The sequence below is a fragment of the Pseudoalteromonas luteoviolacea genome (assembly GCF_001750165.1).
GTDB classification, from domain to species: Bacteria; Pseudomonadota; Gammaproteobacteria; order Enterobacterales; family Alteromonadaceae; genus Pseudoalteromonas; species Pseudoalteromonas luteoviolacea_G.
This window is the reverse complement of the sequence record NZ_CP015411.1, coordinates 2,576,600-2,634,270: the sequence shown is the minus strand read 5'-3', so window position 1 is coordinate 2,634,270 and position 57,671 is coordinate 2,576,600. Positions and strand designations below refer to the sequence as shown.

Sequence of the window (57,671 nt, the reverse complement as noted above, 5' to 3'; positions counted from 1 at the left end):
AGCATGCCACAGCTAAGCAACCGGTAGAAGCGAGCAAGGTGCCAAAAACTCTAATTTTTGGTGAGCGGTGATTGATAAAACAAGCGGTAAAGAGTGAGCTCAGTATGATTGCCAGCGAAATGATACTTTCGCCGTGGCCAGGAAGGCGTTCCGATAAATCTTGGACCGCTTCGCCAAATATCATTGATAGCAGTGCGATGATTGATATAACACTCGATACAATTATCATTAAGATCATGATGTTCCTTAGACATTCTGGTTTGTATCGGAGTAAATGGTTCGACTCGATAAATTTACTGAAATACAATGACCAGAATTGTGGATAATTTATAAGGGTGATGCTCACTTTGACGGGGCAGCATCAGCTATTGCTGGGGCAAAGTGATGAAAAATGTCACTATGTACCCAGTAATTTTAATTCGGATAAAATATATCTGAATTAAAATTGTAAGTAAATAGGAGCTTTAATGAAGATTGGAAAAGGGGTAGAGTGGGTAGCTCACGCCTGCGCCATTTTGGCGCTATTGCCACCTAAACGTGCATTGTCAAAAGAATCACTTGCAGAGTTTTTAGGAGTGCCAGCACCATATTTAGCTAAACAGTTACAAGCGCTTAGCCGATCAGGTATTGTACTGACTCACCGAGGTGCAAAAGGGGGATATCGTTTGGCTAAAAGTGCAGACTTGATTTCACTTTGGGATATTACGGCGTCAGTTGAAGGGACTGCTCCCAGCTTTCGTTGCACAGAAGTAAGGCAGAATGGGCCTTGTGGCGCTTCGGAAAAAGAGTGTGCAGGGCCATGTCACATTGCTTCTGCTTTTGCTCGTGCAGAGGCCCAATATAGAGATAGCCTTGGGAAAGTGCTATTAACTGACCTTGTTGCGGCTGGTACAAACGAAGCGACAGATAGTCGTAAACAAGATATTGGTTTGTGGCTTGAGCAACATGCCACTAGTGTTGCTTAGAGTATAATACGCATTAAGTGGTCTATATTTTGCTTTAGGCCACTCAAAGTAAATGTTTATTGTGAGATGGTGTAAATTAGTTGCCGAATATTTATTGTGTGCCAATCATTTTTGCTACATGCTTTTTGGCATCAAGTGGTATAGATGCTACGGATATTAACGTTTTAAACAAAACTATAGTGGTCCCAGCGATAAGCATATTTACAGGCAAAGTGATCAAAAACGGTGTGGCTTCATAACCAAAACTCAAAAGCTTTGCAATTGATGATGAGTGATTATTGATCACTTGGTCGAGATAGTGACCTAGCATAAAAAAAGCCAAACTTAAGGCAATAGAAAGTAGCGGAATCAACGCTGCCTGAAGTGATATGTGTTTGAATTTAATATGTTTGCATAGAATGCAGGCCGAAATTAATGATGCTAAACTACCCACAAAAAATATCATGCAGAAGCCACCACTTATTATCATTGAAAACAGCCATACTTGTTTAGACATTCCTAATAGACTATCTGTGTTAGGTTTGAAGCTATCAACACTCAGATATACATAGATTGATAAATAGATAATAATAAAAAGCACTGTGAGCGGTAGATGTTTTATAACTTCTATTCGTTCTTTGCGTTTTATGCTTTCGTATTTTTTATTTTTTTCGGTAAGTTTTTCTAAAGGGTCCACTTTTCACTTCTCATTTATTCTTTGGTTAGGTATTGCCCATTTAAGTTTTTTAATGACATCATTGCTTCAAGATATGTGCTGGTAACATGACTCAGTTCAAAGCAGTTACCTTTATGACATTGGAAGACTATGATTACAGTCATAATTTAATCTTTTTCACCATGATTTTTATCATGTTACTTATATTTTTTAGTATACCGTGTTTAGGTATTCGTTTTGTATCAAGTTAATTCTCGCAATAAGGCTTGCTCTCAATAACGAGACATAGCATAGTCATAAGCCATGAAGTGGTCCCTTTTCTAATTTTGGCTCGACTTGGTTTTTCAACTCCAAAGGTTGAGACGCGCATAAAAACATGCTGCTAGCTCCAAGATAGGTTCAGTGTATAAGGGCATAGTAATAATAGCAATATAAGGTTTCTTGTCATAAGAACCTTAGGATTAACCCAGAGTTTTACTTCATTAAAAACAGGTCAATTTGTTAGGTGCCTAAGCCATGCACGACCTATAGAGGGCGACTGTTTTGATGAATGATATAGCTTAAGCAATAAATTGAGTTCAGGTGCACTACAAATCTGTTTTAGTATTTATTAATACTGGCGTATAGTAGGTTTGAAATAGAAGTTGGTTAAGTGCTTATTTTTATATTAAAAATATGTTCTTTCTTTTTTAAAGGTAAATGAAGCAATGGCCCGGGAGCCAGAAAATTGTAAAATAGGGTGCCATAAAGTTATAAGTATAGTTTTAGTTATTTTTTAAAGTTCTCTAGTAAGTGTTATCGGATTAAAGTGTTTTTTTAGGTAAGATAAGCGGTGGGAGGGTTTTATTATTTTGTTGTGGTATTGCTTACGCTTAGTTCTTCGTGATGAGAATCAATATGACACATTTTAATTGTCTTCAATTGATTTTAGATTTTAATCTAATTAAAACGCGGCTGAATAGCATCGAAAAACTACAGTAGCTCAAAAAGCACACAGGCCAATGTACTATTTATTGACTCACATTGGCCTTATCTTAAAAAGTTGTAAAAATAAATTGCAATCGATTGTTAATTATAAACCTTCAACATTTTTATTATAACTCACAATGGGTCGTTTTACGCTTTTCCATCATTGCTTTGATAGCGTTATTCATATTTTCTTTTTTAATATATCGTGTAGGTAGTTGTTTTATAGTATAAACATAATCTCCGACTGACCAATCAATCACGTTGTCGTAAAACTGTGGGCTGATAACCGCTATTTTAAGATTAGGATCGAGTCGTTTAAGCGCATCTACTGTGCCTAAGTGATAATTACTGTGAAAAGCGCCATTAAAGTGAATTACTTGACTGTTTTTAGATTGTTTGAGCGCGGTGTATATTGATTCTGCCATGGTATTGTCGCGCGCTAGCTGAGCGAAAAAGCTATTACTTAGCTTAACAGGTCCTGAACTGGCCGTCTTGGCACGGTGATGGCTCATTGCAGCCATAAACTTTTCTTGATATGCGGTTGAACTTGATTTGATATCCTTTGCTATCCATTTCTTCTGAGGCTCTTTGAAATTCTCAATATAGTCAGGTCCTTTACGGGCAATGCACCTGACAACGCTCAGAGGGGTATTTGCTGCTATAGCTTTTAAGTTGTTCTCACGTGCGAATTCCACTAAAGGACGATAGTCACTTTGATAGTTGTCCCAAGCATCAGCTTGTTTTATTAGTGTTTGTTCGCCAATTTCATTATTTATATATTGGGTTAGAGTTGATTGTTTATCTCTCGAAAATTGCTCGAAGCTTAGTTGCAAATTATTATTTTGTTGGAACATCAATGGTAACAATTCGGCTTGAAGTCGATGAGAAGCGCTATGAGTATGATATTCACCAACAAAAATGACATCCGTATGCTTTAAATTGATTGCGAGTTGTTCAATACCTATCAAACGTTTAACGCCCGCATCATATAGGGCGTATTCGTGCATCATCATAGAAGCTGGTGTGTTAATTGCGTTGTTACCACTAAGTACACATCCCTGCATAGTCAACAGAGATATAAAAATAAGAAAGCGTATTGCAAGAGGCTTTTGAGTCATTGAGTTATTTCCAGTGAGCTATAGGCATCAAGATTTTGATGTAAATTGGTGTAATGATAACTGTTCTCAATAACGGTGTCGAGTCATATCAAGGCTGCTTAATAAAACTAGTTGTTTTATTAAATTTGTATGAATCTATAGGCGAGATAAATATCAAGTAACATAACCGGAATTAAATTGGGTTTTTTAAATGTAATAGAGGTTTGTGAAATATAAAATTTTTTTCTTTTATTATATAGGTAAAATATTTTTATGGGTTTTTTTGATTTTACTCTGGTTTTTAGGTGGTTTTCTAGATGGTTTATTGTTAATCGAGTTGGGTTTTGTTTAATTAAACTTTAATTTTTACTTCTTTACAATGATTGTGAAATGAATTATATTTTAATTGTGTTTAATTCTATGGATTTATAATGATTAAGTCAGCTATTTTATTTTTAACTTTAAGCTTTACACTTTTTGCAAACAGTGCAAATGCGTACCAATCAAAGCAAGGGTACATTAAGAACATTAAAACAGATAATAAGTATAACTTTGTTACATTAAACGTCTGTTCTGAAAACAGTAGCACTGACTGCAAATTGTTCTGGATCGGTTCAGCTAGTGATATAGACAAAGCAGCTCTTTCAATTGCTATTACAGCAATGGTAAGTAAAACTTTGGTATGGGTGGGCTCAGAGCATGAAAGTATTGCAAATGGCGCATATCGTGTGAGCTCAATTGATTTAAAGTAAAGCTCTTACCATTATCATTCGGGCATTCTTTTCCAGAATACCCGAATGTATAATCGAACATTTTTCACAAAAATTGATGTAACCCAACTTTTATATTTAATTTTTCTAATTAAGCCAGAAGTTTAGAGTTTTTAAATGGGCTTTTTATTATTGTCGACGGTTAAAATAAGTAAGAGAGACTCCAGAATAACTTTAAGTTGGTGTTAGTTTGTTAAACTAAGTATCTGAGATGCTTGTCAAGTTCAGTGCACCTGGAGGTTAGTTATTTATTTGAAGCTAAGAGTATAATAGCACTCGGTATTTTTAGTTGCTTTAGAAGAACACCATATCATCATTGTCATCACTTAAATCTTTTTCCGATGTAATAGCTGCTAAGTCATCAACTAATTCATTAACTAGAGCGAGACTTTTGTCGTCTTGTCGCTCGTTTATGTGTTCTTTTATTTCTTGAACTATTGAATCCATATGCTGCAGTTTTGCAATTTCATTAAGCCTAATATCAATTGCTTCAACAACGTAGTGAAAAATATCAATTAATGATCCTTTGTTATAACTGTCAGTTGGCATGTTTTTGACAATCAACTCAGCCTGATGATATTTAAAAAAGGTAGATTGCCCAAAAGATTGCACGTTAGCACTGTTGACCTCTAAATCATTGAAGAGTTCGAGTTCCATATCACATATCGCTTCATCATTGTTTTTAAAATGATACTCGGTACCATCAGTCAGTTTTAATCGGGCAATGTAATCAAGTTCCCAGCTTTGCATTAATGATGATAGGTAAGCAGAAAATTTGTTTATGTCGTTTAGGTTTAAACACTGGCGATAAAAGTGAATAAGTGCGTTATGATCAAGTTGGGTTCTAAAGGTTCTGTCTGTTTGTATTTGTGAGTCTTTTTTTGCGTGTTTCAGAGCGAGTAATCGTTTTGCTTGATAATCTAATAAACTGTCTAACTTAATTTTTAACACTTCTTTGCCAATGTCTTTTTGTATGTAATTTTCTGCCCCAGCTTCAAATGCCCGTAGTCGCCACTCTAAATCAGTTTCGCCACTTAAAAAAACGGTGATCGTATCTTCTTTTTTGGGGGTGTTAATACGGCGACAAAACTCAATACTATCACCATCTGGTAAATAAAGGTCCAAAAGATAAATATCAAACTGCTGGCTATCCAAAGCTTTATTTGCAGCTTCTAGGTTGTTACACCAAGTAAACTCCGCTCTATCTCCACCTAGCAATTGCACTAGGCTAGCGTAAACCTGGTTGTCTTCGACTAAGAGCACAGAGAATTTTTTCATCGTTTTTAACTTGTGGTCAGATTGAATGAAGCTTTGATTAATAAGTATGAGCAGCAATACCGCAAAAGCAATGGTTGTACCTGACATGTTTAATACTAACGTTGAAGAGCAGCGTGTAAAATACATTTTTTTAAACTTGTAATTATTTTTGTAACATTTTCGTGGGGTATACGGTCTGCATCTTAGCGCAAATGAAAATAAGGAAAATAAGTATGTTTGAGCTAGTAACTGATGTGATTAGAAATTTCTATATTTTGAGCTTAGTTTTAGGGTGTATTGTCTGCCTGCTACTCTTTTTATCAAAAACTAAAACGTTCGCTTGTAGCCTAATAAGCATTTGGATCTTGCTGTTTGTTACAGAGTTAACCCAAGTTGCTTTTGTTATGACGGACATGATGACGTATACCAGTTTTATATCATTTGATGCTTTTTATGGACTGGTGTTCTATTTTTATGTTCGTTTTCATGTAGAAGCGAAAAAGGTGTCTTTTGAGGATGTATTCCATACGCTTCCTATTTGTGCAAGTTACTTGTTCAGCATGACTTGGGAGTTTTGCTTTGGCGTTGTCTGCGCCTTGTCATATGCGATTTATATCGTTTATTACTTAAATCAGCATCAGCCAACACTTAGAATTGAAGTGACCAACCAACAATATGACAATTATACTTGGCTTGTTGTTATGGCTAGATTCCAGCTTATATGCTGGTGCTTAGTTCTTTTTCTTTTGTCTGTAAATGATATTTTTTCTGTGCCTGTGAGTAAACTTATTGCGTTGGCTAGCTATGTCCCTATGAGCTTTTGGTTATTTTATTTGTCTTATTTTAATCAAATTAAGCCGCTTTATGTACAAGGGAATGTATCTCAGCTTGGCGTTAGTCCTCAATTACATAAAAGTCAATGCAAGTCTTATGAGCACATTATTCGACAACTTAACAGTTCAATGCATAGTGATAAGTTGTTTTTAAATCCCCAATTAAGTATTTCAGAACTTGCCAAACATATTAACTCGACGTCCGCTGAAGTATCTTGTACATTAAATACGCATTTAAATATGAACTTTTATGACTTTGTGAATCGCTATCGTGTTGACGAAGCGAAGCTTTTATTGTGTAAAACACAGCATAAAGTGCTTGCAGTGGCTTTTGATGCTGGCTTTAATAGCAAATCCACATTTAATAAGTTATTTAAATCTTATACTGGTTTAACTCCAAGCCAATTCAGAAAAGAAGCCTGTGGTTTATTTCATGATGACACACAACGCTCCGCTAAATCTCTCTCTCATTTATTGGTCGAATAATACGTTCATTCTAAAAAAGCCATCATGTTGATGGCTTTAACCGAAGAATGATGGGAGATGATTGTTACTACTGATTAGAGAAAAAGTTACTACCGGCTCGATAGTCATGTATACCGGTTGTTGAGCGTTTGAAGCCACCTGCAACGGTAGATGCTTCTCCATTTGCTTCGTTGAAGCGCCCACCAAGTACAACAGCAGCTGGACTGCCTGATTTATTGTCACTACCACCCACAACCACAGCATATGGCGCGCTGACTGTTGTCTGGTTAAATTGACCGCCACTGATAGAAGAGGCGATACCAAAGGCTGAATTGTGACGTCCGCCGACAACACTCGCAAGTTGAGCGTAAACTCGGTTAGTTTCACCACCAGAAATGCTTGCCCAAGTTGCATCTGCGTATATTGTGTTGTTAGTGCCACCAAAAATACTGGCATGGTTCGCTGCCACAGTGTGATTGCTACCTGACATAATGGCCGAGCCATAGCCACTGATTTGGTTGCCAGAACCGGCAATCACTGCCGATTGACCAGTCACAGTGTTGTTTCGACCAGTAATTAATGTGCCTGTCGATTGATAGCTATGGCCATCACCTAAGATGACATTATGTGAGCCTCTGCGGTCAAGTTCAGGTGTTTGGCTACCGTACTTAAGTGTGTTGTATCCTAAAATTAAATTTCCAACACCATTGGCTGCGCTGGCATTGTTTTTTTCGTGCGTATAACCTGTACCATTTGCGATATGTAGGTTACAGCCATTGATCACCAGCGTGTTTTCAACTTTAGTCATGCACTGTAAGATCGCACGTAATGCATGGTCACTGTTTATTGGGTCGTTACCATGGTCGTGTGAACTTGCAAATGAGGTAGAGCTGATAAGTGCAAGGCTTACTAGGGTAAATGATTTTTTTAAATTCAACATGTTGTTACTCCAAAATAGTGTGTTTTAGGTTATTTATCAGAGAAAAAGTAGCCAGCTTGATAGTCATCTTTACCGCCGATAGTCCGGCTAAGACCACCACCGATACTGGAGGTAAATCCATTCGCACGATTGAATTCACCACCTAATACGGCACTAAGTTCACCGTTGGCTTCATTGCTACGACCTCCGGTAATACTTGAAAGTGGACCACCAGTGAAGTTGTTCTGACCTCCTAAAATCATCGAGCTTTGGCCTTTTGCAACGTTGTTTTCACCGCCATAAATTGAAGCGAAAAAGTTTTTAGCTGTATTGCCTTTACCTCCTGCAATTAAAGCGAAGTTGTGAAATGGCAGGGTGTTATTTTGCTGCCCACCTAAAATCACAGAGAATGCCGCTTCAGCTGTATTTGACTCACCGCCCCATATAACGCTGTTAAACCCTGAAACACGATTATTTACACCAGCTACGGAAGTGGAGTTTGCAAAAGCTGAATTACTGTCACCCGCTATGATGCTACCAATTGAAGAGAATTGGTGCCCATCCCCAATCACTAAGTTATGTGAACCTGAGGTTGTCTGTTGAGAAGCCGTTGCTTGTTTGTTGTATCCAACAATGACATTGCCTTTACCATTTTTAGCCTCATTATCTTGAGAGCCATTAACGACTTGAACGTCACATCCTCGCACAACTAGCGTGTTGTCAACACGTTCTAAGCAAGTAAGAATATCTATTAAAGCAGTTTGTTCTTGTTCAGTGAGTGCTGTTGCCTGCGCGTTTAAAGAGGCGGCTGAAAGTGCAACAACGGCAAATTTAGATAATAGTTTCATGTTTGTTATCCTTTAATTTTTATCTTAATTAGTTTTGTTCGTTTAAAGCGTTCGCTCTATATGGGTCTTGTGAGTTAAAAGTACCTGCTCGGAACTCGTGGTCTTCGGTTGTTTGTCTGTCTGCACCACCAGCGATAGTTGAACGGAATCCTTTGGCTGTATTGTTTTGTCCACCTAAAATAGTGGCAGCTTCTCGCGCAGCTGTGTTGTTACGACCCCCAGCGATAACTGTTTGCTGAACGGTGGCTGTATTGTTTTGGCCGCCAAGAATGTTGACTTGTAGTGCTTTAACGACTTTGTTATTTACACCACCAGCAATTGTGCTGTATTGGCCGTCGAGGTCATTACTTTGACCGCCAAGGATAACCATGGCATGAGAAAACTCATCTGAAATAGTGTTGTTATTACCCCCTAAGATCCCGCTTAAAAACGCTCTGTTTGTATTGCCTAATCCGCCAGCAATAGTGCCTCTGTCTGCGTTGGCGCCCTCGACTAAGCTACTAGATCCTGTAACGAAACTAGAAGGCGCATGCACGGTATTTTTGGTGCCTGCAATCAAAGAACCTGAACGGGTATAAGTGTGCCCATGGCCAATGACTAGATTATGCGAGCCGGATGCAGAGGTAGGTGGTTCTGAGCTGATATCGTTGTAGCCGATAATTAGGTTACCTGTACCGTTGTTAGACTGTGTTTCACCAAGTCCATTAGTAATCTGTAGGTTGCAGCCATGGATGTGGATAGTGTCATTAGATTGAGACATACAGCCTAAGATGCTCGATAGTTTAGCGCGTTGATCTGCGTTCAAATGATGGGCGCTTGCTGAAATAGATATGCAGGTTAGCCCAGTTACAATGGCTAGTTTTTTAAATGTATTCATATTAATTGCTCCAATTTAATATTGCTCTCATCTTGCTTGTTTCTAGTGTGTAGATAGCTTGATGAATTGTTTGGTGCTTGTTGCTAAGCACTGGAGCCACTTTATCGAGTGTGTGATTAGGAAGCGTCCGAACTGGTTTAAGAAGACCTTTTTTATTTCGAAAATTATTAACCTGTTGATTATATTTGATTTATTTTGATTTCATCAAAGTACACATAAATGTGGACTCGATAATGAGTCGTTTTCAGGCTGGCCTTGTGGTTCTTTTTATGGTTAAAGTAAAAGGAGGATAAAAAAGGAGAAAATATGGCTATATCTGATTTCAAGTATGTAATGTTAGGAGGCCTAGTCGCAACTAACGTATTGGCAACACCTGTATTTTCGGACTTTAGTGATAAGATAGACATACCCAGTGTGAAATCTGTTGCAATTGAAAATCAAACACAAAAACAATTCAATACTTATCTTAAAAATACAAAGACACATAAACACAAAGCTTACATCGGCGCGATGTATTCACCACTGACGCCCGACGAGCAAATCAAATATAAATATCAAAAAGGCATTTTACGCGAAACAGTAAAATTTGAATCTTTATATAAGTATACTTATGACGTGCAAACATCAACTAATAGGGTCGAGAAGCAAACACATTATATGTTTTGGGAATAGGGAACTGCTTGGTGTAAAAAAGCGATTTGCTGTTAAGGCCAGTTAAGCAGCAAATCGCAAACAAGGTTAGATTAGTTTTACTTAATCACATCCTTTTTGAATTGGCGTAGTCCAAACTCTCACGACGAAATCGTTGTAATCATTGTCGTTTTGATCTTCCCAGTACTGTTTGTCGCCATATACTGTGTAATTGGTGGTCAACTGGTTGCTATTACCGTTTATTGCCAGAACATAGTTGTAGCTGCTGCCGACAAGTACATCATAGCTTCCTGAACCGCCATACTCGTCAAGCAACTTGACATAGCTGCCGTTCACTTTGACGCCCCAATCATTATTATATCCTGCGCTTTCACTGACAAATTGATAATTGATGCGGGTATATTCATCTGGTATACACTGAGGGTCATTCTCAAGCACAGTACCTGGTAAAGAGGCTGTTCCTGTGACATTTTGATCCGCTGTTGCTTCAAGTGTAAATGTCTCATCACCTTCATAATCTTGATCATCAGTGGTGTTGATGAGCACGCTACCTACTGTCTCGCCACTTGCTATGGTAATACTGCTTTCGCTTAAGCTGACATCCGCAGCACTGGTGGTACCATGTGTAATACTTAAATCAATAGTCACATCTTGATAGTAGTCATCACTCAATGTGATTTGATATTCAAGCTGAGTACCTTCAAAAGCGGAGTCTTTAACTGCTTCTAAGGTAAAAGAAGGAATGGGATCGGTTTCGCAAGTTGGTGTAGTATAACAAGCAACTTCATTGTCTGTATTTGTTGCCAAATCATTTAAACGCACTGGTACTGTTGCAAGTAGACACGTGTTACCCGATTGTGGGTTCATCTTATATAATTTTGACCTGTTGACGTGTCCGTAGTCGTTAATTAATGTGCGGCTAACAACGACTTCTCCAGCTTGGTTAAGCGTGGCACCTGTTGCAGCTGTCAGCGAATGATTTGCAAGTTTATTGACTTCAAATGTAGTTCTGTCAATTTGATATACAGAGCGGCTGGTAATCAAATAAAGGTTACCGTCTTGAATAACCAAGTCGCCTCTGAATTTACCTTTTAACGAACCCAGAGTGCCTAATTCAGTAGCAGCGCCAGTCTCTTTATTGATCTGATAAAGCTTTTTAAAATCAGTACCAAGTAAAGCGTTATTGTCAGGGTCAAAAACCATACTCAAAACTTGCGTAGTTCTGTCAACTACGGTGTGTGAGTTGGTATTAAAATCATAGTAAGCGAGACGCAAATACTTAAACCGCTGGCCTTCGATAGGTAAGTGCGCCTTTTGCTCTTCGGTCAAACCTGTTAAACCGCTGATGTCTACTTTATATTCAATGGGTCTGGGTGCCGAAATGTAGTACATGCGCTTATCTTTACTATCATAAGCCAAAGCGGAAGCGCTAAATTCGGCAAGGGTTTGTGCATATGCACTATTATTCTGCTCATTTAAGCCAAATAAAATCCCCACATCGCCACGTCCAGCATTGATGCCAAAAAGTTCACCTTGGCAGGTATTGGCAACACCGAGGGAGGGTAATGACGCGGTTGCGAGGGTTAAAATGGTCAGTGATGTTTTTAGCATGGTAACAAACTCTGTTCAGTTTATCCTAAGCAAGCTAACACAACACAAAGTAATCACACATCTACATCCACTGTATGATGTGCATTCTTATTCCTTCGAGACAGACGCATCCATTATTATCTTTGCAATCTCATTATATCATCCTCCCATATGAACAAAATTGCAACAATAAAATACAACTAATGGATTGAAATTAGGGTGTGATTAATTGTTTTTCTGTGATTCCAGATAGTTAGGGAGTAGTTCTTCGACAATTAATTTCGCAGGAAGTGTATACCGCACACCTTGGAACATGACTGATGTGTGCTCGTCAAGACCCGTGATCCCAGTTAAGGTCCAACCTTTACCTTTTTCAGGACATAACACTTTGGTCGTGGGCGGGATCACCGTAAATTCAGCATTTTTTTCTGTCATATTTTTATCTTCACTGGACTTTAAAATAAGATGGAGTAGTTTATACCAAAATAAGAAAAAATCGACTAAATACCCAGATGGAACTTCAAACTTCGCGACTTACCCTGCGAGTGGTCACATATCGTGATTGCAATGCATTGCTGCAGATTTTAAATGACCCAAAAGTGAGTCACTACAATGATTATGGTAGCCATGTATCTTTGCAAGATATCAAAGAGATGATTCAAGGTGATTTAGAGCAATTCTATCAAGGGGTTGGTGTACGCTTGATGCTGGTAAAAGAGGGCCACGTAATAGGTTCCATAGGTTTATTTGATTATAAAGAAAGCTCCTCAGAGGTATCAATTGGTTACGAACTATCTCCAGACATGTGGGGTAAGGGGTATATGCGAGAAGCTGCTGATTATGTGATTAACGCATTGGAGCGCATTTTACCTAAAGCACTGATACAGCATATCAACGCAAAGGTAGCGCCTGAAAATGTTAGAAGTACTCGGTTGCTAAAACATTTGGGTTTTGAGCAAAAGCATAAGCTATATCGCTTATGCATTTACCAGCCTGATTCTAAAAGTCGTACTTTATAAGCCTTTTTTGCTAAATAGTGTAACGCGATCAGAGACTAACGTAACTGTGATGTTTTTAGACTCATCACCCCAAACGCAATTAGTATGAAGTGTTTTTTCTTCACATGAATCTGCTGAGCCCAGAACTTGCTCAAGTTCGGTTTTTTCCATACCAACGGATATTTTTTCATAATTTTCAATACTTACCTTTGAGCAAGCTGTCAGTGAGATTAAAGCGATCATTGCTAAAAGTTTTTTCATGCTATTTATCCTGTTAGTGTTTATATTTTCTTATCTGGAAAATGATGCCCATTTTAGGGTGGTCCAAATAATGGATATCACCACTATACACCCTGGTAAACTGTGACATTCTTGCTGACTCCAGCTCACCCTCATCGGACGTATAGCGATAATCAAAGTTACTTGTTACATAAAGGTAGTGACGAATATGAATTTTCATGGTGCCGTCTAGCTCCCATAATGTATCACCACCAGATTTAATAGTCGGTTTTGTTTCTCTTTCAAGCAAGCTTATAAAGTTATCGTCATGAGTTTGATTATAGATATAGCTAGCAGGTTCAGAGTATTTTTTACCACCATAAACCACGACATTCGGTGCACGCTTTTTACTTTGGTCGGGAAAGCGCCAGCCAGTATGTAAGATGGCCGTATGTCCTTTTCGCTCGAGTTTTTTACGAATTGATTCGAACTTGAGTTGCTCAGGCGCTAGCAAATACATTGATTGCATATGCTCAAGTGGTTCACTCATCGGCACTACCGGTAGTATGTCGTACCGCTCAACATAATTAATATCGTCATCACAATACCAAGAGCTCTGTGCTCTGGTGAACCTTTCGGTTACGCTACGCGGGTCATAGTTGGGGTCGCCAGACAAGCAGGATTGATGTCCGACATTATTATATCCTTGAGTAAGCAAATCTAAACGCTTTTCAGTGGGTAAAGGGGTCATTTCAACAGAGAAATCTTCTCTTATTTGAGATACATCTTTTTGAGCAAAAGCGATTAACTCAACTTCAAACCAACGCACTGCAAAGGCAGGCATAGCTGATGTACTGAGCGCCGCTAAAAGTCCCCATTTAACTATCGATTGCTTCATGCAACAGCCTTTTTCTGAAAGTCATCCATCATGGCGTTAATGAGCTTCAAACGCTCTTGGCCATTTTTTTCTTCTATATTAAAGCGTAGTTTGCTCGCACCTTCCATACGATATATGGCAGGGTTGCTTTGTATCAGCCCAATGATGAACGTTGGGTTAACACTGGTGTTATTACTAAATTCAAAATAGCCACCTTTTGGATTCGCTTCAATCTTTTGAACGCCTATTTGTTGTGCTTTACATTTTAATAGCTGAATTTCGAAAATATTCTTAGCAGCATCTGGTAATAAGCCAAAACGGTCTATTAGCTCAACCTTTAACTCGTCTAGTTCATTTTCAGAAGACATAGTAGCAATGCGCTTGTACATGCTCAGGCGAGTATTCACATCATGGATGTAATCATCAGGCAGTAGAGCTGGTAGTTTCAAGTCAACTTCGCTTTGTTGCTGTAATAAGTTCTCAAGCGTTGGCTCTTTCCCATCTTTGAGCGCTTGGACGGCTTGCTCTAGCATTTCCATGTATAAGGTAAAACCAACAGTTTGGATTTGACCGCTTTGGTCGTCACCAAGAAGCTCACCCGCACCACGGATCTCTAAATCATGCGTTGCAAGTGCAAAACCAGCGCCTAAGTCTTCAAGAGATTCGATCGCTTGCAGTCGTTTTACCGCATCTTTGGTCAAGCTTTGGCTATTTCGAGTTAGTAAATATGCATATGCTTGGTGATGGCTACGACCAACTCGGCCACGAAGCTGGTGTAGCTGTGCTAAGCCAAGTTTGTCAGCACGGTCCATAATGATGGTATTCGCGGTTGGAATATCTATACCTGTTTCTATGATGGTGGTACATACCAACACGTTGTGCTTTTGATGGTAAAAGTCACTCATCAAATGCTCGAGCTCGCGTTCGCGCATTTGACCATGTGCAACAGCGATATTGGCTTCTGGTACAAGCGCTGAGATATCCGCTGCGGTTTTTTCGATGGTCTCAACGTTGTTGTGCAGGAAGTAAACCTGACCACCGCGTTTGATCTCACGTAAAATTGCTTCACGAATAAGCTCATCATTACGCTCACGCACAAAGGTTTTAACTGCAAGACGCTTAGCGGGTGGCGTTGCGATAATAGATAAGTCACGCATACCGCTCATCGCCATATTAAGCGTTCTAGGGATTGGTGTTGCAGTCAGCGTTAAGATGTCTACGTCTGCACGTAGCTTTTTAATCTTTTCTTTTTGACGCACACCGAATCGGTGCTCTTCATCGACAATCAATAACCCTAAGTCTTTAAACTTAATGTTTTCTTGAATGAGCTTGTGCGTGCCAATAACGATATCTATTTTGCCGTCTTCTAGTGCAGTGAGTGTTTGTTTTTGTTCTTTTGTGCTGTTAAAGCGAGACAATACACCGACTTCGATTGGCAGATCGGCAAAGCGGTCTTTGAAGTTTTCAAAGTGCTGTTGTGCAAGGAGCGTTGTTGGTACTAGCACGGCAACTTGTTTATTGTCGTTTATGGCAACAAAGGCGGCGCGCATGGCGACTTCAGTTTTACCAAAGCCGACATCACCACAAACTAGTCTATCCATTGCTTGATTGGTTTGCATGTCGCCTATTACAGCCTCAATGGCGTTGCGCTGATCGTCTGTTTCTTCAAATGGAAAGCTGTTACTGAAGTCTCTGTATGCTCCGCCATCGAGATTGAACTGATGCCCAGGTTTACTTTGTCGTTTAGCGTAAATATCCAACAGCTCTGCTGCGACATCTCGTACTTTTTCAGCCGCTTTACGTTTGGCTTTTTCCCAAACATCTGACCCCAATTTATGGAGCGGGGCAGAGGCTTCTTCACCACCAGAGTAGCGACTCAGCATATGTAAAGACGAAACAGGTACGTAGAGCTTGGCATCGCCGGAATAGATAATGGTTACAAATTCTGTGGCAACACCCGCTGCATCAATGGTTTGTAAACCAAGGTAGCGACCAACACCATGGTCTAAATGCACAATAGGCTGACCTTCTTTTAGCTCTGCTAGATTACGAATAAGGGCATCTTGTCCCTGTTCGTATTTGTGCTTGCGGCGTCTGCGCTGGGAGACCTTTATCCCAAGTAACTCTTGCTCGGTAATCAGCGAGAGAGGCTTAGAACCATCAAGAAAAACAGACGCTTCAAGTGGGCTGACAACTAAACCAACGTCAGTACGACTCTTAGTGAATGCCTCAAAGGACTCGAATTCTTTTAGTTTCAGGCCTGTTGGCTTTAAAAGCGTTAATAATGATTCACGACGACCGTCTGACTCAACACTGAAAAGTACTTTACCTTTTTGCTGTTTTTGTTCTGTGATGTAACTCACAATGGCTGAATACGGATCTGCCTGCTTGTGGTCAATACGTACATCATCAATAAGCGCTGCATTTACGTTCGAGTGACCCGCTTTGGTACCAAGTGATGCTTGGCTTAATCGAATTCTTGGGTAATGTGAAAACGCCTCAAAAAGCGACTCGACATTAAGGTAGAGTTCTTTTGGTTCTAGTAATGGTCGTAATGGATCAACCCGACGGTTCTCGTATCGTTTGCTGACATCTGACCAAAAGTCGCTGGCAGCGTGTTCGATGTCACCTAGATGCATGAAGATGGCATCGTTTGGTAAATAATCAAAAATGGTAGCCAGCTTGTCATAAAATAATGGCAAGTAGTATTCGATACCTGCTGGCCAGTTGCCACGTGTTACTTGCATGTAGATGGAGTCTTGCTCAGAGCTTGCTCCAAAAGTTTCGCGATATTGAATGCGAAATCGTTCAATGTCACTGTCGTTGGTTGGGAATTCGTGTGCGGGCAATAAGTCAATTGACTTTATCGTTTCACTTGAACGCTGCGTCTCAATGTCAAAAAGACGGATACTATCTAGCTCATCATCAAAAAAATCTAAACGGTAAGGATGCTGGCTACCCATTGGGTAAAGGTCGATGATAGAGCCACGCACAGCGAATTCACCATGCTCCATCACTTGCTGTACGTTACGATAACCCGCTTGAGTAAGGGTTTCTTTAAGACCCTGCGCATCTAACGTATCACCCACTTTAAATTGCAGTGCATTGCCATAGATAAATTCAGGCGGTGCGGTTCTGAGCATTAATGTTGCAACTGGGATGAGTAGCACGCCCTGTTGCTTTGTGCGTAGCGCATTAAGGCTGGCTAAACGCTGAGAAATAATATCTTGGTGCGGTGAAAAGTGGTCATAGGGGAGGGTTTCCCAATCTGGAAAAACCATGACATTGTCTTCACCAAGTAAGTAACCAAGCTCCGTTTCTAAGCGAAGTGCACTGGGGGTGTCTGGCGTGACTAACACGACAAGGGGTTGATTGTTTTTTACTCCCTCGCTGATAGTAATTGCCAAACTACTACCGAGTAATTGACCCCAATGGATCTTATCCTTTGCTGACTTTACCCAAGGTAGCTCATTCCACTGCACTAATGCCATTCTTAACTCCTAACTACTTAATCTCTGTATATTTTACATAGGTCTTGATAATGATCTATACGTCTATCACGTAAATATGGCCAAATACGGCGAACCGACTCACTGCGGTCTTGATCAATATCGACGACAAGCACTTCTTCTTGATCTTCAGTACCATGAACAAGCAGTTCACCCTGAGGACCGGCGACAAAAGAATTGCCCCAGAACAAGATACCTTCGCTTTGCGCACTTGGATCAGATTCGTGGCCAACTCGGTTAACACTGATAACAGGCACGCCATTAGAAACAGCATGTGCGCGCTGTGCAATCATCCATGCATCACGTTGACGAATCTGTTCATCTTTATCATCACGCGGGTCCCAGCCAATCGCCGTTGGGTAGATAAGCAACTCAGCACCTGCCATGGCCATTAATCTTGCGCCTTCAGGGAACCATTGATCCCAACAAACTAACACGCCTAGTTTGCCCACTGACGTTTGGATTGGTTCAAAACCTAAATCACCCGGGGTAAAGTAAAATTTTTCATAGAAGCCCGGATCGTCAGGGATATGCATCTTACGATACTTTCCGGCAATGGTGCCATCCGACTCAATGACCACTGCGGTATTGTGATATAAGCCCGTCGCTCGTTTTTCAAAAAGCGAGGCAACAATAACAACGTTGAGTTCTTTCGCAAGTGCACAAAATGCGTCCGTACTTGGTCCCGGTATGGTTTCAGCTAAGTCGAATAAATCCGTGTCTTCAGTTTGACAGAAATATAGGCTACGGTGAAGCTCTTGTAATACAACCAATTTTGCACCTTGTGCTGCCGCATTTTTAATGCCTGAAATGGACTTTTCAAAGTTACTTTCTAGGTTGTCGCTATTAGCGTGTTGGATTAACGCGACTTTCAAATTATTGTTGCTCATTTGGGTTCCTACTTAAAAAGCCTTGAGGTAGTTGCATTGTGATACAGTGCAAGCTGCCAAATTGATGAATAATTGGTAGGCAATCAATGCCAATAATGGTTCTTTCAGGATGTGCCTTTTGCAGTTGAGTCAGTGCGAGTGCGTCTTTTTCATCCCCATAAATAGGGAGCAACACAGTATCGTTAATGATCAGATAATTCGCATAGGTTGCAGGTAAACGTTCATTCTCATCATTGTATTTAGCACTTGGCCACGGCAAAGGTACTAAGTTATATGGTTCACCTGAAGGAGTGACAAACTTTTTGAGTTGAGACTCCATCGCATTGAGTGCCTGATAATGTTCGTCTTGTTCATCGTCACATTGCACATACACAAGGGTATTATTTGGTGCAAATCTGACTAACGTATCAATGTGGCTGTCCGTGTCGTCACCGGCAAGGTAGCCATGGTCAACCCACAAAAATGATGTTGCGCCAAGTGCTTTAGTAAGCTCAGCTTCAACTTGTTGCTTGTTCAGGTGTGGGTTTCGATTTGGATTCAGTAAGCACTCTGATGTGGTTAACAAAACTTTGTGCTCGTTAATCTCGATACCGCCACCTTCTAAAACCAAGTTGACTTGTTGAACTTGGTTACGTTTGTCTGCAATTTGATGACACAAAGCGGCATTGATCTGGGTGTCTAAATCGCTTTCGTATTTGTTTCCCCAGCCGTTAAAGATGAAGTCTTTAATGCTGAGTTCACCGCTTGTATCCGCTGTTGTCAGTGGACCATGATCACGTGCCCAAGTATCGTTGCAAGGCGCATCAACAAATACGATTTGTTGCATATCTACGCAGGCATCAATCAGTAGGGTGGTAATATGGTTTTTAAGCGCTTCGTCGTGGGCAACGATAACCAATTTTTGAACTTGTGATATTTGCTGACATAGGGCGATATATACAGGCTCAACTTGCTCAAGAATATCAGCCCAGTCAGTATTTTTGTGCGGCCATGTGACCATCACCGCATCTTGCGGTGACCATTCAGGTAATAACGTAAAACTCATGACGATAATAGATTTTTAATTGCTAGGGGCTAAGTGTATCATTGCACGGCGCTGTGTCAGCTATTTTGATCACTTTCGGTGTCTGATTGACGTTTTTTTAATTGCCTTGTTTGTGCATGTAAGCTGGCTCGAACTAATAGCTCTTGATCTGTGTCTCTAATTTGAGTGAAAGCGAGGGTATATTGAAGCGCATCATCATCTTGTTTTGAAATCTCAATCACTTGGCTATAGCAAAAAATGGCACTGGCTTCATATTGCAAAAATATTTTGGTTCTAAAGTTTTGTCCGATTTGAAACTGCTCGTCTGCTGTGACTTTTATCCCACCACCGCCATAGCTGTCACAATAGCTGGTTTCATCCTCTGGTTGCTCATTGGCCAGAATATGGCTCATGATGAGGTCTATTTTTCGTGATTGAGCTTGTAAGTAAGCCGCCAAATCAGATGCAACGTCGCCAAGGTTCCGTAGAGGTCTCAGTGCGTTTAAATCTAGTTCATTAATTTCGTTGGCCAGCCTAAATAGTGGAGGAATTGCCGCTTCAAGTTGGGCTTGGTTTTTAGGCACCATGTTTTCATCAACAGGGAATAGATTGATTTGGTTTGCTTCGTCTATCTGAAAATATTGTTCAAAGTTTTCTTTTAAATTCGTTTGCATGTATGTATGCCGATGTTTATGTGGCGAGAGTAGCTATCTCTTTATTCTCGCTACTCTCGCCATTTAAATCAAGATGTTAACTAATTTATACTTTAAATTGCTCCAACATGTCCTCTTGTTTTGCGATTTTATCAACTTGAGACTTCATGGTGTGATCCACTACTTTTGCTTCATCAACAACGGTATTAGAGAGGTTACGTATTTCAGAGGCGTTGTGATCGACCGCTTCCACCACTGTTTTTTGTTCTTCCAGCATGCCGGCAATATTTACATTTAGCTCAACAATGTTGTTAATTGACTCTCGTATTGCGTGCAAGGCATCCTTTGTCTCTTCTGCTTTGACAACCGTTTTCTCAACAATAGTTTGGCTTTGCTTCATAACACCTACGGCATTTTCGGCGCCAGATTGAAGTTGATCGATCATCGATTTAATTTCTGTTGTGGCTTCTTGAGTACGCTGGGCTAATGTTCTCACTTCATCTGCCACCACTGCGAAACCTCTACCAGACTCACCAGCTCTTGCAGCCTCAATAGCCGCATTGAGTGCCAGCAGGTTGGTTTGCTCCGCAATACCGTTAATTACGGAGAGAATTTGCTCAATACCAGACGAAGATACTTCTAGTTCATTGACCACCTCTACAGCACGTTCAATTTGCGATGAAAGCTCACTGATGGAGCTAGTTGATTGCACTACAATGCTCTCACCATCTTTTGCCAAACCATCTGTAGTTTTAATTGCGTCAGCAGCAAGTTGTGCAGTACTTGCAACTTGTTGCTCCGTATTGGACATATTAGCAGTAGAGTTGACCAGTTCATTCAGCGCTTCAAGCTGTCTTTGTATTGCTTGAGTTGCATGGTTAGCACCAGCAGATGTTTGCTTTGCATCGTCGAGTACTTCGTGTCCTAAAGTTTGGATTTCGGCAATGATGTTTTGCAGTCTAGAGGTAAATAAATTGAAGTTCTCAGCTAAATCAGAAAATTCGGGCTCACTTGAAGCTTGCAATCGAACCGTGAGGTCGGCGTTACCTCTGGCGATATTAGACATTGCAGTGTTAATAGCTTCTAGTGGCTTTAATAAAATATTAATGACGTAAGATAAGGCTAGAAAGCTTGCAATAACGGCGATGATAGAGACGATCGTTGCGTTGTAAGTCAGAGTTTCCATCGCGGAAAACACTTTTTGTTTTTCAAGTGCAACACCGACATACCAATCATATCCTTCAACAGCTTTAAACATGACAAGATAGGTGACACCGTCAATCTCAATTTCCTGAGAGGACTCCCTAACAACTGTATTACCTAAAAAGTTACGTGCAGGTTGTCCATTTAGCGCTACATCTGGGTGAGATATAGTACTTCCATTTGAACTCACCATAAATGAGAAACCAGCATCAAAGAGATTAAAAGAGTTAATCATATTGCCAAGCTTAGCTAGGCTTACATCATAAAAAATGGCACCGTGGAACTGACTGCCTTTGAAAACGGGCGCACCAATTGAAACAACAATTTCACCACTCACGGCGTCAGCATAAGGATCAGTAACAACCAAGTTTTTAGCGGCTTTTGCGTCTTTATACCAAGGTCTTACCCTTGGGTCCCAAGTTGACCCTGGATTCCAGTTTGGATCACTCGCCACATATTGCCCAGTACTTTCTATGCCATACCCTATAAGTAAAAACTCAGAAGTGAGTTTTGGCTGAGAGATCATCGGCCTGGCACTTTCGAGGTCATCTACTTGTGAAACTAACCCGGTAGCAAGAGCTGCGAGGTTCATTGCTCCTTGCATTTGTGCAGTGACAGTATTGCTGATCCCCTGGATAACTTCTTCCATACTATGCGTGACTTGTTGTTCTAAGTTTTCTTTAAGTAGGAAGTATTGCTTGACTGACAATAAGAATAAGGCAAGTACTAAAACGCTAGCAGAAACGGCGACTACTTTATATTTAAACTTCACAGAACGTCTCCCAGATGTGAGCTTATTATTAAAGGTAAATCATAAGCGAATAGTTGCAATGATTTCCGGTAGTTTAATGGTTTTATTTACAATTTAGCAGCAAAACTTCAAAATATAGTATGCTAAGTTGACTCTAAAGCACTATATAATTCGTCCAACTCTTCTTCAGATATATTGATAAAATCTAATACTTCATCACTGATGGCTTGCCATTCATGGTCGTTTTCTATAGTTGTTGTGTTTTTAAATAAGAAATTACCATGGCGAGCGAGTTTCAAAATAGAAAGTAACTCTAGTGCGATACCATCTAATTCGCCTGAGCTAAATATGCCATTGGCATCATGTTGATAGTAGATGACGTTGATCATGGGTTTTGGGAGCTTCCATTGCTGCGCAAGGAGTGCGCCTATGGTTGCGTGGCTAGTACTGTATTTACCAAATTCAAACTCAGTGGCTTTGCTCCAGCCATCGGTTTTCGCAACGTCTATTACCTCTGTGTAATCGTCAAAATGTACACATAATAGAGGGATCCCAACTGTATGGAATAATCCAAGCATGTATGCGTGGTTAGATAGGCCAGGTTTGTTCAATTTGAGGCACAGCGTAGAACAAAGCTGAGCAATATCACTTTGATCTTGCCAAAAGTTATCTAAAGCGGGCGGTGTTTCAACGGTTGCTTTAACTGCAACCGCTTTAACTAGTGGTATTAAACGCTTTAGGCCAAGGATCATAATGGCTTGTTCAAGTGATTCAATTTCTTTGCTGCGGCGAAAAGCCGCTGAGTTGACGACTTGAAGTATTGCTGCGCTGATGGCAACGTCGCTTTGTAAAATTTGTGTTATTTTGTTGATGTTTGGTTCAGGAGATTTTGTTTCTTGTGAAAACTGAACAAGCGCTTCGGGTCTTGGCGGGATGGATATAGACCTGAGGATCTGTTTTTCTTGTTGGGTTAAAGATATGGCCATAACTTCTCGCTCACTGCATTATCTTACATTGATAAGAATAGCCAAGAATTGTAAAAACGAGAAAAATAGAAAAGGGTATGGAAGGGAACAATTGATTTAAAATCAAAAAGGCCCGCAAAAAGCAGGCCTTTTAAATATTCAATACTGTTCGCGATTATGCGTTTTCAACAGCTGAACGTGGCTCAAAAAATTCCATATTGAAACCTTCGGCGACTTCTTTACAAGTCACTTGGCCCTTAAGAACGTTAAGACCATTTAGGAAGTGCTCATCAGAAAGAAGCGCTTCTTTGTAGCCTAAGTTCGCAAGCTTGATGATGTACGGCAGAGTTGCGTTGTTAAGTGCAAACGTAGAAGTACGAGGAACAGCACCTGGCATGTTAGCAACACAGTAGTGAACAACGTCATCAACGATGTAAGTTGGCTCTGCATGTGTAGTCGCTTTAGAAGTAGCGATACAACCACCTTGGTCGATTGCAACGTCAACGATTGCAGCACCAGGCTTCATCGCTTTGATGTGTGCTTCAGTTACTAGCTTAGGAGCAGCAGCACCTGGGATTAGTACACCACCGATCACAAGGTCAGCTTCAACAACGTGCTTCTCTAGAGCATCAACTGTTGAGTAAATCACTTTTGCTTGGCTACCGAACTGTGCGTTAAGGCTACGTAGTACGTCGATGTTACGGTCAAGGATAGTAACGTCTGCACCCATACCAACAGCCATTTGAGCAGCGTTACGACCAACCATACCGCCACCGATAACAACAACTTTAGCTGGCTCAACACCAGGTACGCCGCCAAGTAGCATGCCGCGTCCTAGGTTTGACTTTTCAAGCGCCTGAGCACCAGCTTGGATAGACATACGACCAGCAACTTCTGACATAGGTGCTAGAAGTGGAAGACCACCACGTGAGTCAGTTACAGTTTCGTATGCAATACAGATTGCGCCGCTCTTAATTAGATCTTCAGTTTGTGGAAGATCTGGTGCTAGGTGAAGGTAAGTGAACAGGATTTGGTCTTCACGTAACATTGCACGCTCAACAGCTTGCGGTTCTTTTACCTTAACAATCATTTCAGCTTTAGCAAAAACGTCTGCAGCTGTCGGTAAAATTTCAGCACCCGCTTGGATATAATCTTCGTCAGTGAAACCAATGCCGATACCTGCATTTGTTTCAACAATAACCTGGTGGCCGTGGTTAATTAGTTCACGAACACTTGCTGGAACCATACCAACACGGTACTCGTGGTTTTTAATCTCTTTAGGTACACCAATAATCATAATAAATCGCCTCAAATAAGAACGGATAACATTTTCGACTATTATAATTATGCATAGCTAGTGTGTCCTACCTTTTTTGTGGTAATTTAAAGGTGAATTGACTTTAATTTAAATAAAAATAGGATAAAACACTTTTCATGCATACTCAGCTAGATAGAACTGATAGAAAAATTTTAGTCGAATTACAAAAAGACGGAAGAATTTCTAATGTTGAATTAGCCAAGCGAATTGGCTTGAGTGCAACACCTTGTCTGGAAAGGGTAAAAAAACTTGAGCGAGAAGGGTTCATAAAAGGGTATAAAGCAGTGGTTGACCCAGTCAAGCTTGGTCAGGGGCTGCTGGTATTTGTTGAAGTGACTATAAATAAAAACTCGCCAGATGTATTTGAGCTTTTCAATGAAGCAGTAAAACAGCACGATGAAATCATTGAATGCCACCTAGTATCTGGAAATTTCGATTTTTTATTAAAAACACGTGTAACTGACATGTCCGAGTACCGAGGCGTTTTAGGAGAAATCTTACTTAAATTACCGAATATCAATGAAAGTCGTACCTATGTAGTCATGGAGGAGGTGAAAGGGGAGGAGGGTGAGATTATAAAACCTTGTGCACCTTAAAGAATTTCTTGATATGGTGTAACCTATAATAGAAGTTTACAACAAAAGATAAATACAGGTTGAATGTAATGCGCTTAAATGGTGTTCAGCGCCTACTAGAAACGGGACTTATTGTCAGCACGGCTGCGGCAATTTTTACTCTCTGTGCCTTAATTTCCTTTGATCCTGCCGATCCGGCATGGACACAGGCTGGTGAGTACGTCAAAGTGAATAATATAACCGGCGCTGCAGGGGCGTGGGTTGCTGATATATTGCTGGTCACGTTTGGATGGTTGGCATTTTTGGTGCCGGCTGCCATGCAGCTATTTGGCTACTTAATATTTAAGAAGCCACACAAAATATTACAGCTAGATTACACAACCCTAGGATTGAGAATTATCGGGGCAACGCTGTTTATTGCTTCTTCTAGTGCGATAAGCAGTATCAATTTTGACGATATTTATACCTTTTCCTCTGGTGGTATTGTTGGGCATGTCGTCGCAAGCGCTATGATGCCGGCGTTTAATTTTACCGGTACCTCTATTTTACTTCTATGTTTTTTCTTTGCGGGCATTACCTTATTAACAGGTGTCTCTTGGGTCGAGGCAGTTGATTATTTAGGTGCAAAAGTGGTTCAACTTGTTAAGTTTTTATTCAAAAAGATTACGGCTAAAGAGTCACCATCTGCAGCGCAAACTCTTGCAGAAGATACAACGGAAATACTAGAGGTCGAGCCTCAATTGCATAATGCAGCTGAAGATAACATTAAAGTTGAGCGCGCTCAAAAAGAGCCTGATGTAGTGAGTCCAGAAGTTAACATTCCTGAAAACCAAGAGGCGGAGCAACCATTAAAGCTTAAAGATAAATTATTTTCCGTGGTTGGCCGTAAAGAAGCAAAACCTCAAGAACAACCCAAAGTTATAGAGCCTGTATTTGAACAAAAGCAGGAGTTTGATGATGCAGTTTCGGCAGATGTTTTTGATGAGCTAGACCATATCCTCGAGCAAGAAATTAATTTCTCAGCTATTGACGATGAATCTCTTGATACGGTGGCAGCACTAAATGCTTTAGATGATGCAGCGATAAAAGAGGAGCCAGTTACTAAGGTGGTATCGCCTGCAAGGCCAATTAAGAAGCATCCGCAAGAGGCGCAGCAGAAGCCTGCATATCAGCCACCGCCATCAGCTAAAGAGCAGTTTGAAGCGTTGCTTGAAGCTCAGCCGCCTCAAGATCCGCTACCGTCTCTTGACCTATTAGATAGACCTGATAAAGCGAAGAACCCTATCACTAAAGAAGAGTTAGATTCGGTTTCTCGCCTTGTTGAAGTTAAGTTATTGGACTTTAACATTCAAGCTGCAGTTGTGGGTGTTTACCCAGGTCCAGTCGTTACGCGTTTTGAGCTTGACCTTGCGCCTGGTATTAAAGTGGCCAAAATTACTGGCCTTGCGAAAGATTTGGCTCGTTCACTGTCAGCCGTTAGCGTGCGTGTTGTTGAAGTGATCCCTGGTAAAACTTATGTCGGATTAGAATTACCTAATAAAAATCGTGAAATCGTGAGGCTTTCAGAGGTCATTAACGCACCTAAGTTTGAACAAAATGCTTCGCCACTAACCATGGTTTTAGGTAAAGACATCGCAGGCGAGCCAGTTGTGGCTGATCTTGCAAAAATGCCCCATTTACTTGTCGCAGGTACTACTGGTTCGGGTAAGTCAGTTGGCGTTAATGTTATGATATTAAGCTTACTCTATAAGTCACCGCCAGAAGACGTTCGTATGATCATGATAGACCCTAAAATGTTGGAGCTATCGGTCTATGAAGGTATTCCACACTTGCTGTGTGAAGTTGTGACAGATATGAAAGAAGCCGCTAATGCGCTTAGATGGTGCGTTGGTGAAATGGAACGTCGTTACAAACTAATGTCTGCTCTAGGTGTCAGGAATTTAAAGGGCTACAACCAAAAAGTGACCGAAGCCAAAGAAGCAGGGCATCCGATTTTAGATCCATTATTTAAAGATACGGATGGGATGGCCGATGGACCTGAGGAGCTAGATAAACTTCCGAGTATTGTGGTCGTCATCGATGAATTTGCTGACATGATGATGATTGTTGGTAAAAAAGTGGAAGAGCTCATTGCGCGAATCGCCCAAAAAGCTCGTGCAGCGGGGATACACCTTGTATTAGCGACACAAAGGCCATCAGTTGATGTTATCACAGGTCTGATTAAGGCAAATATTCCGACGCGAATGGCGTTCCAAGTTTCAAGTAAAATTGACTCTCGTACCATACTAGATCAGCAAGGTGCAGAGAACCTATTAGGTATGGGTGACATGCTTTATTTACCCCCTGGCACGAGTGTACCGATCCGTGTTCATGGTGCGTTTGTAGATGATCATGAAGTACATGCCGTTGTGAATGATTGGAAAGCACGTGGTAAGCCAAACTACGTTGAAGATATCCTATGTGGTGAAGCGACCGAAGAAATTTTATTACCTGGGGAGCAGCCTGAAGGTGCTGATGATGAATCTGATCCGCTATATGATGAAGCCGTCGGATTTGTGATTGAGACTGGTAAGGTATCTGTTTCAAGCGTACAACGTAAATTAAGGGTGGGTTACAACCGCGCAGCACGCTTAGTTGAACAGATGGAGATGTCCGGGGTAGTTAGCGCACCAGGTCATAATGGTGCCAGAGAAGTATTAGTACCGAAAGGTGGAGCAAATTAAAATGAAGTTTAAAACCATAGCCTTAGTACTAGGTTTAAGTTGTGGCCTTATGTCACAAAGTTTTGCTGGGGATGCAGAGTCTCTTAAGGCAAAGCTAAAGTCTCTAAATACATTTAAAGCAAATTTCACGCAACAAGTGAAGGATGAAGAAGGTACATTATTACAAGATGGGACTGGCAATATTGCGCTAAAGTACCCTTCAAAAATTCGTTGGCAGCAGTTAGAACCTGATGAAACGTTGTTAGTGTCTGATGGTGATAAGACCTTTTATTTCGATAGTTTTGCTGAACAAGTAACTGTTATGAATACAGCCGGCTTGATAGACACCACTCCATTTGTGTTGTTGACGACACAAGATAAGTCTCAGTGGGCAAAATATGATGTCAGTAAAACAACGGTTGGCTATCGTGTATCGCCAAAGCCTGACGTCGAATCACAAGTTGAGCAGTTAGATATTGTGTTTGAAAGCGCAGGACTTGCCATTGATTCGCTCAGCATCAAAGATGCTTCAGGCCAGATCTCAACATTTAAATTTGCCGATGCAAAAACGAATCTAGAAATGGACGATAAGTCCTTTACCTTCAAAATTCCGCATGGAGTGGTCATAGACGACCAGACAACTGGTGAGTAATCTAGGTTTTGATTTTGCCCCAGATGTTAGACCTTTGGCCGCTAGAATGCGGCCAAAGTCGTTACAGGGCTATATTGGTCAAACACATATCATTGAAAAAGACTCTGTACTATATCGAGCCATAGAGCAAGGGCGATGCCACAGCTTGATTTTATGGGGCCCACCAGGGGTTGGAAAAACCACATTAGCGGAAATTATTGCAAATCATGCCGATGCGGAACTTGCTAAGTTATCAGCAGTGACAGCAGGTGTGAAAGAAATACGTGAAGTTGTTCTAGAGGCTAAAAGCCGATTATCACAATCTGGTAGGCGCACCTTACTTTTTGTTGACGAGGTCCACCGTTTTAATAAATCACAGCAAGATGCTTTTTTACCCCACATAGAAGATGGTACGTTTGTATTCATTGGTGCCACTACTGAAAACCCTTCATTTGCTCTCAATAATGCCGTACTGTCTCGCGCTCGGGTTTATACTTTAAAACCATTAACGCAGGAAGAGTTGCTTTTTACATTGCAAAACGCCATTGACAAAGATGAGCAACTCAGCCAGATAACGATTCATATTGAGCACGAAGCGTTATGTGCAATAGCTCAGGCGGCAGATGGGGATGCTAGAAAAGCACTCAATTTATTAGAGCAATCGGTTGACCTTGGCCATCGTATAGGTAATGACATTAAAATTGACAGTGATGTTCTTACACAAATTTTACCAACTCACTTAGCCAAGTATGATAAAGGCGGTGATATTTATTATGATTTGATTTCTGCATTTCACAAGTCGGTTCGTGGTAGCAATCCAGATGCTGCACTGTATTGGTATTGCCGTATCCTAGTGGGCGGTGGCGACCCTCTTTATGTCGCAAGGCGTTTACTGGCGATCGCCAGTGAAGATATTGGAAATGCCGATCCAAGAGCACTTCAGGTCGCGTTAAACGCATGGGATATTTTTCATAGAGTCGGTCCGGCTGAAGGTGAGCGTGCGATTGCGCAGGCAACAATTTACCTGGCAAGTGCAGCCAAGAGTAATGCGGTATACACGGCGTTTAAGCAAGCGAAACGTGATGCCGCAACTGATGGCGATTTACCAGTTCCTGAGCATTTGCGCAATGCGCCGACTCAGTTGATGAAAGAAATGGGTTTTGGCGCTGAATATCGCTATGCGCATGATGAACCCGGTGCTTATGCGGCAGGTGAAAACTATTTTCCAGAAGCAGTAGAAGATAGACAATATTATTTCCCAACTGATCGCGGATTAGAGAAGCAAATTAAAGAAAAACTCAGTTATTTAAAAAGCCTTGATAGTACAAGTGTTCAACAAAGGTATGGTAAAAAATCAGGTAAAACGTAAATGGAAGTGCTTAAAACTTATCTAATGATTGCTATTGGTGGCGCATTTGGTGCTTGCTTACGATTTTTTATTAGCGATATTGTGTTAAAACTCATGGGTAAGGGATTCCCTTTTGGTACATTGACCGTTAATATTCTTGGTTCATTGTTGATGGGCATTCTTTACGGATTAATCGAAAAGCAAATAATTGCAATTTCTCCTGCCAAAGCGTTGATAGGAGTCGGCTTTTTAGGTGCTTTGACGACATTTTCAACATTTTCCATGGACAGCCTTTTGTTGTTACAACAAGGGCAGTTTGTGAAGGTGGCACTGAATATAGCGTTGAATGTCGTCGTATGTATATTTATGGCCTGGATAGGTCTTTGCTTAGTCATGCAAAAAGGTTAAAAGAACAAACATGTTAGATCCAAAGTATTTAAGACAGGACATCGAAGAAGCTGCTGCGCGCTTAAAAAAACGTGGCTTCGAGTTAGATGTTGAAGCAGTTAATGCGCTTGAAGAGCAGCGCAAGACGTTACAAACAAAAACTCAAGAATTACAAAGTGAGCGTAACAGTCGATCCAAAGCGATTGGTCAGGCTAAAGCAAAAGGTGAAGACGTTCAGCCACTGCTTGATGCAGTTGCTAACCTTGGAGACCAATTATCTGCGGCTAAAGCTGAACAAGATAAAATTCTAGCTCAACTGCAAGACTTAGCATCCACATTACCAAACTTACCTGCTGAAGATGTGCCAGAAGGCGCTGATGAAGATGATAATGTTGAAGTGTCTAAGTGGGGTGAGCCTAAACAGTACGACTTTGAAGTGAAAGATCACGTTGATTTAGGTGAAGCACTGGATAAAGGCCTTGATTTTGAAACTGGTGTTAAGCTGAGTGGTTCGCGCTTTACTGTTATGCGTGGCGGTGTTGCTCGTATGCACCGTGCACTTGTACAATTTATGCTTGATACTCACACTGACAAAAATGGCTACACAGAAATGTATGTGCCGTATTTAGTGAACAAAGCAAGTTTATATGGCACTGGCCAGTTACCTAAATTTGCTGCGGATTTATTCCACACTGAAGTACTTGAAGAAGATCAGGATGGATACAGCTTAATTCCGACAGCGGAAGTACCTCTAACTAACTGCGCACGTGATGAAATTTTCGATGAGAAAGAGCTGCCGATAAAAATGACTGCTCATACTCCTTGTTTCCGAAGTGAAGCGGGTAGTTATGGTCGTGATACTCGTGGCCTTATTCGCCAGCATCAGTTCGACAAGGTTGAATTAGTTCAACTTGTGAAACCTGAAGATTCAATGGCTGCACTTGAAGAGCTTACAGGCAGTGCCGAAGGCATTCTTCAAGCATTGGAACTACCGTACAGAAAAGTTGTGTTATGTACTGGTGATATGGGCTTCGGAGCTGCGAAAACGTATGACTTAGAAGTATGGCTTCCTGCACAAAACACGTATCGTGAGATTTCATCTTGTTCTAACATGCAAGACTTCCAAGCACGACGCATGCAGGCACGTTTCCGTCGCGCAGGAGAGAAGAAGCCTGAGCTACTTCACACGTTGAATGGTTCTGGCCTTGCTGTAGGTCGTACACTTGTTGCAGTATTAGAAAATTATCAACAAGAAGATGGTTCTATTATCGTACCAGAGGTACTGAAGCCATACATGGGTGGTTTAGAAGTCCTTAAGTAATTGACCCAAGTGATTGATATCAGGCCGCTATCTAGCGGCCTTTTTTATGACAAAATAATGAATGTTTTTTTACTTCGAATTTGGTTTTAATAATTCTTTAATGTTGTTTTTTTAAATTAAATTTACTTAAATGTTTTTTTATTTGAATAAAGATTGCAAATAAAAAATTCACAAAAAGTTCTTATCGACTCTCTGTTGCAAGTGCTTTCAAACTATGATTTATTAGAACTTAAGGTTTGGCCATTCCTTCTGAATAAGTCTTGCACGCTTTTTTAACAAAGCGAGTAGGGGTCTTATTGTTACCATTATTGCAAAATTGATATTTGATTCTATCCAAGATAGTTAGGCAGGTATTGCACGTCAAAAACAGTGAACCATATTTTTCAAATCAAAGAGGTTGTAAGGGCTTTTGGATATCACGAGAAATGAGGTTGCAAATTACAGTTGCGTTAACTATTTATTAAATGTGGATGTCGGTAAGACGAAGCAATCAAAAATTTGAAGGTGAGGAATTTACCTATGAAGAGACAGAAAAGAGACCGTTTAGAAAGAGCACACTCACAGGGATTTAAAGCAGGTTTAGCGGGGCGGTCTAAAGATTTATGTCCATATCAACAAATTGAGCACAGATCAGAATGGTTAGGTGGCTGGCGAGAGGCCATAGACAATCGCAATATGTTTAAAACATAAAACAGAGTCAACAGAAACGAATTGAAAGAATAAAGCCCCGAAAGGGGCTTATTTGTTTTAAAGCACTAGATTAGAATGCGCTTGTATCTTGGAATAGACCTACTTTCAGATCTTTTGCTTCGTAGATTACACGACCATCAACTTCAACGACGCCGTCAGCAAGGCCCATAAATAGCTTACGCTTGATAACACGCTTCATGTCTACACGGTAAGTTACCTTTTTAGCAGTAGGCAGAATCTGACCAGTAAATTTAACTTCACCTACGCCCAATGCACGGCCAAGACCTGGGCCACCTGACCAGCCTAGGAAAAAGCCAACAATTTGCCACATCGCGTCTAAACCAAGGCAGCCAGGCATTACTGGGTCACCTCTGAAATGGCAGTCGAAGAACCAAAGATCAGGGTTGATGTCTAACTCAGCAATGATTTGACCTTTACCAAATTCACCACCATCCTCGTTAATTTCAACGATACGATCCATCATTAACATGTTGTCGATTGGTAGACGGCAGTTGTTTTCACCAAACATTTTGCCTTCAGCACAAAGGATTAGTTCTTCTTTTGTATAGCTATTTTTAGGTTCCATAGTATTCAATCTTTATTTTTTAATTGCGGGTACTCTAGCGTACAGTTGTACGCTAAACAACTCTGAACAGTTAAATTTTTATCTCAACAATACGTCAGAAAGATTAAAATCAATTCTCTTTATGAATTACGCGATTTTTAATTGAAAAAACTTTATAATCAGTTTGTTTGTTAGTAATTTAATGGAAATTTATGATCCTTTTTGTAGATGCCTTGACGGTAATAGACTTTTCTTACTTGTGTGCTAAGCGCGGAGCTGTTGGAGAGAGTTGGATTGTTGATATGACACTTCATGGTCAACTCAATGAAGAATCAATGGTTTTAGACTTTGCAAAAGTAAAAAAACAAATCAAAGCAATTATTGATAATACAATAGATCATAAATTGGCCATACCTTCAGCGCTAAATTGTCAGCTTAAAAGTGATGATGGCCGAACGTCTTTTGACTACGAATTTAACGGTCATCACTTAGCAATGAACGCTCCTGATGAGGCTGTTTGTTTAGTCGAAGGTGATAAAATTGATGAAGAGTCAGTGATTGCCTTTTTGAAGCAGCAAATCTTACCTAAGATGCCTGATAATGTGAAAGACATTGAAATCACATTGCGTCCAGAGGAAACGAGCAGTTTCTATTATCATTATAGCCATGGCCTAAAGAAGCATGATGGCAACTGTCAGCGTATAATTCACGGTCATCGTTCTTTAATCGGTATTTTCTTTGATGGCGTGAGTATGCCAAGAATGCAAAAAGAGTGGTCTCAAAAGTGGGAAGACATTTACTTAGGCACGCAAGAAGATTTAATTGAGCATGCTCAATTAAAGTATGTGTCGGCAAAAGATGATGACTATTCATTTGCGTATGAATCATCTCAAGGCTACTTTGAAATGTGTATTAGCCAAGCTCGTTGTGACATTTTACCTTGTGACACAACAGTCGAGTGCATTGCAGAATACCTCGCAAATGAAATTAAAAAAGACAATCCAGACAAAGAAGTCAAAGTAAGGGCTTATGAAGGTGTGGGTAAAGGAGCGATTGCGTATGCGTAAACTGCTGCTTGCTCTTAGTGCATGTTTTGCGTTGAGTGCACAAGCAATTGAATTAAAAGGGCACTTAACTCAAGGGGGCATGGTGAAAGGCCACCTTGAGGGTATAAAATCCGTGTCTTTCAACGGGAAAGAGCTCGATATTACACCTGATGGTCAATTTGTGTTTGGGTTTGGGCGAGATGCTAAACCTGAACACACTCTCACTTGGGTAGATAGGAACGACAAACTACACACTAAAAGCTTTCTAATTACGAGTCGTGAATACGATATTGACCGCATCACGGGTGTTGCCAAAAAGTATGTATCGCCTCCAAAAGAAGTACTTCAGCGCATTCGTAATGATTCGGCTAAAGTTGGTGCTGCAAGAGCGAAGAGTAGTAAATTAGAATTTTTTGATATGCCGGTTTATCGGCCTGCGAAAGGTCGAATTTCAGGTGTGTATGGTAGTCAGAGATATTTTAACGGCGAGCCTAGGCGGCCACATTTCGGCTTAGATATCGCCAATAAAACGGGTACGCCTATTTGGGCTCCATTGTCTGGTAAGGTTGTGCTTGCAGAGGACGATCTTTACTACAGTGGCGGCACACTTATTTTGGACCATGGTTATGGTATAACCTCTACATACATTCATATGAGCAAGTTACATGTGAAAGTCGGGGATATGGTTTCCACCGGTGATGTTATCGGTGATATTGGGGCAACTGGCAGAGTAACAGGGCCGCATCTAGATTGGCGTTTCAATTGGTTTGGTGAAAGGCTGGACCCTGAATTACTTATGATTGATAAACTAGCAAACAAAAGCAGTAAATAATGACAGAACAACATAAAGACGCAATCATCGCGAAGCGTATTGAAGAATCAACAACCTCAGTAACTAAAACAGTTTTCCCAGGCAGAACTAACCACCACAATACCTTATTTGGTGGCGATGCATTAGCGTGGATGGATGAAGTTGCATTTATCGCGGCAACGCGTTTTTGTCGCAAGCCTCTGGTAACAATTTCGTCAGATCGTGTGGATTTTAAAGAAGCTATTCCTGCTGGTACTTTTGCCGAGTTGGTTTCTAAGGTGGTTCATGTTGGTAACACGAGCCTAAAAGTAGAAGTACAAATCTTCTTAGAAACGATGCATAAAGATGATAAGCACTTAGCTATTTCAGGCAACTTTACATTCGTGGCTGTAGATGACAATCACAGACCGACGCCAGTTGTTTGTGACAAAATGCTTAATGGCTTCAAATAGCGTTAAATAGTAGGGTTTTACCCTACTGCCTCGCTTTTACCTTAAATACGGATAATTACTTCCTCCAATTTAACACTGACAGTCCTTTAAATAACAAGCCAAAAACAATTGCATGTTTATTTTTCACTTTGGTTGTAACACCTGAAAAGACCAATGTGCCTAGATACTCAAACAACGTATGAGATTGTTAACATGTATATATTACAGGTAGAAATACTCTATATGAGCTTTACTAATAGAGAGTAATTTTGCAGTGTCCGCAAAGCAATTTTTTAATATATTGAAATAAAATAGTTTATCCATAGGTTATTGTTTCGAATCTCTAAGTAGTTTAATTATAAAAACTGGTTACCAATACAATGCCACTGAGTTTTACTTAAACCTAGAGCATGTAACAAAAACTTAATGTGCAGATTTTTCATAGCAATTCTGATATTTGCAAGAAAACCTTTCCCTTTCACTCGCGCTTGAATACACCTATCTGCTTATCGTGATCTACACTTGTCTTTGGCTTTAATATAACAGTAAGGAGCTTGTGATGATTACGATACATAGAGAATATTGCTTGTCAGGGGAAAAAGATTTACACGCCCATATTGAGGTCTTTCCAACAGGTCAACTTGACGTCGATATTGTTGAGCTTCACGAACATCATTCAACTCAATTTGATAACATTAAATATGAGCATACAGGCTCAGACATAGTGATCACTGGAATTGAGGGAGCAACTAGTTGGCATGTTGTTTTAAAAGAACGTGATGCCAGAGAGTTATCACACCTTATTGCTGATGCCAATGAAGAGTATGAAATACTGATGCGAGATTTAGGATAGAGCGATAGGCTATGTTCATCTTATGATGCTCATGAATCGGCACTTTTCTGGATCACTTTAGAAGTGATGAAGGGTGCCTTAAATTGGTCAGGGCTAGTAATTTACAACATAGGTTTGCTTTGTCATAACGGATTAAATTCCTCCATATCCGGCTAATCAAGTATAACCCTCATTAGAGTAAACTCAGCCAACTTGACGAGGTGTGTCAAACATCATTGGTGTTTAAACGACCTGAATAAGTGAAATATTTTCAACGAACAAGAACATTTTTATATTAAATAGACTTAACCGCTCTTGGAATGTTCCAAAATGTGCAGTAATTTTCTTTCATTCAATATATAATTTCCTTTTTTGAAATAAAAGTCGACTTAGTTTATTTATACAGGCATAGGCTTAAGTAGGTGTTTTGGGTTGTAGTGTATGCCTGGTTCTGTATTCTTTTTAATTTTGATCATTGGTACTGTGCACCACTGGATTGGCTACAAGCTGATACTGAGTGAGGAGGCATTGAGACGTTTAGAGCCACAGCGTTTATTTGGTCGGTTTTGTACAAAAACAGTGCTAACGAATATGTGGCATTTTTCGACAGCGTGCTGGTTTGGTTTTGCTGCTATTATATTTATGTTCTCGGCATTCGAAAACCCTTCTAAGGAAATCACGTTGTTTGTTACTTTAAGCGTATTTTCCTTCAGTGGTTGGTTATGTTCTTGCTCTAAGGATCATAAGGTTATCTATTGGGGGGGGTTTTAGTCATCGCTTCAATTAGCTTTATTGTTGCCAAACACTAATTAGATCTCAGACTCCTCTTAACTAAGCAGTAACTGAGATCTAAACTTAGGTTTTCATTAATTTAGCGTGTAAGGCTCATAGCTCACGGTACTGAATTAATAGAAATAACGGACACCGTTCCATAATGGAGTCTTGCCACCATCTAAGCCAATAAACCTCACTTTACCTTCGATAGCAGATGCAGGGATTGTATATTCGACGGTTTTAGTTGAATCACCATATGCGCCGATATTTATTACATCTACTTTGACATCGTCGAGGTAGATTTCAACAAGTTCTGTATTGGTCACTTCAATGCCTAGTGTTCTGCTAGAAGCGCTCACATCTGTTTCTCTTGACTGTAAAAAGCGAACAGTAGACTTATTAGGTGCTTCGCTTAGTAAGTCTCTTGCAATCGTTTCGAAGTTACCCAAGCCGCCATCTTTGATGCTTTCCAGTGTCTGCGGAACATGTTGGTCGGCCACACAGCCAAAATCTTCAATAATGGCATTTTTATTGTGCCCATGACGAACCATCTGTCTCCATGAAACCGTCATTTCTTGACCATGAGGTAGAGTTTCAAAGTAAGGAGCACCTATATACCGAGAAAACACTGAATGCCTCATCACATTTGCACCGCCCGCGCCTGTACGTTTGTGCTCACCATATACTTTTGCAACACCATTATCCTGTACAGAACAGGTAAAAACATCTCCTGAAGAATAGGTTCTTGCATCCGACCATACGCCAACAGGTTTGTAATATGACTGTCCGAATTCGTTGTTTTGCGCAACGGTAATGTAGCTTGCAGTATCTGTGTATCGCGCATTCGTTCCATTAACATCGGCAAGTACTTTTTGCCAATGCGGTCCAAACGTACTAAAGATTGTTTTGTGCAAAATATCATAGTTGAGTTGGGTGTTGATAAACTTCAACTCCGTAGGTGCGGCAGGCTTAGCAGAAAATAATTGGACTAGTCGGTCTGCATACGTGATAAGACCACCTGGGTTATTTCTCACATCAAATACTAATGCATCGATTTGGGCTAATTCATTGGTTAAAAGTTCGCTGAGTATATTTAGAGATACATCGACTTCACCAACCACACTAAAACGATTTAACTTGATGTAGCCCACTTGCTGACCATCTACTTCTTGGATTGCCCAAGTTACTTGTGGATCTGCTGATGGATTGGTTATGAAAGGGGAGCCTGAATCACTATCCAATTCTGATTTAATGAGTTGATGCTGCGCAGCTTCTATATTTGTACTTTCTTCCAGTAAGTGTGCAACATTTGTATTGCTTGCGTTATTTGTCACTGTAGCAGGTAATCGGGTTATCCACGGAACAGTGGTGGTGTATGTCTCACCGGTTGCATGAGATAAGAATTCGATAGTTACATCGTTGTCTTCTGGCACAAGAGAAACGGCATGGCCTTTACGGGTGATGGCTCTGATAGCTCTGACAAAGCCTGCATCTTTGTTAGCACCGAAACCAACATTTAAATTTTCTTCTACCACTTGATGGATTGGTTTACCATTATAAGAAATAACTTTGTCGCCAACTTCTGGCAATCTGTTGTCTGTGGCATAAGGTAGAAGGCTTTCTAGTAAATTTGAAACGCGTACCTCAGAGTGGCCTAAAACATCTAAGGTTTTGTCAAATTCAAAGGGCAAGTACGACGCATAGCTGCGCACTGGTTGTGGGTGAACGTAAACCAGGTGCAAGTCACGTTGTGCTTTAAATATTTTTGTAAGTCTTGCGTGTAATTGCTCTGTACTCAAAGTGTCCAGTTCGTTAATGACCTTATGAATTTCAGATACTGCATTTACGTGTCCTGTTGGAGAAATACCATAGTAAATATCTTTGGCATACTGATGTACATAAAGGTCTTCTAAAAAGATTCTCGCTTGTTCAACAACAAGTTGTTTCTCTTGTTGTGTATATTCAGGAGATTTGATTTGATCTCTTACTTCAGATAGTAGGGCATAATTGTTTGCAAACACTGAAGAGCTCAGAGCAAGGGCTAGTGTACTAGCTAAAATTGACCTTTTCATTAAAATATCCTTAATTTATTTTTAGTCACATATTTAAAACTTGATTTTATCAAATTAATAACACCTGGTTGTTTTTTTAGTGTTTTTGAACTGACTTTATGAAAATCACAACTTGAATATGTTAATATTTAGAAGTTTGTCTTTGAGTATATAGAGCGATGATGCATTTCGTACTAGACGTGATTAATTTGTCTACAGAGTTATTGTTTAAATGCGAAGCTGTGGCAGTAATAAACAGGTAAATGATTTTGGCCAGTACGAAATTTATTCGTACTGGCTCAGTAATTATACGATTTTAAATGTGCCTTTCATAATTGCGAAGTGACCTGGGAAAGAACAAAAATAGTTGTAGTCTTTATTTTTGCTCATCCCTTTAGTTGAAAAAGTAATTGATGTTGATTCACCACCACCAATCACTGATGTGAATGCGAAAACTCTGGCGTCATCAGGTTTTACATAGCTATTTTTCACGCCAGCCCTCATACCATCAGAAGCGACAGCTTTAACATTTTTCTTTTCAGTTAATACCCAATTGTGACCCATAACGGTTGCTGGCAATTTACCTGTATGCACGAGTGTTAGTTTAACTTCTGCACACTTTTCTGGTACTGATAATGATTTAGCCGAGAATTGCATCATGTCGTTTGATTCAATTGTTAACTCGCAGTCATTGGCCGAAGCTTGAAAAGCTGAAATACAAAGCGCAGCTGCAGCAATTTTATTTATAATTTTCATCGATGTTACTCCTTAATGGAAACTATTCTCATTATCTTAGAAAGTGATTCGCGAGTAAATCACAAATCTATAAAATACTTATATTCAGTTGATCTTGATTAATTTATTGTTGAAATAAGTTACTCACTTAATAGTGAATTTTATAAATAGAAGTTTAGGTTCTGCGGAGTGTGCTCTTTGTTGGTTAGTTTATGGCAGCGGTAGTGTAAAAAAATTCCTAACATTGTTATTTTTTTGAATCTTTCCTGTTTGTATTTAATAAGCGTAGCTTTTTATCAGTTTAATCGCTTAGGTTTGTTTGAAAAGTAAACAATTGCGTATTTATATTTATTGCTTTTTTACTTTTAATGAAAAAAATATGAAATTTTGTAAATAAAAGGTTGTTATCTGAGTTTTGATTGTGTAGGGTGTTTTCAAACAAGGTACAGCTTGCTAACGCAATAGGAATCCACCGCATTGGATGCGGATAAAAATAATAATTAGGAAACAACATGAAAAAGACATTTAAGTTGACATCGGTAGCGTTTGCAGTTGCAGCGCTTTCTGCAACGGTTGCTCAAGCACAAGAAACAAAACAGTACATCTTAAAGCAAAGTGATCTGAGTATCTTTGCTCCTGAGGCGAGTCGTTTTGCTAGAGCAAATATTGCAGAGAGTTTTCACGCTGAACCTGCAGCAGAGGTATTATCTGCAGACACCGATGGTACAGTTGTAACAATGGAGCTAACACCTGATCAAGTTGCAAAACTTAAAGCATCTGGCCAGTATGCGTACATTGAAGAAGATATCGAATATGTTCCTTTTACACAAGATTTTGTGGGTGAAGCATCGCCTTATGGCCTTGCAGAGGTTCAAGCAAACCTTTTACAAGATACTAATGCTGATTTATTTAAAGTGTGTGTTATCGACTCTGGTTATGACTTAGGTCACCCAGATTTACCACAAAATGCGACAGGTTTCACTGACCTCCCTGGCGGTTTAAATTGGTATCAGGATGGCTCCGGTCACGGTACACACGTTGCGGGCACAATCGTTGCGATTGATAATGGCTTTGGTGTAGTCGGTGTGTTACCGAATGATAAAGTTGGTATTCACAATGTCCGTGTTTTTGATAACGACGGCAAGCAAGGTTTAACATCGCGTATTGCTCGTGGAGTTGATAACTGTGTTGAAAACGGCGCTAAAATCATCAACATGAGTTTAGGTGGCGGTAGTCCAAGTCAGTACTTCCAAGATCGTTTGCAAGCAGCTTATGACAAAGGTGTACTTATCATTGCTGCAGCGGGTAATGATGGTAACGCAACGATGAGCTACCCAGCAAGCTACGACACAGTTATGTCGGTAGCAAACATTGATGAAAACCGAGTGAAGAACCCATCTTCACAATATAATGTTCAAGTTGAAATCGCCGCACCAGGTACTGATGTACTTTCAACCGTACCAAGAAGCTCTGGAATTCTTGCAGGTATCACAGCTGGTACTAATTTCGTTAAAGCAGGTGGTATGACGCATTCAGTTGAAGGTACAGTGAGCGCCGAGTTAGTTGATTGCGGTCAAGGCCTATCAGCATGTGCAGCGACGCAAAGTATCTGTTTAATCGAGCGCGGTGGTGCATCATTCAAAGTAAAAGCAGAAAATTGTGAAGCGGGCGGTGGTGTAGCTGCAATTATTTATAACAATGCTTCTGGTGAGTTCGGCGGCACTTTAGGTGATGCAAATCATGGCTTAACGATTCCAGTACTGTCATTGTCTCAAGAAGCTGGTACAGCATTAAAAACTTCGGTTGGTAGTACAGTAGAAGTAGAACTCAATGCAGTGCTTGATTATGGTCTTAAGTCTGGTACTTCAATGGCGAGCCCACACGTTGCTGGTGTTGCCGCATTGGTTTGGAGTCAGCATCCAAGTTGTACAAACGTCGATATTCGTAATGCACTTAATGCGACAGCAATTGATTTAGGCACAGTGGGCCGCGATGACGAATATGGTTACGGTTTAGTTCAAGCGAAAGCTGCCTCAGACTACCTTACTGCAAATGGTTGTGGTGGTGCTGTTGATAACCAAGCACCTGTCGCAGATTTTACATTTAGCTGTAGTGCATTAGCATGTGATTTCAATGCAAATTCAAGCCGTGATGCCGATGGTCAAATCGTAAGCTATGACTGGAATATCGGTGGCTCCAGCACAACTGGTGCAACTGTTTCTCATGCGTTTGCAAATGCGGGTGCTTATCAAGTTTCTGTTACGGTAACTGATGATGCTGGTGCAACGCACAGCGTAACTAAGTCTGTAACTGTGACCGATGGTGCAAACAACACAGGATGTATTGGTTTAACTGAGTGGAGTGCAACGAAGACTTACGTTGCTGGTGCTGAAGTGTCTTATAAAGGCAGCAAGTATCGCAGTAACTGGTGGAACAGAGACGCAAATCCAGCTCAAAACTCAAATGTTGGTAATGACTGGAAAGTTTGGACTGACTTAGGTGCGTGTAACTAATTCCTTAAAAACCTTGAGATTAAAGGTGCAAGGCGACAGGTAATGTCGCCTTTTTTCATGTTTGTAATGATGTGTTTAGTCATTTCGATGGCTAATATTGTGACTTCGCTTTAATTCCTCAATAATTGCATTCGCAAGAGGGGAGGCTGAGTTATTTTTTGCGGTGATCAATGAAACCGGAATGGTATACGCGTATTTTTGTGGTGATATTGCCTTTAATATGCCTTTATCAACCCAATAACTTGCGTAGTGTTCGGGTAAGTAACCAATAAATGCGCCTGATAAAATTAAGTGTGCAATCCCTTCATCATGATAAGCCATGGCGGTATTCATGTATTTTAGCCCATCATTTCGGACCTCTTTATCTCGCATATAGTTACTTGAGACAACTTCAGCACTGTTAAGTAGTTTATTGACCTGCGAAGGCTTACAGTCAAATAATGGGTGATCTTTGGCGCAGTATAAATAGTTTTTTTCATCATAAAGGGGAATATACTCTAGGCCACGTAAATGATGTCGACTAACACCTAAGCCCACGAGCGACCGCCCATTGATCACAGAGGTTTCAACCTCTTTTGCTTCACATACATTGATATCAAACTGAATATTGTCGCTTTGTGTTTTGAGTGACGCAATGGCATTTGCTATTCCACAGCGGGGATCACTGGCCATAGTATCAATTACCGCAATGGTTACACGCCCAGATAATTCATTCTTAGAGCTAGCTACAGTCGTTGCAAATGCCTCACATTGTTGCAAAAGTTCTAAAGATGCTTGGTATGTAATGCGACCGGGTTCTGTGAGCTCAAAACCGCCTCGTCCGCGCTTACACAGTTTAATCCCTAACCTGACTTCTAAGTCCGACAGGTGTGAACTAATGGTGGAGCGACCAATGTTTAAGCGAGACTCTGCGGCGGATAGGCCACCAGATTCGACTATGGCCACAAAGATCCGCAAAAGGCGTAGGTCAACGTCATGAACTTGCACAGTTTTTCTCCTAAAAGCAGCACGCTAACTGGCTAAAAAATGGTTGGAATTTAACACTGGACATATTTTAGTAGAAAGTTTGGTAAGGTAACACCATTAAGTTTGATAAAACCGGAATGAATTACGATTATCTATAATTTATAAAACATCATTACAGCGTTAATATTGCGTCATCAAGCACATAGTTGCTTAGGAAAAGCATATATTTAGGAGAATAAGATGACGTTTAGATATGGTGTAGATCGTCTGAACCTTGATATTGTAAACGGCATAGCCGATGGCAGTATTAAAGCAGAGCTTTGTCAGGAAGCATTAGATAAAATTAACAAAAGCCGTCAGCGAGTAGACAAGATGGCTGCCTCTGACAAAGCAGTATATGGTATCAATACTGGTTTTGGTCCACTTTGCGACACGCAAGTTTCCCCTGAAGAAACCAAACTTCTGCAAAAGAACCTATTAATAACACATGCCGTGGGTGTGGGTAATCCAATTGCGAAACCTATCTCTAAGCTAATGCTTATCACTAAAGTACACGCACTTAGCCAAGGCTTTTCAGGCATTCGTCTAGAAGTGGTTGAGCGTATGCTTAAGTTTATTAAACTAGACATTATCCCTGTTGTGCCAGAGCAAGGCTCTGTAGGTGCATCAGGTGATCTTGCGCCGCTTTCTCACTTATTCTTACCCTTATTAGGTGAAGGTGAGTTCTGGGTAGGTGATGAGATCCAGCCAGCAGCTAAAGTACTTGCAGATAACAATTTAGAAGCTATGGACCTTGACTCAAAAGAAGGGCTTGCGCTTATCAATGGTACACAGTTCATCTTATCTCATGCCATTACTGGTTTGACTAAAATGCGATACTTATTAGACCTTGCTGATGTAGCCGGTGCGATGAGTATTGAAGGCATGCAGGGCAGTGAGCAGCCATTTCGTGAAGAACTACATGCTATCCGTGCATTTGAAGGTAACATTGCAGTTGCAAAACGTATGCGCCGTTTATTCAAAGATTCACAGAATATGGCCGATCACGAAGAGTGTGATCGCGTTCAAGACCCATATTCACTCAGATGTATTCCGCAAGTGCACGGTGCATCACGCAACGCATTTAACCACTTAAAAGAGCTTGCTGAGACAGAAATGAACTCAGTGACAGACAACCCAATTGTTATCAGTGAAGAAGAAGCCATATCTGGTGGTAGCTTCCATGGTCAGCCTCTAGCAATGGTACTTGATTACGCATCAATTGCAGCTGCTGAGCTTGGTAATATCTCTGATCGTCGTTGTTATTTGCTACTTGAAGGCCTACACGGGCTACCTCGACTGCTCACCACATCAGGTGGTCTAAACTCAGGTATGATGATCCCTCAGTATACGACTGCGGCCTTGGTAACAGAAAACAAATCTCTATGTTTCCCACCGTCTGCTGACAGTGTTCCGACGTCGATGGGTCAAGAAGACCATGTATCAATGGGCAGTATTTCAGGTCGTAAATTCAACCAAATCTTGGGTAACCTTGAAAAGATTTTTGCAATTGAGCTGATGTATGCAGCGCAGGCTGTTGATTTTAGACGTCCGAATACATGTTCAGATATTATTGAACAGAATCACGCTTTGATCCGTACAAAGGTCGCGAAACTTGAAGAAGACAGACTACTTAAGCCAGACATCGATGCTATGGTTGAGTTTGTTAAGTCACAAGCATTTACGGTTACAGTGAACTAAGGAAATCCGACATGAATTTTCAAGAACAAATAAAGCAGGGTATCCCTAGCGAATTGCCTGAAGCAAAGCCATATCCAGCTGGGGCAAACCGCGCGCCAAAGCGTAAAGACATTTTAAGCCCAGAAGAAAAACAGCTAGCGGTAAGAAATGCGCTGCGTTATTTCCCAAAAGCGTGGCATAAAGAACTTGCTACTGAATTTGTACAAGAGTTAAAAGATTTTGGTCGTATTTATATGTACCGTTTTAAGCCTAATTATGAGCTTAAAGCGCGTTCAATCTCAGACTATCCAGCCAAATGCGAGCAAGCTGCGGCAATCATGTTGATGATTGACAACAACTTAGATCCGGCAGTGGCGCAGCATCCAGAAGAGCTTATCACTTACGGTGGTAATGGTGCAGTATTCCAAAACTGGGCACAATACCTACTTGCAATGAAGTACCTGAGTGAAATGGAAGAAGACCAAACACTTCACATGTACTCAGGCCATCCGATGGGATTATTCCCGTCATCAAAAGATGCGCCTCGTGTTGTCGTAACGAACGGTATGATGATCCCGAACTACTCTCAGCCAGATGACTGGGAAAAGTTTAATGCGTTAGGTGTAACACAGTACGGCCAGATGACGGCGGGTTCTTTCATGTATATTGGTCCTCAGGGCATTGTACACGGAACAACCATCACGGTAATGAACGCATTCCGTAAAGTACTTGAAAAAGGCGACAGTCCAAAAGGTAAGATCTTCTTAACAGCAGGTCTTGGAGGCATGAGTGGTGCACAGCCTAAAGCAGGTAACATCGCTAACTGCATTACAGTATGCGCAGAGGTAAACCCTAAAGCTGCGATTAAACGTCACGAGCAAGGTTGGGTTGATGAATTAGTCGACAATATGCCTGATTTGGTTGCACGTGTTAAAAAAGCGCAAGCTGATGAAGAGGTGGTGTCTATTGCATTCATCGGTAACATCGTTGATGTATGGGAGTCTTTCCTAGCAGAAGATATTTTTGTACACCTTGGCTCTGATCAAACATCGCTCCATAACCCGTGGTCAGGTGGTTACTACCCAGTTGGGATCAGCTATGAAGAGTCAAACCGCTTAATTCGTGAAGAGCCAGAAGTATTCAAAGAAAAAGTACAAGCGACGCTTAAGCGCCACGCTGACGCTGTCAACAAACATACAGCCAAAGGTACATACTTCTTCGATTACGGTAACGCATTCTTACTTGAGTCTTCACGCGCTGGTGGCGATGTGATGGCCGAAAATGGTATCGATTTTAAATATCCGTCTTATGTTCAGGATATTTTAGGTCCAATGTGTTTTGACTATGGCTTTGGTCCATTCCGTTGGGTGTGTACATCAGGCAAACCTGAAGATTTAGACAAGACGGACGCCATTGCTGCAAAAGTGCTTGAAGAAATCATGGCTGAGTCACCAGAAGAAATTCAGCAGCAGATGCAAGACAACATTACTTGGATCAAAGACGCAAAAGAAAACAAGTTGGTTGTTGGTTCACAAGCACGTATTCTTTACGCAGATGCTGAAGGCCGTATCAAGATTGCCAAAGCATTCAACGATGCCATTGAGCGTGGTGAAATTGGTCCTGTTGTGCTTGGCCGTGACCACCACGATGTATCTGGTACTGATTCACCATTCCGTGAAACATCTAACATTTACGATGGTAGCCGCTTCACGGCTGACATGGCGATCCACAATGTTATTGGTGATGGTTTCCGAGGCGCTACTTGGGTATCAATTCACAACGGCGGCGGTGTTGGCTGGGGTGAAGTTATCAATGGTGGTTTTGGTATGTTGTTAGATGGGTCAAGCGATGCTGAGCGTCGACTAGAATCTATGCTGCTATTTGATGTAAACAATGGTATCGCACGTCGTAGCTGGGCGCGTAACGAAGAAGCTAATTTCGCAATTAAACGTGAAATGGCCAGAACGCCAAAATTGAAAGTCACACTTTCGAATAACGTGGATGATGATATTTTAGATAATTTATCTCTGTAACCATAATTTAATAGAGAGCTTGAGGCAATCTTAAGCTCTCCTTTTTGCTTAAAAAAACCTCCGTCTAGCCAAAAATACACATTTGTATGGCCTCAGCTACATACTTTTCGACCACACACGTGCGAGCGAACGCTCATTTATCGTACGAGTTAATCTAGTTATTAAGCATTTAACTAAGAAAATATTCTAATGACTTTTACCTAATAATAACGTACTGGTTTTGTAACTAAATGAGAAAGATTATTCTCATTTTATGCTGATGTGTTAAATCTGCTCAAATTAAATACATTTTCTAATTTAGAAGTTCAAAAAAACGGTATAATAAAGAATTATAAATCCATGTTTTCGATCAAAAAAGTATATTTTTTCATTAAATCAAGGTTTTTAAGAATTAAAAAACCTGATATTGTGTCCGTGTTGAATGTAACTAACCAAAGGAAATTATAATGTTACTTAAACTAAGCAAAAAGAAAGTGAAAAACTTAAGCGCGTCTAAAAAGTCGTTAAATAACCAGCAAACCCCTCAGATTGGAGGTGGTTTTGGTGATACTTTAGGGTGCCTTCCAACTGTTAAATGCCCAGTTTCTTGGCAGTGTTATTCAGACGACTGCTAACGGAAAAACAAGCGTTGCTTGTGTTTTAAAATATCCTTAACCCTTGTCGTAGGTCTTAATTGACCTACTTTCAAATCTAAAAAATATCCTTCATAACAGCAAAATAGATAATGAGTGTATATTCTTCAATTTGGCGCTAAGTTAATTGTAAGAGTGTATTTATCGGATTAGCATTATTAAATAAGCGCTTCAAAACAGTCATAAAATAAAGGAATAGTCATGATAAAAAGCCAGATAAAAAATGTGGTGTTTGACATAGGGAATGTGGTTGTACGCTGGTCGCCACAGGAAATAATTAAGCTGACATTTCCAGAGTTAAGTTCGTGTGAGCAGTTGGCTCATTCAGTGTTTGGTTCAGAAATTTGGCTAGATATTAATAAAGGCATTGTCACTGAGCATGAGACTCAATCTAGGTACCAACGAGAATTTGACTTCAGCGCACAAGATACCGAGCGACTTTTTTACTACATAAAACAAACGCAAATTTTACTATATCAATCTACAGAACTGATCCAGCGGGTCAAACAAGCAGGTTATGGTGTATATGCGTTAACAGATAATGTCCATGAAACAGTTGAATTTTTGAAAACTACCTATGATTTTTGGGGTTTGTTTGATGGCGCTATCGTATCGGCTGAACTAGGTATACTAAAGCCGCAACCTGATATATATCATGCATTAATGGCACGGTATGGGTTAATTGCACAAGAAACCGTGTTTTTAGATGACATGCCTCACAATGTCGCTGGTGCAAAAGCGGTTGGCATGGAGGCAATTCAATTTGAAAGTGTACAACAAGGCGAATCTGCACTTAAATCTTTGGGTTTAGTATTGTAAGTTAGGTAAGAGCTTAGTTTCGTATTGAGCGTTGGAAAAGCAAAGGAGGCGCGATAGAGGAATGAATGAAAATTAGGACGATTGAAGAAAAGGACTGGAACTGTATTTTAGACATTCAGGAAAAGTCTTACCAAGAGGTTGGTATCGAGGACTTAGCGGTTCTAAAAAGTAAAAATGACGCTTCACCAGACACTTGCTTTGTATGTGTATCAAACGATGGAGAAATATTTGGGTATGTGTTAGCTCATCCATGGTGTGGTGTTGCTCCTCCAAAATTATTTGAGTCTTTACCTTATATCGAAAATTGTGACCACTTGTATCTTCATGATATGGCCATAAGCCCTCATTCAAAAGGAAAGGGAGTGGGTCGGGCGTTAGCCTCAAAATTGATAGACGTGGCTAAAAATAAAAGCATGACTAAAATAAGCTTGGTAGCGGTGCAAGGCTCGCAAACCTTTTGGACCAGAGTTGGATTCAAAGAAGTAAAAGGTGTTGAAGTGTGCTCAAGTTATGGCGAACAAGCAGTTCTAATGGAGAATGTGCTTAATCCACAAGAATCAACAATAGTTTGATAAATATTTATGTCCAGCAAGCAATAAACTCAGTAACTTAAATAAACATTCAGCCCGATGATTGTTCATGTGCCTGTTATTTTTAAACTAGAAGTGGGGCTTAATTGAAGCTTGGCATTACTGTTAGTTAAAACAGCGGCTAGCGCATCTCGGAGTTTCAAAAAAATCAGATTGTGAGTCTTTAATTTATGAAATTGAGATGCCTTTAAAAGAGTTCGAGAGTGCAGTAATGATAGATGTGTCAGATGCGCTGAAACTTTATAGTAAGCCTTCTGAGTTGCTTGATATTGCGAAAAGTAATGACTGGCTGCAAGCATGTTTATCGGTAAAAAAGCGGGTTGAGCTTTTTCAGGATCGGTAATTTTATAGAATTATCAGTAATTCATTATCGACAGTGATAGATTGCTAATCGAATTTTAATCTAGAAACGTCTTATTCAGTATATGAATTATTATGAAAATAAGACTTAAGCAGGGCTGCGAGCTATTCTGGTGTGATATTTATGGAGTTAGTTATATCTGAAATTAGATAGCCCAAAATAGATCATATAATGGGCTTAATAATCGAAATTTATATCCCTTGTCAGGTTACCTATGATATGCGTGAGCTGCGATTTCTTGAATAGTAGGGTGGTTTGAGATTGGTGAATATTGAGGGGTTAATGCTAACTCACCAGTCTGTAAAGTAACATATCGTCTGTGCTTGGGGCACTCCTTTGGATAGAAGAAAGGGAGACATGCATCAGGCAAAATATGAAATGGATCCAGTAAATATTCCATATATTCATCAGGCACAACGGGGGTTGTGTCTATTTGGTTTTTGAACATAGCTAAGCCTAGGGTAATCTCAGACAGCCTATCCATAATGCACATTAATCCTTGCTCGTCCCAAACTCCAATCGCATGGTTGTTTGGAGAGTTTTCAGCCTTTATCCACTCTTGAATATAGTCATCAGTTATGCCCGCACATTCAAGCATGTTTGATCCGACTAATAGAAAGTATTCATGCTGCTCACCAGTGCTTTGAGATGTTAAACTTTGGCGGCTAATTTCCCATCCAAATACTCTTGAGATCGCTTCCAAATTTCTATTCATTAACTCGATGAACGCATTTAATAACATTTGCTGATCGTTGTAGTAATCATCGTCAACATATAGCTCTGTATAAGTTCTATCGATTACGATAGGTAATTCGACGTTTAGATCTTCTTTTCTTATGTGCGCTGCGAATATTCTTATTAGAATATTGTCCCTCAAGTCATCAAACTCTTGACCAAAAATCTTAACTAAATGATTGATGTCGAGAGTGGCTAATGAATTCGGTAAAATCATAGTAATTCCTTTATACATAATTTAAGTGCTGTATCCATCATACATACGATGAACAGATGTGCTACCCGTTTTTCATTCACATCGTTCAAAAGTGATAAGCCTTGAGATCAGAAAGTGAAATTAAGAGAGTTTCGAGTAACATACGTGGCGATTAGAAAGCTAGTTGTCGTAATTGCCGAGTATATCAACTTTATGTGTTTAATGAGGCAAGAATACAACAACTATGGATGTGTGTAGCGCGTTTAGATTGTTTATTGACTGTGTTGCTTAATAATTTAGATGTAAAGGAAAAAAGTGCGAGTCTGGGAATTTAAAAGTCATACAGGGTTATGAAAAAAACCTAACCGAATAGGTAATATTACTGCATACATGCTTTATCATCGACACTGCGAGTGAAGAAGTTATAATGCACCAATAAGTGTGTAAGTGATCTAATTTACACCTTGTTTAATCTATTCGGTGGTTATTTTAGTGTTTTCAGTAATGGAATGAAATCACATGCAGGATCCAGAATAGGCAAAAGGAATAACCATTGGAGAGTCTGACTTGATAGCTGGTGTATGTTCGAGGTTATCCGGTTATTACAATTTGACTGCCAATAGTCTGCGTTTGGCGTATATTTTATCAAGCCTGCTTTTTATGGACCCCTAGTCTTATACTTTACTATTTGCTAATTTTACCCAAATTTCTATTGCCGTAGGCTATGGCTAGAAAGTTAAGAATTAAAGCACAACAAAACGATAGATGTACGTAAATTAAGGTGTGCATTAAACAGAATTGTGAATGATATCAGAAAGATTTATAGAGTAATGTGTGAGTTTAAATGATAAGTATTGGTGTGCTTGTGCTCAGTAAGGTATTTATTACAATATGAAATATCGGGTTAGGCTAAAGAAAAAAACAAAAATAAAGCTAATAGCTTGTGTTATTTTATTGGGGATAATATTAAGTGTAATATTTTGGTCGCTGGTTCACTCTGAGTTATTTCAAAGACAAGATGTAATTACATATCGTCAATATTCATATATGAAACCGTTTAGTCATGCTCTGCGAGGTAGTCGCTCGGGTGGGATTAAAATGGTCATTATCAAGCTTCATTCGAGCGCCTATGTCGAACTTGTAATTCAATATAAGCCGAATGAGGAAGGGGAATATTGCATTGGTAAGCGCTACAAAAATGGCCGTTTTGATGGGTATGCAATGGCAAATGCTGAAAAATGCCAGCAGTAAACTAATAAGATTGAGTAAAGTGGGGGTTGCTTTTGTCATTTTGAAGCTGAGCGTGGCTGTATAGCAGAAATCGTTAAGGTATCTTAGTTTTAATGGGCATTGGTACGTAGTTGTGATAAGTCATTAACGGTTTAACTTAAATATGATCAGCCAAGTGTTGAGCTAAAAATAAGTTATACAATTAGATGCGCACTTTAGCTGGCACTTTAAGGCGTTTTTGAATAGCTTCTAGTTTACAAGTAAACTCAAAATTTTAGGTATGAATTATATTTCGCCATAAGGAGTAGGCATGCAGAAAAACCTAATAGTTGTCGGAGCTAGTCGTGGCATTGGCTTAGCGGTTGCGCAATTCTACCAAGCAAAAGGAGACAACGTTTTTTCTGTCTCTCGGACGCCATCGACAATTGGCAGATGGATTGAAGCAGACATGTCTAATAATGAGGGCATTCAAAAAGTATTGCACGAAACATCTGACCATACCATTGATGCATTACTTTATATGGGTGGGGTTTGGGAAGAACATGCATTCACAGAGAATTACGATTTTGAGACAAGTCCTTACTCTGAGACTCACAATATAATCAACATTAATCAGATCGCACCGATAGAGCTTGTCAAAGGCTTGTTAAAGAGCCTGAAAAAATCAAGAAATCCAAGAGCTGTGTTCATAGGGGCTACTTCAGGGCTGGATATTTCAAGCACTGCGGAGGTGGCTTACTCTGCGTCTAAGTTTGGGCTCAGGGGGGCTGTGCATGCCCTTCGAATTGGATGTAACAATCAAGGCATAGGGTTTACAACTATTAATCCGGGGCTGGTAGGAACGGATGAAGTTTTAAAAGACATTAAATCAAGCCCGCAGTCAGGACTTATTCCTATCCCAATTGATGATGTTGTAAGAGCGGTTGATTTTGTTCTGCAATCGAGTAAGGATACAGAGATAGGTGATATCACACTGACTCAAAAATTCACTGTCTAACAAAAACTATAGCGATTCTGTCTTAGATGTTTGCAATTGTACATAATATGAGAAGCACAGTCGTAAAAACAAAAATCTAAATTCAGTAGCTTTGATTTTGGTAGTCATAGTGTGTCACATAGGCCTAATACTGCGCAGAGGGTTTATGGGCAACAATGGCTGAGGTAAAATACATTACCTCAGCAGTGAGTGTGCTAGATTCTTGAACAACGATTGAAAAACAATCGCCAACTAAGCCTTATCTAACGCTTGTGAGACGTCATTAATAATATCGTCTATATGCTCTATACCCACTGAGATCCTGACGAGGTCTTCACTCACGCCTGCAGAGGCAAGCTCCGCTTTATTTAACTGTCTATGTGTTGTTGATGCGGGATGGCAAGCTAATGATTTGGCATCGCCGATATTGACCAAACGCAGGATCATATTTAACGCGTCAATAAACTTCGTACATGCTTCAATACCACCCGTTATACCAAAGCTTAAAATGCCGGAAGCTTTGCCATTTGTAATTTTATGACAGTTCTCATTGTCTGGGCTGTCTGCAAGTGCAGCATAATTTACCCATTCAACTTTAGGATGCTGCTTTAAAAACTCAGCCAACTTTTCTGCGTTATCACAGTGTCGGTCCATTCTAAGTCCAAGTGTTTCTAGGCCTTGTAATATCTGAAAAGCATTCATTGGAGATAAAGCCGCACCGGTATTTCTAAGTGGTGCTACTCGACAGCGTCCGATGTAAGCGGCTTCACCAAAAGCCTCGGTGTAAACAACTCCGTGATATGATGGATCGGGCTGGTTTAATACTGCAAATCGGTCTTTATTTGCCACCCAGTTAAATTTACCAGAGTCGACAATAATACCACCGATTGATGTACCATGACCTCCAATATATTTGGTTAACGAATGGACGACAATATCAGCACCTAGCTCAAAAGGACGGCATAAGTATGGCGTTGCAACTGTATTATCTACAATGACTGGCACACCATATTTATGCGCTATGTTTGCTATTCGGTTTATATCGACAATATTGCCAGCAGGATTACCAATCGACTCACAAAATATTGCCTTCGTGTTATTATCTATCGCTGCCTCAAACCCAGCAAAATCGTCATAAGACACCATTTTTACTTCTACACCTTGTCTAGGTAATGAGTGCGCAAATAAGTTATAGGTTCCCCCGTAGAGCTGGCTGGTACTGACGATATTATCTCCTACAGCAGTAAGGCATTGAATAGCATAAGTAATAGCTGCCATACCAGATGAAACCGCAAGGGCACCGATCCCGCCTTCCATTGCTGCGATACGCTTCTCAAGCACATCATTGGTAGGATTCATAATGCGGGTATAGATATTTCCTGGAACAGCAAGATTAAATAGATCTGCACCATGCTCGGTATTGTCAAAAGTATATGACGTTGTTTGGTATATGGGGACGGCTGCAGATTTGGTTGTTTGTTCTGAAATATACCCTTCGTGTAAGGCAATAGATTCTAATTTCACAGAGTTTTCCTTAATACAGTGTCATTAAAGTAACAGCCAATACGAATACACAAACGCAGAGTCGGTCAAATGAGAAGTCGCATTAGGCTTATAAACTTAATAAAAATTAGACTTCAACATAGCATATTTTCTAGCCATTGAAAGAAACAATATAGAGTGAAAAAAATCGCGAGAACAAGCCATCGAGCGCTGTATATAGCTGATTGTATTTCAAAATCGGCTTGTATTACTTGTCAGATAAAAAGGAAATCAGCTCATCTAAAATGTAAGCTCAGATATAGGCTTCTAAATATTAAGCCTCTTAACCCCAGCTAAATATTGATGTTGGCTGGGGTTAATCGACCTAACCTTATGTATCTAATTCGACATAGACTGTTTTTGTTGCTGTTGGTCCACATCCATTACTATTGCAAGGTGTAATAGAAACTTGATAGGTGCCTTGTGGGATAGAGCGGGTGTAAAAGCGTGCATAACCACCACCATGTTCACTGTAAGAATAAGAAACACTGCCAGTATGATTTATCCCTTGTCCGCTAACCTGAAAGTGATATTCTGTGGCGCGAGCGACTTTTCTAAACTCAAATTCTGCTTCACCAAGGTACTCCGTGAAGGCGAGAGATTCTATGTAAGGCATCTCGGTAGGTTTGTTTCCTTCTGCAACCGTGTGTTGGTGTGTAAGTGTAACGGGTTCACTGCAACCACGTTCGTTACAAGCCTCTACCTCGTATTGATAGGTACCAGTTGAAAGGCTTTGTTTGAGTGACTCTCCTTCATGATCCCCAAGGCTTACACCATTGCGGCTGATTTTTACATACTGTACTTGTATTTGCTTATTCCAGCGAAGATAAAACTCTTTGTCTCCGGGAGTTGAGTCGTCTATATAAAGTTCTGGCTCTTGTGCTTTTTGTAGCACTGAGTAAGTTTTTGCCTGAGATTCGCTAGAACATATGGTGTTGTTCCAACAAGCTTGTACGGTGTAACGATAGCGATAGCCATTACTCTTTTCGGTTGCTGTGGTGCCAAAGTAAATGTCAAACCCATCTCTCCAATATGCATCAGCATTAATGTTATATGTATTTGATTCGCCAATATCTAGTTGCCCATTACGGTTAATGTCAATGAATTCTTCTGATGTTTCATTGACTCTAAAGTAGTCTGGGTAATCGTGAACTTGATACCACACTACAGAATACCTTAGGCTCGCTTTATCTGTGTGATCTGGTCCAAGTATTGTGGGAGTTTGCGAGCGGTTTCGGCCATAGGCCTGTCGTAGTGACCGCAAATCTCCTTGTGATAGCCTAGTGTTACCGGTATCTTCAAACGCTTCCCCAGTGCTAATATTTTTATACGTAAAAGCTTTGCCAACTTCTCCAGTTTCACACCCAGTACGGTTATAGTTACTGTAATGCATAATCGATTCGTGGTCGTAGGGCAGGGTGCGCGAAACATAATTTGAGGTCGAATATGCTCCTTGCACACCACAGGGGATGAATTCCTCATTAACAGTCATGGAGTAGTAGTGCCCATCTCGTTGATGGTAATCACGATCCGTGCGTTGATGTTCATGGCGAAAGCCAAGAATATGCAGTAATTCATGTGTTGCAGTACTCACCCCACAATAGCTTGGGATCCAAGTTTTACGAACTCCGCCGTTGCCATAACCTACTTGGGCATGACAGACTCTATATTTTTCTGCGTCCGCGTTATATGCATTGCCATAAATGTTCAAATAATTAGTGTGGCTGGGCGTCTTTCGAATGAAACTTACGCCAGAAGCACGCTCAAGGTTCTCCATCGCCTTCAAAATGTTTTTTTCGTGTTGGCTGCCATTGACAACATTAACGAATTGAAAGGGTACAGTTCCGTTTGGCCACGCAACAGCGCTATCTAAGCCAGACGTTTTTATTGAACGCATATTTGTAGAGTGCTCAGATTTATCAAAAATCATATCACCTTCTACGTAGTATTCAGCTTGAGAAATTAAATTATGCTCACTAGCTTTACGTTCGTTCAGCTCAGATATCGCTGCACTTGTGAATACGGGCATACCTAGAATCCCGAGAAGTAAAAGTTTTATTTTTTTCATGTTATTTGTCACTTGTATAATGAGTTTTTAGATAAAATTGAATTTAAAATGAGCCCTATTTGTTGAGAGCTCGTGTTGGATAATATTTCTCGTTTGTTAAGCTTTTTTGGGAATAAATATGAAGTAGATCATATTTACGATTTTTATTAGATTTTATGATGTTATTAATATCTGGGGTTTTTTGTGAGGTAACTGGCAGTGGAGTTGTTTGTACTTTATTACAATTGATATTTTAAAAGTTAAAGGCGGTAATAAAACTATAAGTGCAGGTGAGTTGAATCTATAATCTTATTATGTCGGTATTTTTAGAGCGTGTTCAATGTGCTTTATTCTTACACTGATTTATTGAATTTTTTATTCCTAACCCCAATATAGTTAATTATCAAATTTAGTAAAAGCTTGAAGGTTTATGAATAGCGTTACTCACTCTAAATTAAATAGAGTTAGAATTTTGTCTTATACGGTGTCGGTCAGCCCTATACTATGCTGGTGGCTTTTAATTGACAAACATTGTAAGTATTGGGGGGCATTTGAACTTGCCTTGCAATTGTGGTTGTTTGTGATACCGATATTGACTTTTATTATGCCTAAGCATAAGTATTTTCCTGCAAGAACAATTTCTATTTTGGCGCTACCGCTTCATCTTCATTTGATAATGCTATATGGCTTTGTACGCTGCTTTCATTAGTGGGTGCCGAGTTTTGGAGCGTGGGAGTCTGGTCTGGGTAGAGTGGGCAAGCTTAACGAGTGATATTTTTAAGTATCAGGTCGAGGTGTTCCTAGGAATATACATTGGCTGGTTTAATTTAAATAGCGCCATTGAAAGGAAGTCAATGACGCTAAACTTAACTTTTCAGATTAAAAGCGATACTTTAAATTCGCAGTTACAGTGCGGCGCTGGCCATAGAAGCAGTCACCACGATATAAGCAGCTGGTTATAACAGTCTTATCTGTTAAGTTGTCAATATTCAGGCTTAGCTCGTAATCATCCATCTGATATCCGATCATCATATCATAAAGAGTAAAGCTGTCTGTTGTGAGGGCTTTATGATAGTCAATATCGCCAATTGATATAGAGCGGCTGCCGTCAAATGTTTTGCCTACATATCGAATACCGGCCCCAAATTTTAAGCCTTCAACTAGATTATCAGCACGATAAGTTGCCCACACTGATGCTAAATGTTCTGGCGTTGCAGACAGAGACACGTCGTCAGTACCAGTCATTAAGACTGCGCCTGCCATGATTTGCTGTTGCGCAGCAGGGTCTTGAACCTGTTGTGCTAATAGTGTTGCTTGCGCAAATATTTCTTTAGATGAAAGTGGTGTAGTGTCCATGTTTGATTCTGTATATGCATAAGATGCGTATACATCAAGATTTTCCCACTCTAGTTGTGCTTCAAGCTCAAAGCCATCAACTGAGATTTCACTATCTTGTACGTGTTCAAGAGGGGAAATTTGCCTAATGTGATTTTTATCAGTAATGTGGAAAACACTCGCAGTAATTAAATGCTCAGTGCCAGCAGGTTGATATTTCACACCGTATTCTATTTGCTCACCTTCTTTAGGCTTGAAGCTTCCGCCTTGTGGTTTTAAACCATATATAGGCTGGAATGATTCTGAGTAGCTAACATAAGGTGAGATACCATTTTCAAATTGATATAGTCCGCCAATTCGTCCAGTTAAAGCACTTTGTGACTTTTTAACTTCCAATAGGCTTGAAACATCACCTACTTTTTCCCAGGTTTTTTGCTCGAGGTCGTCGTGACGAAGTGCAGTGTTTAAGATAAAGTTATTGTATTCAAACGTCGCTTGGATGTAACCACCGAGTTGAGTATTTACTTGTTCTGGCGCGATATTTGTGATTTCGTTTGGTAGTGGGTCATTTAAACCATAGACAGGGTTATATAAGTCTAGCGGAGATGATACAACACCACGCAAGCGGCTTGTGCGTGTTTCTGCATCTTGGAAGTCAATACCAGCGACAATGCTGATTTCTACGTCATTGAATTCAATGTATTGATGCAGTTGGATATCACTTAATAAGCTCTTTGACTCGCCATCAGACATGCTAAAAATACGATTAATTGTA

53 protein-coding genes (2 of these 53 running past the window's edge) are annotated in these 57,671 nt (G+C 40.2%); 26 read left to right on the top strand and 27 right to left on the bottom strand.

Going from position 1 to position 57,671, the window contains the following annotated elements; all coding sequences use genetic code 11:
• A protein-coding gene (locus S4054249_RS11190) for a cytochrome b (protein ID WP_046355575.1) crosses the window boundary here: on the bottom strand, positions 1-238 show its start. The gene continues 722 nt to the left of window position 1, outside the view; only the first 238 of its 960 coding nucleotides appear in the window; the start codon lies at positions 236-238; its stop codon lies off the left edge, out of view.
• Positions 239-467: 229 nt separating this feature from the next.
• Between S4054249_RS11190 and S4054249_RS11185 the strand changes: the two genes are divergently transcribed.
• Positions 468-965 carry an Rrf2 family transcriptional regulator gene (locus tag S4054249_RS11185; RefSeq protein WP_046355574.1) on the top strand — a complete coding sequence of 166 codons (498 nt, stop codon included), beginning with the start codon at positions 468-470 and terminating at the stop codon, positions 963-965.
• Between the two features lie 91 nt (positions 966-1,056).
• Here the strand turns inward: S4054249_RS11185 and S4054249_RS11180 are convergent, their stop codons facing one another.
• From S4054249_RS11180 to S4054249_RS11175, 3 genes are all read right to left on the bottom strand, one after another.
• Positions 1,057-1,641 (bottom strand): hypothetical protein, encoded by a 585-nt coding sequence (locus tag S4054249_RS11180; protein ID WP_046355573.1) that lies wholly within the window; start codon positions 1,639-1,641, stop codon positions 1,057-1,059.
• 14 nt (positions 1,642-1,655) lie between these two features.
• Positions 1,656-1,784 (bottom strand): hypothetical protein, encoded by a 129-nt coding sequence (locus tag S4054249_RS27165; RefSeq protein WP_256370527.1) that lies wholly within the window; start codon positions 1,782-1,784, stop codon positions 1,656-1,658.
• 930 nt (positions 1,785-2,714) lie between these two features.
• Positions 2,715-3,707, bottom strand: coding sequence for a ChaN family lipoprotein (locus tag S4054249_RS11175; RefSeq protein WP_052960929.1), 993 nt, complete (start codon positions 3,705-3,707; stop codon positions 2,715-2,717).
• Between the two features lie 410 nt (positions 3,708-4,117).
• Here S4054249_RS11175 and S4054249_RS11170 point away from each other — a divergent pair, with 410 nt between their 5' ends.
• The gene (locus S4054249_RS11170) at positions 4,118-4,438 is read left to right on the top strand and encodes a hypothetical protein (RefSeq protein ID WP_046355572.1); all 321 of its coding nucleotides are present in this window, start codon (positions 4,118-4,120) and stop codon (positions 4,436-4,438) included.
• Positions 4,439-4,750: 312 nt separating this feature from the next.
• Here S4054249_RS11170 and S4054249_RS11165 read toward each other — a convergent pair whose 3' ends face one another.
• Positions 4,751-5,821, bottom strand: a complete 1,071-nt coding sequence (locus S4054249_RS11165) for a response regulator (protein ID WP_046355571.1) — start codon at positions 5,819-5,821, stop codon at positions 4,751-4,753.
• Between the two features lie 125 nt (positions 5,822-5,946).
• Between S4054249_RS11165 and S4054249_RS11160 the strand changes: the two genes are divergently transcribed.
• The gene (locus S4054249_RS11160; RefSeq protein ID WP_046355570.1) at positions 5,947-7,032 is read left to right on the top strand and encodes a helix-turn-helix domain-containing protein; all 1,086 of its coding nucleotides are present in this window, start codon (positions 5,947-5,949) and stop codon (positions 7,030-7,032) included.
• A 67-nt stretch (positions 7,033-7,099) separates the two neighbouring features.
• Here the strand turns inward: S4054249_RS11160 and S4054249_RS11155 are convergent, their stop codons facing one another.
• From S4054249_RS11155 to S4054249_RS11145, 3 genes are read right to left on the bottom strand one after another with little or no spacing between them, the layout of a single operon-like run.
• Positions 7,100-7,951 carry a hypothetical protein gene (locus tag S4054249_RS11155; RefSeq protein ID WP_046355569.1) on the bottom strand — a complete coding sequence of 284 codons (852 nt, stop codon included), beginning with the start codon at positions 7,949-7,951 and terminating at the stop codon, positions 7,100-7,102.
• Positions 7,952-7,980: 29 nt separating this feature from the next.
• Positions 7,981-8,778: a hypothetical protein gene (locus S4054249_RS11150; protein WP_046355568.1), complete on the bottom strand. Its 798-nt coding sequence runs from the start codon at positions 8,776-8,778 to the stop codon at positions 7,981-7,983.
• Positions 8,779-8,806: 28 nt separating this feature from the next.
• Positions 8,807-9,655, bottom strand: coding sequence for a hypothetical protein (locus S4054249_RS11145; protein ID WP_046355567.1), 849 nt, complete (start codon positions 9,653-9,655; stop codon positions 8,807-8,809).
• A 306-nt stretch (positions 9,656-9,961) separates the two neighbouring features.
• Here S4054249_RS11145 and S4054249_RS11140 point away from each other — a divergent pair, with 306 nt between their 5' ends.
• Positions 9,962-10,327 carry a hypothetical protein gene (locus S4054249_RS11140; protein ID WP_046355566.1) on the top strand — a complete coding sequence of 122 codons (366 nt, stop codon included), beginning with the start codon at positions 9,962-9,964 and terminating at the stop codon, positions 10,325-10,327.
• Between the two features lie 81 nt (positions 10,328-10,408).
• On the opposite strand, the gene S4054249_RS11135 is transcribed toward S4054249_RS11140, so the two are convergent.
• Both S4054249_RS11135 and S4054249_RS11130 read right to left on the bottom strand, forming a co-directional pair.
• Positions 10,409-11,917 (bottom strand): hemolysin, encoded by a 1,509-nt coding sequence (locus S4054249_RS11135; RefSeq protein WP_046355565.1) that lies wholly within the window; start codon positions 11,915-11,917, stop codon positions 10,409-10,411.
• A gap of 204 nt (positions 11,918-12,121) precedes the next feature.
• Positions 12,122-12,331 (bottom strand): hypothetical protein, encoded by a 210-nt coding sequence (locus S4054249_RS11130; RefSeq protein WP_046355564.1) that lies wholly within the window; start codon positions 12,329-12,331, stop codon positions 12,122-12,124.
• 77 nt (positions 12,332-12,408) lie between these two features.
• Between S4054249_RS11130 and S4054249_RS11125 the strand changes: the two genes are divergently transcribed.
• A complete protein-coding gene (locus S4054249_RS11125; protein ID WP_046355563.1) occupies positions 12,409-12,915 on the top strand; it encodes a GNAT family N-acetyltransferase in 507 nt (168 codons plus the stop codon).
• Here S4054249_RS11125 and S4054249_RS11120 read toward each other — a convergent pair.
• The 9 genes from S4054249_RS11120 to ald all read right to left on the bottom strand — a co-directional run bounded on the left by S4054249_RS11120 (position 12,910) and on the right by ald (position 24,282).
• A complete protein-coding gene (locus tag S4054249_RS11120) occupies positions 12,910-13,155 on the bottom strand; it encodes a hypothetical protein (RefSeq protein ID WP_046355562.1) in 246 nt (81 codons plus the stop codon). The two genes, S4054249_RS11125 and S4054249_RS11120, sit on opposite strands and share 6 nt — an antisense overlap.
• Positions 13,156-13,168: 13 nt before the next feature.
• Entirely contained in the window at positions 13,169-14,011 is an 843-nt protein-coding gene (locus S4054249_RS11115; RefSeq protein ID WP_046355561.1) for a CsiV family protein, read from the bottom strand.
• Entirely contained in the window at positions 14,008-17,481 is a 3,474-nt protein-coding gene (mfd, locus tag S4054249_RS11110; RefSeq protein WP_046355560.1) for a transcription-repair coupling factor, read from the bottom strand. The genes S4054249_RS11115 and mfd overlap by 4 nt, the downstream gene beginning before the upstream one ends.
• 17 nt (positions 17,482-17,498) lie before the next feature.
• Complete coding sequence (locus S4054249_RS11105; RefSeq protein WP_046355559.1) at positions 17,499-18,389, bottom strand: carbon-nitrogen hydrolase; 891 nt, start codon at positions 18,387-18,389, stop codon at positions 17,499-17,501.
• Positions 18,376-19,434, bottom strand: coding sequence for an agmatine deiminase family protein (locus S4054249_RS11100; RefSeq protein WP_046355558.1), 1,059 nt, complete (start codon positions 19,432-19,434; stop codon positions 18,376-18,378). The genes S4054249_RS11105 and S4054249_RS11100 overlap by 14 nt, the downstream gene beginning before the upstream one ends.
• A gap of 56 nt (positions 19,435-19,490) precedes the next feature.
• A complete protein-coding gene (locus S4054249_RS11095; RefSeq protein ID WP_046355557.1) occupies positions 19,491-20,087 on the bottom strand; it encodes a PilZ domain-containing protein in 597 nt (198 codons plus the stop codon).
• A gap of 85 nt (positions 20,088-20,172) precedes the next feature.
• On the bottom strand, positions 20,173-22,041 hold the full coding sequence (locus tag S4054249_RS11090) for a methyl-accepting chemotaxis protein (RefSeq protein ID WP_046355556.1): 1,869 nt from the start codon (positions 22,039-22,041) through the stop codon (positions 20,173-20,175).
• Between the two features lie 122 nt (positions 22,042-22,163).
• Positions 22,164-23,006 (bottom strand): HDOD domain-containing protein, encoded by an 843-nt coding sequence (locus S4054249_RS11085; protein ID WP_046355555.1) that lies wholly within the window; start codon positions 23,004-23,006, stop codon positions 22,164-22,166.
• A gap of 154 nt (positions 23,007-23,160) precedes the next feature.
• Positions 23,161-24,282 (bottom strand): alanine dehydrogenase, encoded by a 1,122-nt coding sequence (gene ald / locus S4054249_RS11080; protein WP_046355554.1) that lies wholly within the window; start codon positions 24,280-24,282, stop codon positions 23,161-23,163.
• Between the two features lie 137 nt (positions 24,283-24,419).
• Here ald and lrp point away from each other — a divergent pair, with 137 nt between their 5' ends.
• From lrp to rmf, 7 genes are all read left to right on the top strand, one after another.
• Positions 24,420-24,899 (top strand): leucine-responsive transcriptional regulator Lrp, encoded by a 480-nt coding sequence (gene lrp / locus S4054249_RS11075; protein ID WP_046355553.1) that lies wholly within the window; start codon positions 24,420-24,422, stop codon positions 24,897-24,899.
• Between the two features lie 68 nt (positions 24,900-24,967).
• Positions 24,968-27,601, top strand: a complete 2,634-nt coding sequence (locus tag S4054249_RS11070) for a DNA translocase FtsK (RefSeq protein WP_046355552.1) — start codon at positions 24,968-24,970, stop codon at positions 27,599-27,601.
• A gap of 1 nt (position 27,602) precedes the next feature.
• A complete protein-coding gene (gene lolA / locus S4054249_RS11065) occupies positions 27,603-28,232 on the top strand; it encodes an outer membrane lipoprotein chaperone LolA (RefSeq protein ID WP_046355551.1) in 630 nt (209 codons plus the stop codon).
• Positions 28,225-29,580, top strand: coding sequence for a replication-associated recombination protein A (locus S4054249_RS11060; RefSeq protein WP_046355550.1), 1,356 nt, complete (start codon positions 28,225-28,227; stop codon positions 29,578-29,580). The genes lolA and S4054249_RS11060 overlap by 8 nt, the downstream gene beginning before the upstream one ends.
• A gap of 6 nt (positions 29,581-29,586) precedes the next feature.
• A complete protein-coding gene (crcB, locus tag S4054249_RS11055; RefSeq protein WP_046355604.1) occupies positions 29,587-29,967 on the top strand; it encodes a fluoride efflux transporter CrcB in 381 nt (126 codons plus the stop codon).
• Positions 29,968-29,977: 10 nt separating this feature from the next.
• Complete coding sequence (gene serS / locus S4054249_RS11050) at positions 29,978-31,267, top strand: serine--tRNA ligase (RefSeq protein ID WP_046355549.1); 1,290 nt, start codon at positions 29,978-29,980, stop codon at positions 31,265-31,267.
• Positions 31,268-31,786: 519 nt separating this feature from the next.
• On the top strand, positions 31,787-31,957 hold the full coding sequence (gene rmf, locus S4054249_RS11045) for a ribosome modulation factor (protein ID WP_023398857.1): 171 nt from the start codon (positions 31,787-31,789) through the stop codon (positions 31,955-31,957).
• A 70-nt stretch (positions 31,958-32,027) separates the two neighbouring features.
• Here rmf and fabA read toward each other — a convergent pair whose 3' ends face one another.
• Complete coding sequence (gene fabA, locus S4054249_RS11040; protein WP_046355548.1) at positions 32,028-32,543, bottom strand: bifunctional 3-hydroxydecanoyl-ACP dehydratase/trans-2-decenoyl-ACP isomerase; 516 nt, start codon at positions 32,541-32,543, stop codon at positions 32,028-32,030.
• Between the two features lie 191 nt (positions 32,544-32,734).
• On the opposite strand from fabA, the gene S4054249_RS11035 reads away from it, so the two are divergent.
• From S4054249_RS11035 to S4054249_RS11015, 5 genes are all read left to right on the top strand, one after another.
• On the top strand, positions 32,735-33,589 hold the full coding sequence (locus S4054249_RS11035; protein ID WP_046355547.1) for a 6-carboxytetrahydropterin synthase: 855 nt from the start codon (positions 32,735-32,737) through the stop codon (positions 33,587-33,589).
• Complete coding sequence (locus S4054249_RS11030; protein ID WP_046355546.1) at positions 33,582-34,400, top strand: M23 family metallopeptidase; 819 nt, start codon at positions 33,582-33,584, stop codon at positions 34,398-34,400. Before S4054249_RS11035 ends, S4054249_RS11030 begins: the two co-directional genes overlap by 8 nt.
• Positions 34,400-34,831, top strand: coding sequence for an acyl-CoA thioesterase (locus tag S4054249_RS11025; RefSeq protein ID WP_046355545.1), 432 nt, complete (start codon positions 34,400-34,402; stop codon positions 34,829-34,831). Before S4054249_RS11030 ends, S4054249_RS11025 begins: the two co-directional genes overlap by 1 nt.
• 538 nt (positions 34,832-35,369) lie before the next feature.
• Positions 35,370-35,663 (top strand): hypothetical protein, encoded by a 294-nt coding sequence (locus S4054249_RS11020; RefSeq protein WP_046355544.1) that lies wholly within the window; start codon positions 35,370-35,372, stop codon positions 35,661-35,663.
• A 420-nt stretch (positions 35,664-36,083) separates the two neighbouring features.
• Positions 36,084-36,413 (top strand): hypothetical protein, encoded by a 330-nt coding sequence (locus S4054249_RS11015; RefSeq protein ID WP_046355543.1) that lies wholly within the window; start codon positions 36,084-36,086, stop codon positions 36,411-36,413.
• A 134-nt stretch (positions 36,414-36,547) separates the two neighbouring features.
• Here S4054249_RS11015 and S4054249_RS11010 read toward each other — a convergent pair whose 3' ends face one another.
• Together S4054249_RS11010 and azu are read right to left on the bottom strand one after the other, a co-directional pair.
• On the bottom strand, positions 36,548-38,488 hold the full coding sequence (locus S4054249_RS11010) for a S41 family peptidase (RefSeq protein ID WP_046355542.1): 1,941 nt from the start codon (positions 38,486-38,488) through the stop codon (positions 36,548-36,550).
• Positions 38,489-38,773: 285 nt separating this feature from the next.
• Complete coding sequence (gene azu, locus S4054249_RS11005; RefSeq protein ID WP_046355541.1) at positions 38,774-39,223, bottom strand: azurin; 450 nt, start codon at positions 39,221-39,223, stop codon at positions 38,774-38,776.
• Positions 39,224-39,714: 491 nt separating this feature from the next.
• Here azu and S4054249_RS10995 point away from each other — a divergent pair, with 491 nt between their 5' ends.
• Positions 39,715-41,715, top strand: a complete 2,001-nt coding sequence (locus tag S4054249_RS10995) for a S8 family serine peptidase (RefSeq protein ID WP_046355539.1) — start codon at positions 39,715-39,717, stop codon at positions 41,713-41,715.
• A 75-nt stretch (positions 41,716-41,790) separates the two neighbouring features.
• Here the strand turns inward: S4054249_RS10995 and S4054249_RS10990 are convergent, their stop codons facing one another.
• Complete coding sequence (locus S4054249_RS10990; protein WP_046355538.1) at positions 41,791-42,702, bottom strand: LysR family transcriptional regulator; 912 nt, start codon at positions 42,700-42,702, stop codon at positions 41,791-41,793.
• 219 nt (positions 42,703-42,921) lie between these two features.
• Between S4054249_RS10990 and hutH the strand changes: the two genes are divergently transcribed.
• The 6 genes from hutH (at position 42,922) to S4054249_RS26575 (ending at position 48,817) form a co-directional block, all read left to right on the top strand.
• Positions 42,922-44,421, top strand: coding sequence for a histidine ammonia-lyase (hutH, locus tag S4054249_RS10985; protein WP_046355537.1), 1,500 nt, complete (start codon positions 42,922-42,924; stop codon positions 44,419-44,421).
• 11 nt (positions 44,422-44,432) lie between these two features.
• Positions 44,433-46,433, top strand: a complete 2,001-nt coding sequence (locus S4054249_RS10980) for a urocanate hydratase (protein WP_046355536.1) — start codon at positions 44,433-44,435, stop codon at positions 46,431-46,433.
• 446 nt (positions 46,434-46,879) lie between these two features.
• A complete protein-coding gene (locus tag S4054249_RS26580; RefSeq protein WP_155401371.1) occupies positions 46,880-47,047 on the top strand; it encodes a hypothetical protein in 168 nt (55 codons plus the stop codon).
• A 219-nt stretch (positions 47,048-47,266) separates the two neighbouring features.
• Positions 47,267-47,884: an HAD family hydrolase gene (locus S4054249_RS10975; protein ID WP_046355535.1), complete on the top strand. Its 618-nt coding sequence runs from the start codon at positions 47,267-47,269 to the stop codon at positions 47,882-47,884.
• A 65-nt stretch (positions 47,885-47,949) separates the two neighbouring features.
• Positions 47,950-48,456, top strand: coding sequence for a GNAT family N-acetyltransferase (locus S4054249_RS10970; RefSeq protein WP_046355534.1), 507 nt, complete (start codon positions 47,950-47,952; stop codon positions 48,454-48,456).
• A 199-nt stretch (positions 48,457-48,655) separates the two neighbouring features.
• Positions 48,656-48,817, top strand: coding sequence for a hypothetical protein (locus tag S4054249_RS26575; protein WP_155401370.1), 162 nt, complete (start codon positions 48,656-48,658; stop codon positions 48,815-48,817).
• 226 nt (positions 48,818-49,043) lie between these two features.
• Here S4054249_RS26575 and S4054249_RS10965 read toward each other — a convergent pair whose 3' ends face one another.
• On the bottom strand, positions 49,044-49,787 hold the full coding sequence (locus tag S4054249_RS10965) for a hypothetical protein (protein WP_046355533.1): 744 nt from the start codon (positions 49,785-49,787) through the stop codon (positions 49,044-49,046).
• Positions 49,788-50,813: 1,026 nt separating this feature from the next.
• Between S4054249_RS10965 and S4054249_RS26570 the strand changes: the two genes are divergently transcribed.
• A complete protein-coding gene (locus tag S4054249_RS26570; RefSeq protein WP_155401369.1) occupies positions 50,814-51,017 on the top strand; it encodes a hypothetical protein in 204 nt (67 codons plus the stop codon).
• Positions 51,018-51,306: 289 nt separating this feature from the next.
• Positions 51,307-51,993 (top strand): SDR family NAD(P)-dependent oxidoreductase, encoded by a 687-nt coding sequence (locus S4054249_RS10955; protein ID WP_046355531.1) that lies wholly within the window; start codon positions 51,307-51,309, stop codon positions 51,991-51,993.
• 231 nt (positions 51,994-52,224) lie between these two features.
• Here S4054249_RS10955 and S4054249_RS10950 read toward each other — a convergent pair whose 3' ends face one another.
• From S4054249_RS10950 to S4054249_RS10940, 3 genes are all read right to left on the bottom strand, one after another.
• Positions 52,225-53,496: an O-acetylhomoserine aminocarboxypropyltransferase/cysteine synthase family protein gene (locus S4054249_RS10950; RefSeq protein WP_046355530.1), complete on the bottom strand. Its 1,272-nt coding sequence runs from the start codon at positions 53,494-53,496 to the stop codon at positions 52,225-52,227.
• 349 nt (positions 53,497-53,845) lie between these two features.
• Positions 53,846-55,543, bottom strand: coding sequence for a M12 family metallopeptidase (locus S4054249_RS10945; protein ID WP_046355529.1), 1,698 nt, complete (start codon positions 55,541-55,543; stop codon positions 53,846-53,848).
• An 897-nt stretch (positions 55,544-56,440) separates the two neighbouring features.
• Positions 56,441-57,671, bottom strand: partial view of a TonB-dependent siderophore receptor gene (locus S4054249_RS10940; protein WP_046355528.1) — the 3' portion only. It continues 1,004 nt past the right edge of the window; the window shows 1,231 of its 2,235 coding nt (coding positions 1,005-2,235); its start codon lies beyond the right edge, outside the window; it ends in the stop codon at positions 56,441-56,443.

Excerpts from the sequence above, each read along its gene's own strand:
- S4054249_RS11150 (WP_046355568.1), bottom strand. The coding sequence starts at position 8,778 with ATGAAACTATTATCTAAATTTGCCGTTGTTGCACTTTCAGCCGCCTCT.
- S4054249_RS11105 (WP_046355559.1), bottom strand. The coding sequence starts at position 18,389 with ATGAGCAACAATAATTTGAAAGTCGCGTTAATCCAACACGCTAATAGC.
- S4054249_RS11085 (WP_046355555.1), bottom strand. The coding sequence starts at position 23,006 with ATGGCCATATCTTTAACCCAACAAGAAAAACAGATCCTCAGGTCTATA.
- fabA (WP_046355548.1), bottom strand. The coding sequence starts at position 32,543 with ATGGAACCTAAAAATAGCTATACAAAAGAAGAACTAATCCTTTGTGCT.
- azu (WP_046355541.1), bottom strand. The coding sequence starts at position 39,223 with ATGAAAATTATAAATAAAATTGCTGCAGCTGCGCTTTGTATTTCAGCT.
- serS (WP_046355549.1), top strand. The coding sequence starts at position 29,978 with ATGTTAGATCCAAAGTATTTAAGACAGGACATCGAAGAAGCTGCTGCG.
- S4054249_RS11015 (WP_046355543.1), top strand. The coding sequence starts at position 36,084 with ATGCCTGGTTCTGTATTCTTTTTAATTTTGATCATTGGTACTGTGCAC.
- ald (WP_046355554.1), bottom strand. The coding sequence starts at position 24,282 with ATGATTATTGGTGTACCTAAAGAGATTAAAAACCACGAGTACCGTGTT.
- rmf (WP_023398857.1), top strand. The coding sequence starts at position 31,787 with ATGAAGAGACAGAAAAGAGACCGTTTAGAAAGAGCACACTCACAGGGA.
- S4054249_RS11115 (WP_046355561.1), bottom strand. The coding sequence starts at position 14,011 with ATGAAGCAATCGATAGTTAAATGGGGACTTTTAGCGGCGCTCAGTACA.
- S4054249_RS10965 (WP_046355533.1), bottom strand. The coding sequence starts at position 49,787 with ATGATTTTACCGAATTCATTAGCCACTCTCGACATCAATCATTTAGTT.
- S4054249_RS26575 (WP_155401370.1), top strand. The coding sequence starts at position 48,656 with ATGCCTTTAAAAGAGTTCGAGAGTGCAGTAATGATAGATGTGTCAGAT.
- S4054249_RS11170 (WP_046355572.1), top strand. The coding sequence starts at position 4,118 with ATGATTAAGTCAGCTATTTTATTTTTAACTTTAAGCTTTACACTTTTT.
- mfd (WP_046355560.1), bottom strand. The coding sequence starts at position 17,481 with ATGGCATTAGTGCAGTGGAATGAGCTACCTTGGGTAAAGTCAGCAAAG.
- S4054249_RS11155 (WP_046355569.1), bottom strand. The coding sequence starts at position 7,951 with ATGTTGAATTTAAAAAAATCATTTACCCTAGTAAGCCTTGCACTTATC.
- S4054249_RS11135 (WP_046355565.1), bottom strand. The coding sequence starts at position 11,917 with ATGCTAAAAACATCACTGACCATTTTAACCCTCGCAACCGCGTCATTA.
- S4054249_RS26580 (WP_155401371.1), top strand. The coding sequence starts at position 46,880 with ATGTTACTTAAACTAAGCAAAAAGAAAGTGAAAAACTTAAGCGCGTCT.
- S4054249_RS27165 (WP_256370527.1), bottom strand. The coding sequence starts at position 1,784 with ATGACTGTAATCATAGTCTTCCAATGTCATAAAGGTAACTGCTTTGAA.
- S4054249_RS11175 (WP_052960929.1), bottom strand. The coding sequence starts at position 3,707 with ATGACTCAAAAGCCTCTTGCAATACGCTTTCTTATTTTTATATCTCTG.
- S4054249_RS26570 (WP_155401369.1), top strand. The coding sequence starts at position 50,814 with ATGAAACCGTTTAGTCATGCTCTGCGAGGTAGTCGCTCGGGTGGGATT.
- hutH (WP_046355537.1), top strand. The coding sequence starts at position 42,922 with ATGACGTTTAGATATGGTGTAGATCGTCTGAACCTTGATATTGTAAAC.
- S4054249_RS11185 (WP_046355574.1), top strand. The coding sequence starts at position 468 with ATGAAGATTGGAAAAGGGGTAGAGTGGGTAGCTCACGCCTGCGCCATT.
- S4054249_RS11145 (WP_046355567.1), bottom strand. The coding sequence starts at position 9,655 with ATGAATACATTTAAAAAACTAGCCATTGTAACTGGGCTAACCTGCATA.
- S4054249_RS11095 (WP_046355557.1), bottom strand. The coding sequence starts at position 20,087 with ATGCAAACGAATTTAAAAGAAAACTTTGAACAATATTTTCAGATAGAC.
- S4054249_RS10970 (WP_046355534.1), top strand. The coding sequence starts at position 47,950 with ATGAAAATTAGGACGATTGAAGAAAAGGACTGGAACTGTATTTTAGAC.
- S4054249_RS11025 (WP_046355545.1), top strand. The coding sequence starts at position 34,400 with ATGACAGAACAACATAAAGACGCAATCATCGCGAAGCGTATTGAAGAA.
- lrp (WP_046355553.1), top strand. The coding sequence starts at position 24,420 with ATGCATACTCAGCTAGATAGAACTGATAGAAAAATTTTAGTCGAATTA.
- S4054249_RS10975 (WP_046355535.1), top strand. The coding sequence starts at position 47,267 with ATGATAAAAAGCCAGATAAAAAATGTGGTGTTTGACATAGGGAATGTG.
- S4054249_RS11035 (WP_046355547.1), top strand. The coding sequence starts at position 32,735 with ATGATCCTTTTTGTAGATGCCTTGACGGTAATAGACTTTTCTTACTTG.
- S4054249_RS11120 (WP_046355562.1), bottom strand. The coding sequence starts at position 13,155 with ATGAAAAAACTTTTAGCAATGATCGCTTTAATCTCACTGACAGCTTGC.
- S4054249_RS11160 (WP_046355570.1), top strand. The coding sequence starts at position 5,947 with ATGTTTGAGCTAGTAACTGATGTGATTAGAAATTTCTATATTTTGAGC.
- S4054249_RS10995 (WP_046355539.1), top strand. The coding sequence starts at position 39,715 with ATGAAAAAGACATTTAAGTTGACATCGGTAGCGTTTGCAGTTGCAGCG.
- S4054249_RS11070 (WP_046355552.1), top strand. The coding sequence starts at position 24,968 with ATGCGCTTAAATGGTGTTCAGCGCCTACTAGAAACGGGACTTATTGTC.
- S4054249_RS10980 (WP_046355536.1), top strand. The coding sequence starts at position 44,433 with ATGAATTTTCAAGAACAAATAAAGCAGGGTATCCCTAGCGAATTGCCT.
- S4054249_RS11030 (WP_046355546.1), top strand. The coding sequence starts at position 33,582 with ATGCGTAAACTGCTGCTTGCTCTTAGTGCATGTTTTGCGTTGAGTGCA.
- S4054249_RS11125 (WP_046355563.1), top strand. The coding sequence starts at position 12,409 with ATGGAACTTCAAACTTCGCGACTTACCCTGCGAGTGGTCACATATCGT.
- S4054249_RS11100 (WP_046355558.1), bottom strand. The coding sequence starts at position 19,434 with ATGAGTTTTACGTTATTACCTGAATGGTCACCGCAAGATGCGGTGATG.
- S4054249_RS11140 (WP_046355566.1), top strand. The coding sequence starts at position 9,962 with ATGGCTATATCTGATTTCAAGTATGTAATGTTAGGAGGCCTAGTCGCA.
- lolA (WP_046355551.1), top strand. The coding sequence starts at position 27,603 with ATGAAGTTTAAAACCATAGCCTTAGTACTAGGTTTAAGTTGTGGCCTT.
- S4054249_RS11010 (WP_046355542.1), bottom strand. The coding sequence starts at position 38,488 with ATGAAAAGGTCAATTTTAGCTAGTACACTAGCCCTTGCTCTGAGCTCT.
- S4054249_RS11020 (WP_046355544.1), top strand. The coding sequence starts at position 35,370 with ATGATTACGATACATAGAGAATATTGCTTGTCAGGGGAAAAAGATTTA.
- S4054249_RS10955 (WP_046355531.1), top strand. The coding sequence starts at position 51,307 with ATGCAGAAAAACCTAATAGTTGTCGGAGCTAGTCGTGGCATTGGCTTA.
- S4054249_RS11165 (WP_046355571.1), bottom strand. The coding sequence starts at position 5,821 with ATGTCAGGTACAACCATTGCTTTTGCGGTATTGCTGCTCATACTTATT.
- S4054249_RS10945 (WP_046355529.1), bottom strand. The coding sequence starts at position 55,543 with ATGCCCGTATTCACAAGTGCAGCGATATCTGAGCTGAACGAACGTAAA.
- S4054249_RS11130 (WP_046355564.1), bottom strand. The coding sequence starts at position 12,331 with ATGACAGAAAAAAATGCTGAATTTACGGTGATCCCGCCCACGACCAAA.